The following is a 57,671-nucleotide window of genomic DNA, read 5'->3' as shown; positions in this document are numbered from 1 at the left end:
TGGAGGTGACCATCGACGGCTCCTCCGGCTCCGGCGATGCCATCACCCGCGTCGCCTCGGGCAACTACCAGATGGGCAGCGGCGACATCGCCACCCTGATCGAGTTCTACGCCCGCAACCCCGCCGCCGCACCCAAGGCCGTCATGCCACTGCATGACAGCTCGCCGCAGGCGGTGATGAGCCTGGCGCATTCCAATATCGGCAAGCCGGCCGACCTCGCCGGCAAGACCATCGGGCAGGGCCCGTCCGACGGCGCATCCCGCATGTTCCCCGCGCTCTGCCGCATCAACGGCATCGCGATGGACCGGATGCGCCTGCAACAGGTGACGCCGGCACTGCGCGACCAGATGCTGCTGACGCGCCAGGTCGATGCCGTGACCGGCTTCGACTACACCGTCTTCTTCAACCTGAAAGCCAACGGCGTGAAGCCGGAAGACATCCGCAGCCTGCGCTACGCCGACCACGGCATGGACTTCCCCGGCAACGCCATGCTCGCCAGCCGCAGCTTCATCGCCGAAAAGCCGGACGCCATCCGCCGCTTCCTGGCCGCCAGCACCCGCTGCTGGCACGAGGTGATGACCGACCCTGCCAAGGCCGCAGCCGAACTCAAGCAGCAATTCCCGCTGCTGGAAGAATCCATCGAAGCCGAACGCATCGTCTTCCTGCGCGACGGCCTGATGATCACCCCGCGCACCCGCGCCGACGGCCTCGGCACCCTCTCCGAAACCCGCCTGACCGAAACCATCGCCCTGGTTAAGGACGGCTTCGGCCTGACCACCACACCCCCCAACCACGAAATCTTCGACGGCCGCTTCCTGCCCGGCGCGGCCGAGCGACGGCTGCGGGTGTAGGGCAGGGGTGCGCGGGTGATTGCAGGGGGAACGCTGTTCCCCCTGCACCCCCATGCCAGGGGCCTCGGACCCCTGGACCGCGAGGCCTTTAAGCGGAGAAGCGGAGGGGGCCAGCGGTTCCGCTGAACAGGCGCTCGCTCCGGCCCCCTCCGCTTCTCCGCTCATGATTCATGGGTTCAAAGGGCCAAAGCCCTTTGCGGGGAGGTGCAGGAGGGGCAGCGCTCCTCCTGCAAGCAGCCAGCGCTTCCCCGGCCCTACTCCGCGGCCGTCTCCTGGCCGGTGGGGAAGCGGCGGCGGGTTTCGTCGCGGCGTTCGAGCCACCAGGCGTAGGAGGGGGGCATCAGGGGCAGGGGGTTCTGGCCGAGGGTCTGGGCGGCGTGGGTGGGCCAGTTGGGGTTCCACATCATTTCGCGGGCCAGGGCGATGAGGTGGCAGGAGTTGGCCTGCAGGTAGGATTCGGCCTGGTGGGGGTCGGTGATGAGGCCGACGGCCATGGTGGGGATGCCGGTCTCCCGCAGGATCTCGGCGGCGAAGGGCACGTGGTAGCCGGGCACGCGCGGGACGACGGCCAGCGTCAGCGGGCCTTCGATGCCGCCGGAGGAGCAGTCGATCAGGTCGATGCCGCGCGGCTTCAGGGCGTGGGCGAAGGCCAGCGTGTCTTCCATGTGCCAGCCGCCGCCTTTGCCATCGACGCAGGACAGGCGGATCAGCAGGGGTTTGTCGGCGGGCCAGGCGGCGCGGACGGCTTCCACCAGTTCCAGGCCGAAGCGCATGCGGCCCTCGCGGTCGCCGCCGTAGCCATCCGTCCGCAGGTTGGTGATGGGCGAGAGGAACTGCTGGATGATGTAGCCGTGGGCGGCGTGGATCTCGAGGATGTCGAAGCCTGCATCGTCGGCGCGGCGGGCGGCGTCGGCATGGAGCTGGATGACGTGGCGGATGTCGTCCGCGTCCATTTCCTTCGGCACCATGGCACCGGGCTTGAAGGGGATGGGGCTGGGGGCGAGGCCGGACCAGGGCGGCCGGCCCTTTGCGGCGTCTTCGGCGGTCAGCGGCGAGAAGCCGTCCCAGGGCGCGCGGGTGGCGACCTTGCGGCCGGCATGGCCGATCTGCATGGCGCTGCCGCTGCCGTTCGCGCGCAGGAAATCCGTGATGCGGCGCCAGGCGCGGGCCTGTTCATCCGTGTAGATGCCCGGGCAATCATAGGTCTTACGGGAGCGTTCGGAGACGCTGGTTTCCTCGCAGAACACCAGCCCCGCGCCGCCGAGGGCGAATTTGCCGAGATGCACCAGGTGCCAGTCGCCGGGGATGCCGCCGGGGTCCGAGCGGTATTGCGACATCGGCGAGACGACGATGCGATTGCGCAGGGTGACGCCACGCAATGCATAGGGGGTGAGCAGAAGGGGCGTGGGCGCGTCGGTCATGCGTGGCTCCGGCCGGGCAGTGAGGGCAGCCCGGGGCGGCGGGTGATGCAAGATGGTGGCCAGTTCAATATCCGCGGGCTGGGTCCACCACCTGCTGCAGGGGCTCGCCGGCCTGGAAGCGGGCCAGGTTGGCGAAGAAGGCGTCCAGGCAGCGTGGGGCGTAGGCCTCCGGGTCATACAGGCCGCAATGCGGGGTGATGACCAGGTTCGGCGTGTCCCAGAGCGGGCTGTCGGGTGGCAGCGGTTCCTGCGGCAGCGCGTCCAGCACTGCCCCGGCCAGGCGGCCGTCGCGCAGGCGTTCGGCCAGCGCGTCGGCGTCCAGGATCTCGCCGCGGCCGAGATTGACCACGCCGGCATGGCGCGGCAGCAGGTCCAGCTCCGCCGCGCCGACCAGGCCATGGGTCGCCGGTGTCAGCGGCAGGGTGATCACCAGGTAATCTGTTTCCGGCAGATGCGCGCGAAAGCCATCGCCCTGCGTCATGAGCGTGACATCCGGGTGCGGCCGGCCGGAATGGCTGTTGCCGATGACGCGAAGGCCCTGGCGGGACAGCGCCTGCGCCGCCGCGCCGCCGAGCGCCCCCATGCCAAGGATCAGCGCGGTTTGGCCCGCGACGGTGCCGGCCGGCTTCGGCACCCAGCGGTGTGCGCGCTGGGCGGTGGCGAAGAACGGCATCTGGTTGTTCAGCATCAGCACCGACAGCAGCGCGAATTCCGCCGCCTTGGGGATGTGGGTGCCGCTGGCGTTGGTCAGCGTGACGCCGGGCGGCAGTCCCGCCTGCAGCAGCCATTCGACGCCGGCGCTGGTGTAGCTGATCCAGCGCAGATGCGGCGCGCGGCGCGGCAGGTCGTGCAGCGGCGCGCTGCCGACCAGCAACAGCGCCTCCGCCTCCGCGAGGCCTTCCTCCAGCGCCTCGGGCGTCTGCCCGAAGCGCATCGTCACCTGTCCCGGCAGGCCGCCGCGGATCCGCGCCTCGGTGAAGGCGGCGGCCAGGGCGGAGGCGGGATTCACCTGCACATGCAGGCGCGTGGGCTGCATCTATTCGAGCCGGATGTTGTTGGCGCGGATGATGCGGCCGTAGCTTTCGGTCTGCTCGGTCAGGATGCGGCGGAAGGTGGCGGCGCCCTCGGCGCGGACCTCGCCGCCGATCTCGCCGATGCGGCGGACGATGTTGGGCTCCGTCAGCACCTGGGCGATCTCCCGCTCCAGCCGCGCGATGGTGGCGGGTGGCGTGTTGCCCTGGGTGAGCACGCCCTGCCAGGTGCCGGCATCGGGCTCCGGCCAGCCGAGTTCGCGGAAGGTCGGCAGGTTGGGCACCGCGGCCAGGCGCTTCGGGCCGGTCACGGCGATGCCGCGCATCTGGTTGTTCACCACGAAATTCTGCGACTGGGTGGCGCCGGCCATGGTGAGATTGGCCTCGTTGGTCACCAGGGCCGTCAGCGCCGGGGCGCCGCCGCGATAGGGCACATGCGTCACCTCCCCGCCCCAGGCATTGGCCAGCGAGGCGGCGACCAGGTGGGTCAGCGTGCCGGTGCCGGAATTGGCGGCGTTCAGCTTGCCCGGATTGGCCTTGGCATAGGCGGCGAGCTCCTGCGCGTTCTGCACCGGAAGCTGGTTGTTCACCGCCAGGATATAGGGCGCGTAGACCACCATCTGCACCGGCGCCAGGTCGCGCAGGCTGTCGAAGGGCAGGCGCGGGAACAGATGCGGGTTGGTGGCGAGGACCGAGATGTCCAGCAGCACCAAAGCGTGCCCGTCCGGTCGGCTTTTCGCGACGAGGTCGGCGCCGATGTTGCCGCCCGCGCCGGCGCGGTTTTCCACCACTACGGATTGCCCGATCCGCTGGCCGAGCGAGGGTGCGATCAGCCGGGCCAGGATGTCGCTGGTGCCGCCCGGGTTGAAGGGCACGATCAGGCGGATGGGCTGGGTGAAGTCCTGGGCGCCTGATTCCTTGGGCCACAGCGTGGCGGGCGCGGCCAGCAGCGGCGCGGCTGCGGCGGCCTGAAGGATGGTGCGGCGTTTCATGGCCTTGGTCTCTCCCGGTGCGGGCCTCTCACGGGCCTCGCTTTCGCATGATCGCGCCGGTTCCGGCGGCGCGGCAAGGCCGCCGAGGCTCGGCGGGGTTCGGGCGAGGTCAGCGAAAATCGCGGCTGGGCGGCAGGCGGGCGCGCTTCGGCGCGCGGGCGCCGGGATCGGGCCGTCGCACCTCATCGGCGCGGCCCAGGCTGCGTTCCGCCCAGGCGGAATTGCCCTGGGCTTGCGGGAGCGCATCCAGCAGCGCGGACCAATCGACCAGGCGGCGGGCGATGACATGCAGGATGGGCACTTCCGCATGCGTGTCCTCCCGCTCCAGCACGCCTTCCACCAGCAGCAGGCGCCCGGCGACGAGGGCGGCGCGGTCGCGGGTGGAGATGTCCTGGAACACCACGATATTGGCGTTGCCGAACTCATCCTCGATGGTCAGGAACACCACGCCCTTGGCCGAGCCCGGCCGCTGGCGCATCAGCACCAGGCCGGGCAGGCGCAGCCGCGTGCCGGCCCGTGCGGCGGCGAGCCGCCGCGTATCGTCGCAGCCACGCGTGGCGAGCGCTGCGCGCAGCAGCGCCAGCGGGTGCTGGCGCAGCGTCAGGCCGGTGGCGAGGTAATCGCCCACCACCGCCTCCCCTTCCGTATGCGGGGGCAGCAGCGGTGGTGGTTCGGCCAGCAGGGGCGCCTCATCCGCCAGCGCGGCGGCGACGGAATCCTGCGTGATGGCGAATAGCGGCAGGTCGCGCGGGCCGGATGGCACGCCGCGCGCCTCCCACGCCGCATCGCGCCGCGCCAGCCCGGCACCGTTGATGCTGGCATGGGCGAAGGCATCCGCGGCAGCCAGGCTGACCAGCGCGCGCTTGCCCGCGCCGCTGCGCCAGGCGAGGTCCTCGACCGAGGTGAAGGGCGCGCCGTTGCGCGCTTCCCGCGCCGCGACGATGGCCCGGGCTTCCGCCTCCGCCAGTCCGGTCACCAGCCGCAGGCCGAGGCGCAGCGCCAGGCCGTTCGCCGCCGGCTCCAGCGTGCAATCCCAGTCGCTGGCGTTCACATCGACGGGCCGCACCTCGACGCCATGCTCCCGCGCATCGCGCACGATCTGCGCCGGGGCGTAGAAGCCCATCGGCTGGCTGTTCAGCAGCGCGCAGGCGAAGACGCCCGGGTGGTGGCATTTGATCCAGCTCGAGGCATAGACCAGATGCGCGAAGCTGGCGGCGTGGCTTTCGGGAAAGCCGTAGCTGCCGAAGCCTTCGATCTGGCTGAAGACGCGCTCGGCGAAATCCTGCTGGTAGCCGCGGCGAACCATGCCCTGCACCAGCTTGTCGCGGTACTTCGCCACGCCGCCGGTCATCTTGAAGGTGGCCATGGAACGCCGCAGCAGGTCCGCCTCATCCGCCGTGAAGCCGGCGGCGACGATGGCGAGCTTCATCGCCTGTTCCTGGAACAGCGGCACGCCGAGCGTCTTCTTCAGGACCTGCTTCAGCTCATCCGGCGGATGCTCCGGGCCGGGGGAGGGGTATTCTGGCTGCTCGATGCCCTGGCGGCGGCGCAGATAGGGATGCACCATGTCGCCCTGGATCGGCCCCGGCCGAACGATCGCCACCTGCACCACCAGATCGTAGAATTCCTTCGGCTTCAGCCGCGGCAGCATGTTCATCTGCGCCCGGCTTTCCACCTGGAAGACGCCGACGGAATCGGCGCGGCGCAGCATGGCGTAGGTCTCGGCGCATTCGCGCGGCAGCGTCGCCAGGCTGTAGTCGCGGTGCAGATGGTCGCGCAGCAGGGCCAGCGCGCGGCGGATGCAGGACAGCATGCCGAGGCCGAGCACATCCACCTTCAGGATGCCCAGCGCCTCGATATCGTCCTTGTCCCATTCCAGCACGGTGCGGTCTTCCATCGCCGCATTGGTCACCACGGCGAGTTCCGTCAGGGGGCCGCGGGTGATGACGAAGCCGCCGACATGGGTGGCCGCATGGCGCGGCACATCCTGCAATTCCTCCGCCAGCTCCAGCGTCATGGCCAGCCGCGGGTCGGAGGTATCGAGCCCCTCGCTTTCCGCCAGTTGCTGCAGGCCGATCTCGCGGCCCGGCCCCCAGCTCGCCTTCGCCAGGCGCGCGGTGACATCCTCCGTCAGCCCCATGGCGCGGCCGACTTCGCGGATCGCGCTGCGGGCGCGGTAGCGGATGATGGTGGCGCAGATCGCGGCGCGATGGCGGCCGTAGCGGTGGTACAGATGCTGGATCACCTCCTCCCGCCGCTCATGCTCGAAATCGATGTCGATGTCGGGCGGCTCGCCACGGCTGGCGGAGACGAAGCGTTCGAACAGCAGGTCGTGCTTGTCTGGATCGACGGCGGTGATGCCGAGCACGTAGCAGACGCTGGAATTCGCCGCCGAGCCGCGCCCCTGGCAGAGAATTTTCTCCCGCTTCGCGAAGGCGACGATCTCATGCACCGTCAGGAAATAGGGCGCGTAGCCGAGGCGGCCGATCAGCTCCAGCTCATGATCGATGCGGCCGCGCAGATTGGCGCTGACGCCGTAGGGCAGGGCCGCCAGCGCCTCCGCCACGCGGGCTTTTAGCGTTTCCTGCGCCGTGCGGCCCGGCTCCAGCACCTCCTCCGGATATTCGTAGCGGAGCTGGTCGAGCGAGAAGCCGGCGGTGGCGTCCAGCACGCGCAGCGTATTGGCGAGCGCCTGCGGATGCCGCGCGAACAGCCGCGCCATCTCGGCGGGCGGCTTGATGTGGCGCTCGCCATTCGGCTCCGCATCATGGCCCAGCGCATCGACGGTGGTGCGCAGCCGGATGGCGGTCAGTACATCGGCCAGGCGGCGGCGGCCCGGGTGATGGTAGCGGATGTCGCCGGTGGCCAGCAGCGCATCGCCGGCGATCGCCGCCAGCCCGTCCAGCCGCTGCTGGTCGCGGCCGAGATAGGGGCAGGAGGCTGCGAGCAGCAGCGGCAGGGCCAGCCGGTCGCGCAGCGCCGCCGCATCGGCGCGCCATTGCCGGGCGAAATCCGCATCCGGCTTCGGCGGCGGTATGGCGGCGAGGGCGAGCCCCTCGGCGGCGGCGAACAGATTTTCCCGACCCAGCCAGCATTCGCCCTTCGGCGCGGTCATGCGGCCCTGCGACAGCAGCGCGGTCAGCCGGCCGTAGCTGGTGCGGTCGGTCGGCCAGGCCAGCCAGGCGCTGCCATCGGCGAGCACCAGCCGGCAGCCCACCGCGAAGCGCAGCCCCGCCTCCTTCGCGCCGACATGGCCGCGCACCACGCCGGCCAGGCTGTTGGTGTCGCACAGGCCGAGTCCCGCCAGCCCCAGCGCCGCCGCCGTCTGCGCCAGCTCCGCGGGGTGGGAGGCGCCGTCGAGGAAGGAGAAATGCGAACGTGCGGCAAGCTCGGCATAACCGGGGGGCGCGGTCATCGCCGCATGGCCCCGGCTGGCCTCCGCAGGACGGTGCCTCGGTTGCGATGGCCGTGCCGCGTCACGGCAGATATCCATGCAGCCGCCAGCCGGAGGCGCCGCCCCGGCAGACCAGCAGCCGCGTGCCGCAGGGCAGTTCCACCCGGTAGGCATCGCGCCGTTCCGCCCGGGATTCCGCGCGCCACCATTCCGGCTCCAGCCGCAGCGGCCCCTCGGCCCGCAGCACGCGCTGCGACATGCCCTGCCAGCGCAGGCTGGCGGGTGGCGCATCCGGCAGCAGGGCCACCACCTCCAGCGGCTTTGGGCGGCGCAGGCGCAGCAGGGGCTGGTCAGGCCGTGACCAGCCGGGCGGCGGCGGCGGCGGCACCGCCTGCGGGTCCAGCGCGGCGACGCTGCGTTCCGGCCAATGGCTCGCCACCGGCGCCACGCGCTGCACGCGCAGCCGCTGGCCCAGCCGGTCCAGCAATTCCGCCAGAGCCGCCCAATCCTGCCGCGCGCCCAGACCGAGGCTGGTCTGGGCGCCGGTCTCCATCCGGTCCGTGGCGCGGGCTTCCAGCGCCATGCGCTCGAAGCCGAGATCGGGTTGCAGCCCGCCCAGCCCCTCGGCGAACAGGCGTCGCAGATGCGCCGGGTCGCGGCTGGGCAGGCCGGTGCCGATCGCCACCTCCTGCACCGCGCCATCCACCCGCCAGGCGAGCAGCGCCAGCCGCCGCGCGCCCAGCCCCGCCAGGCGCAGCTTCGCGCACAGCCCGGCCAGCAGCCGGTCCAGCGCGGCATCGATGGCCGGGCGGGTGATCAGCGGCTCCAGCAGGTCCAGCGATTCGGCAAGCTCCGGCGGTGGCTGCACCGGCTGGATGGCATGCGGCCGGCGGCCGGTGACGGCATCCAGCCGGTCCAGCAGCGCCTGGCCGAAGCGCCGCGCCAGCGGGCCGCGCGGCTGGTCCAGCAGGTCTCGCACCCGGCGCAGGCCGAGCCGGGCCAGCGCCTCCAGCTCCGCCGCATCCAGCCGCAGCGCCGGGCCGAGCGGCAGTGGCGCCGCCAGCGCCGCCTCGATGCCGGACACCGCGATGGGCTGGTCGGCGCGCGAGCGTGCCAGCGCCGCGGCGGTGGCCGCCGCCCCCGCCACGGCGCCCTGCACGGCCAGGCCGGCGCGCTGCAGCCGGGCCAGCGCATCGGCCAGCAACGTGGCCTCCCCGCCGAAAAGGTGGTCGCAGCCGGTGATGTCGAGGATCAGCCCCTGCGGTGGGTCGATCGCCGCCAGCGGGGTGTAGCGCCGGGCCCATAGCGCCAGGCCGTGCAGCGCCCGCGCATCGCCGTCCCGGTCGGCCGGGCGCAGCAGCAATTCGGGCGCGATGGCCTGGGCATCGGCCAGCGCCTGCCCTGGCGCCAGGCCGCGCGAAGCGGCCGCCGCATCCACCGCCACCAGCAGGCGCCGGCTGCCGCTGGCTTCCCAGGTGGCGAGCGGCGCTTCCTCCAGCTCCGGTTCCGCCCGGCGGATGCGCGCCATGGCCAGGTCCGTCAGGTGCAGCGCCAGGAAGCGGCGGCTCATGCCAATTCCCCCGGGCTGCGACCTGCGCACGCCGAAGGCGGGCGAGCGCCCGAATGGGCGCCGCGCCGGCGAGCCAGGGCAGGTCGGTCACCAACCGCCGGCATCATCGTCCGCGCCGGGCGCGCCGCATTTCCGCTGCCGGCGTCCTCACCACCGATGTTTCCCTGATCGGTGCTTCCCTGATCGGAGCCTCCATGGCCGATGCCTCCGCCTCATCCAGATCCAATGCGCCGGAGGCGGCGCGCCAGGTCACCGCCCAGGGGCCGCCCGGCCGGCCGCCGCGGGCGCGCAGCAATTCCAGCTGCCAGCGTGGATCCTCCAGCCCATGCCCGCCACCGCCGGAGGGCAGCGGCCCGACCCGCCAATGGGTGGCGGCGGCACTCGGGTCCGGGTTGGGCACATCCGGCCGCAGTAGCAGGCCGAGCGCGCCGCCGGTCTCGGCCGCCAGTTGCAGGCGGCGCGTCGCGGTCAGGTCGAGCCGCGCCGCATCCTCCGCCGCCAGCAGGGCGCCGGTGACGGCGGGGCAGCGCAGCGCCTCCTCCATCGCCCACAGCGCATCCGCCCAGCGTTCCGCCCGCACCAGCACCAGGTTGGCCGGCGACAGGCCGCAGCGGGCGAGGCCGGGGGGCCAGGCCTGCAGATCTTCGCCACCCCCCTTGCCCGATCCACCGCTGGCGATCCACAGCACGGTGCCGCCGCTGCGGGCCAGCAGCACGGCGCAGAAGGCGGCGGCAGCGCCGGGGGAGGCCGCCGCCACCTCATGCATCGCCGCCCGCGCCAGGCCGCCGCCGGGTAGGGGGATGCCCTCGGCGACCGGCACCGGGTCCATGCCGTGCCGGGCGCGGCCCAGCCCTTCCAGCCGCGCCACCCGCGCCCGCAGGGCGGCCAGGACGGTCGCCTGGTCAAGCGGAGGCTGATCCGGTGCAGGGGAAACCGGTGCGTAGGCTGGGGTCTGGGTTGGGGGCGGGGTGGGCTGCATCGCGCCGACGATGGCTGAGTGGTCCGAACAAATCAAGAACAACACCGACGCCCAAAACGCCGCTTCGGCGGCCCGGCTGGCGCGCGGCCTGCAGGATGCCGGGCAGGGTCCTGAAACCACAGGCATCCCGCCGCCTGCATCCGAACAGATATATTTGCGATGCCATTCTTGCATGACTTCGCGGCCGAGACTGGACAGGTGGAAGCCCGGCGTTGCGTTATGTGCAGCAAGGCCTGTGCCGACGAGTCGCCCGCCCTCCTCGGAGAAATCACCTTGTCGCTGGACCTGCTCGAATCCCGCCTGCGCCAGGACCTCGCCTTGCTGAACCTGCCGCCGGCCGACTGGGTGCCGCGGCGGGCGGATGGGGCGCTGGACGTGCTGGTGCTCGGCGGCGGCATGCTGGGGCTGTCCGCCAGCTTCGCGCTGAAGCGACTCGGCATCTCCCGCCACCGGGTGCTGGAGGCGGCGCCCGCGGGGCAGGAGGGGCCGTGGGTCACCTATGCCCGGATGCAGACGCTGCGATCCCCGAAGCACCTGGTGGGACCGGCGCAGGACATCCCCTCGCTGACCTTCCGCGCCTGGTATACGGCGCAGCATGGCGAGGAAGGCTGGCAGGCGCTGGGCAAGATCCCGCGCGCGATGTGGCAGGACTACCTGGTCTGGATGCGCCGCGTGCTGGCGCTGCCGGTCACCAACGGCGTCACCGCCACGCGCATCCGCCGCGGCCGCGACGGGCTGGTGGCGGTGGAGACGGAGGGCGCCGGCGTGGTGGTCGCGCGCCGCCTGGTGCTCGCCACCGGGCGCGACGGGCTGGGCGGGCCGCGCATGCCGGACTGGGTGCCGGCCAATCCTGGCCCGCGCATCCGCCACAGCCGGGATGCGGTGGATTTCACGGCGCTGGCCGGGCAGCGGGTCGCCGTGGTCGGTGCCAGCGCCTCGGCCGTGGACAATGCGGCAACCGCGCTGGAGCATGGCGCGGCGGAGGTGCACCTGCTGGTGCGCCGCGCCGCTCTGCCGGTGCTGAACCGTTTCAAATCCATGGTGCATGCCGGCTTCACCCACGGCCTGCCCGGGCTGGACGATGCCGCGCGGCTGGAGGTGCTGAAGGCGGCCTTCGAGGGCGCCGTGGCACCGCCGCGCGAATCGCTGCAGCGCCTGGCCGCCCTGCCCGGCTTCCGCCTGCACATGTCCACCCCCGTGCTGTCCGTGGCCGAGGATGCCGAGGGCGTCACGCTGCGCCTGCCGCAACGGGAACTGCGTGTGGCCATGCTGATCCTCGGCACCGGCTTCGCCATCGACCTGTCGAAGCGGCCGGAACTGGCGGATCTGGCGCCGCGGGTGAAGCTGTGGTCGGACGTGCTGCAGCCGCCCGGCGGGCTCGGCGAATTCGCGCTGTATCCTTATCTCGGCCCGGGCTTCGAATTCCAGCAGCGCGACGGCGGCACGCAGCCCTGGATCGGGCAGGTGCATGCCTTCGCCATCGGTGCCATGGCCAGCCTCGGCCTGATCAGCGGCGATATCCCGGGCGTCGGCGACGGCGCGCGGCGGCTGGCGGAGGCGATCGCGCGATCGCTGTTCGTGGAGGATGCCGCGCATCATCTGGCGGCGGTGCGGGCCTACGCCGATCCGGAACTGCTGGGCGACGAGATTCCCGAAGCGGTATTGGAGTCGGCGGATGGCTGATTGGCTGGGCGGCGCCACCACGCGCTTCGTCACCGGGGCGGGCGGCGTGCGGCTGGCGGTGGCCGAGGGCGGCCGCGCGGATGGCCCGCCGATCCTGTTCATCCACGGCTTCTCCCAGGCCGCGCTGTGCTGGACGCGGCAATTCACCGGCGCGCTGGCGCGGGATTTTCGCCTGGTGGCCTTCGACCTGCGCGGCCACGGCAATTCGGAAAAGCCCGCGGCGACGGAGGCCTATCGCAGCCCTGATCTCTGGGCGGATGACGTGGCCGCGGTGATCGCGGCGTTGCAACTGCAGCGGCCCGTGCTGGTCGGCTGGTCCTTCGGCGGGCGCGTGCTGGGCGCCGTGGCGCGGCGGCATGGCGTGGCGGATTTCGGCGGGCTGGTCTTCGTCGGAGCCATCAGCAAGGGCGGCGTGCCCGATGCGGCGCGCTTCCGCGGCACCACCGGCCCGATCCAGGCGGCGATGGCCTCCGCCGAGATGGCGGTGGCGGCGGACGCCACGCTGCGCTTCATCCGCGCCTGCACCGCGGCGCCGCTGCCGGCCGATCTGCAACGGCTGATGGACCTGACCAACGGCATGACGCCGCCCGCCGTGCGCGGCGCGATGATGGGCTGGCAGGTGGACCATGACGATGTGCTGCCGCACCTCGATGTGCCGGCGCTGGTGATCCATGGCGCGCAGGACCAGGTGCTGCTGCCGGTGGCGGGGCAGCACATCGCGCGGCTTCTGCCCGGGGCCGAGATGCGACTGTACGAATCCAGCGGCCACGCGCCGTTCCTGGAGGAGCCGGCGCGCTTCGACGCCGACCTTGCCGATTTCATCCGCGTCCGCTGCACCTGACACGGTGGCGTCGCCGCTGATATGCAAGTTGTACGTCGCGTCCGGGCCCCTCGTTTCAAGACAATCCTTGGTCCAGCAAGGCTATTGAGAACGCGCGCCCTTAAAAAATTAAGGGCGCGCGACACGACATGATGATGAACCAATTATCCGGACAATTAACACAACCATTGCAATCGCTTGCATCAGCCATCTTCCCTTGGAGCAATACGGCCTCTACTGTCGTGCCGGCGACACTGCAGGAGCCCACCCCGTGACCCCTTCCACCCGCCGGGCCATGGGCGCAGTGTCGAACGTCCCGGCGCCACCGTCACCCGCCGGAACCCGTGGCACCACGCGCGCCTTCGTCCTGGGTCGCATCGCACCGCTGAACCCGGCCAGCGCCACGCCGCTCTACATGCAGCTCGCCGAGCGTTTCGCCACACTTCTCGCGCAGGGGCAGGATGCGCTGGTCGGACAGTCGCTGCCGACCGAGACGGAATGCATGGTGCATTTCGGCATCAGCCGTCCGACCGTGCGCCAGGCGATGGCGCAACTCGCCAGCCTCGGCCTGATCACGCGCGGTCGCGGGCGCGGCACCTTCGTGGCGCCCCGGCGGCTGGACCACAATCTTCGCCTCGCCTTCGAGGACCAGGCGCGCAACGCCCGCAAGCGCACCTCCTTCGCGCTGCTCGATCGCCACGCCCTGGCGGCGCCAGCCGCAATCCGCCAGGCGCTGTCACTGCCGGAGGGTGCGGAGGTGGAGGTGGTGGAGCGCCTGCGCCTGCTGGATGGCGAGGTCTTCGCCCATGAGCAGCGCTACCTGCCCGCCGGCTTCGCACGCCACGTCACCACGCGGATGCTCGAACGCCATCCCGTACACGCGCTGCTGCGCGCGGCGATCGGCGAGGTTCCGGACCGCATGCGCCTGATCGTCCGCAGCGTGCCGGCCGATGCGCGGATCGCGCGGCTGCTGCAGGTGAAGCGCGGCACGCCTTCGCTCGAAAGCGAGCATGTCTACCGCCTGGCATCCGGCGTGCCGGCGCTGTGCGGCTTCGTGCGCTTCCATGGCGACCGCTTCCAGTTCATCGCCGAGGCCGAGATCCAGACGACCACGCAGCTCTGACAGGGCGCGCCGCGTCTCTAGACCATGATCCGCAAACACGGATCAGGGTCTAGCCTTTTGCTGAGAGGGTGATTCACCGCTACGGCGATTCCGCCTTCGCGGATCACGCTCTAGGCCGCGCTGGCCGGCGCCTGCCGTGGCGCGGGCAACGCCTCCGCCGTCCCTCCGTGGCTGCGCGACCAGTCGACGACCGGCCAGCCCTGCGCCCGTGCCGCGCGCCGCAGCGCCGGCGTGGGGTCCACCGCCACCGCGGAGCAGGCGGCCTGCATCAGCGGAATGTCGCTCGCATGGTCCGAATAGGCGACGAATTCGCGCGCCTGCGGAAAGCGGGCCGCGAGCAACGTGCGCACCGCGGCCAGCTTCGGCGCGCCGCGCAGGTTGGGGCCATCCAGCGAGCCCGCCAACCGTCCTTCCGCGGTCCAGGCCACGCGCGTCGCCACCGTCGCATCGAAGCCGAGCTGCGCGCCGATCGGCGCGACATAAAGGTCGAGGCTGGCGGAGGCGAGCACCAGCGCATCGCCCGCCTGGCGGTGGCGCTGCATCGCCTCCAGCGCCGCCGGCTTCACCTCCCGCCGCAGGCTGTGCGTGGCGAAATCGGCGGCAAGCGCCTGCAGCACGGCGCGATCACGCCCGCCGAGGATGGCATCGAGGAAGGCGGCCTTCAGCGTTGCATTGTCGATGCGGCGCAGCCCGTAGCGCAGCGTGTGCAGCGGCAGCAGCGTGGTCTGCAGCGGGTGCGCCGGCCCCAGTCTGCGGGCGGCATGCAGCAGGAATACCAGGAACAGGTCCCGGCGGGAGATCGTTCCGTCCAGGTCGAACACCGCGACACGCATCGTCACCTCGTTGCCGGCGACGGATGATGCGCCAGGGCGGCGCGGGCGCGAAAGCGCCCAGTCGGACTAGTCCTCCTGAGACACGCCCGATCCCCTAAGAGAAGATGACCCTGGCTGCCTCGCACCGCACTGTCCGGGTGACATCAAGCGGGGCAGCACGATGAACCCTTCAGACCGGGAGACGGCCGCGCGCCGCGGCACCCTGGGGCCGATGCCGCCGCGCGCCGGGGGCATGGAGGCCTGGGGCCAGGCGCGCGCGCTGCTGGAAGGCGCGAGGCCGCATCAATGGGCGAAGAACCTGCTGGTCTTCGTCCCGGCGGTGCTGAGCGGCACCATCGCGGATGCGGACCGGCTGCTGGCGGTGGCGATCGCCTTCGTGGCGCTCTGCCTGATCGCCTCCGGCACCTATCTGCTCAACGACATCTGGGACATCGAGGATGACCGCCGGCACTGGTCCAAGTGCAAGCGGCCGCTGCCCTCCGGCCGGCTGTCGATGGGCGTGGCGGTGGTGGCGGCACCGGCGGCCATCCTGACCGGGCTGGTACTGGCGGCGGCGGTCAATTCCATGGTGGCGCTCGCCGCGCTTTGCTACCTGGCCCTGACCATCGCCTATTCGCTGGCGTTGAAGCGCGTACCGATCATCGATGTCAGCGTGCTGGCCGGGCTGTTCACCTTGCGTCTCGTGCTCGGCATCGCCGCCGCGCAGGTCTTCGCCTCGCCCTGGCTGCTGGTGTTCTCGATGTTCCTGTTCTCCTCCCTGTGCTTCGCCAAGCGCTATGTCGAGCTGGTGCGGGCCGGGCAGCGCGGGCAGGGCGCGCTGGCGCATCGTGGCTACCAGGCCGCCGACGGGCCGCTGCTGCTGGTGCTCGGCCCCTCCGCCGGCATGGGCGCGGTGGTGACGCTGATCCTGTATGTCATCTTCGATGCCTTCCGGCAGACCTTCTACGGCAATACCGCCTGGCTCTGGGCCTTCCCGCTGATCCTGTTCCTGTGGGTGTCGCGCATCTGGCTGATGGCGGCGCGCGGCGAGCTGGACGACGACCCGGTGGCCTTCGCGGTGAAGGATGCGCCCAGCATCATGCTCGGAACCGCCATGCTCGGCGCCTTCGTGCTGGCCTGGTCCGGCCTGTTCGGATGAGTGGCACGATGCTGGGCCTGCTGCGCGAGCTGCCGCGGCCGCTGCGCTTCCTTCTGGCTGGCGGTTCCGCGGCCGCGATCAACTGGCTGGTACGCTTCCCGCTCTCCGAGGTGATGCCCTTCCTCGCCGCGGTGCTGGTGGCGGCGGTGATCGGCATGCTGGTGGGCTTCGTGCTGTACCGGCACTTCGTCTTCGCCGCCTCCCGCCGGCCGCTGATGCTGGAGGCGCGCGACTTCTTCATCGTCAATCTCGTCAGCTCCGTGGTGGTGGCGCTGATCGCCGCCGGGCTGCTGGCGCTGGCGCTGCGCTTCGGCATGGCCGCGAAGCTGGCGGAGGCGGTGGCGCATGCGGCGGCGATCGGGCTTGGCGCGGTGCTGAATTATTTCGGGCACAGCCTGGCGACCTTCGCGCCACGACTGGATATGCGGGAGCGGGGAACACCATGAACCGAGCAGCCTTCGCGGCGCGACCGGGCTACGCCCTGGCCGGCATCCTGGTACTGGTCGTCCTGTCCTACGCGTCTTTGCTCGATTGGCGCACCAGTGATGCGGAATGGTGGTTCGCGCCCTGGGTGGAGCACATCATCCAGCACGGCACGCGTGCCTCGCTCGCCGCGCCGATGCGGATCGCGGTCGAGGGTGCCGATGGCTACGCGAACTACTCGCCGCCCTATCTCTATTTGCTGGCACTCGCCAGCACGGCCTCCGCCTGGTTGTCCGCCTTCGGGATGGTGAAGCTGGTGGCCGTCGCCGGTGCCGTGTTCTGTGCGGGCTGCGTCTGGCACCTGCTGCGCGCGCTGGCCGCGCCACGCACCGCGCTGGTCGCCGCCGCCGGCACGCTGCTGCTGCCGAGCATGATCCTGAACGCGCCCGTCTGGGGGCAGACGGACACCATCTGGGCGGGGCTGGCGGCGCTGGTGGTGTCCTTCGCGCTGCGTGGACAATGGGCGGCGATGCTGCTGGCCTTCGGCGCGGCGGTGGCGTTCAAGCTGCAATCCATCTTCATCGCACCGTTCCTGCTGCATGTGGTGCTGTCCCGTCGCGTCGGCCTGCGCCTGCTGCCGCTGCCGCTGCTGGCCTATGCGGCGATGATGCTGCCGGCCTGGCTGGCAGGGCGGCCGGCCTGGGAATTGGCGACGGTGTATCTGGAGCAGGCGGGCACCTATCGCTGGCTGTCGATGAACGCTCCGAACCCCTGGGCCTTCGTGCAATACGCCCGGCTGATGAGCTACGAGACCGGCGTGCTGCTGGGCACCGGGCTGACCGTGCTGGCGGCGCTGGCTCTCGGCGTGCTGTCGCTGCGCTGGCGCCGGCTGGAAGGTGCGGACCTGCTGCTGCTCGCCGTCACCATCGCGGCCACCATGCCCTACCTGCTGCCGAAGATGCATGACCGCTACTTCTTCCTGGCCGACATCCTGGCCTATGCGCTCGCGGTCTGCCGGCCGCGGCGCTGGACCATCGCGGTGGCGGTGCTGATCCAGCTCGGCTCCGTCGGCGCCTATGTGTCGCACCTGCTGGATTTCACCATGGGCAAGTATCTCGGCGCCATGCTGATCGGGGCCGCGCTGCTCATACTGCTGCGGCACCTGGCGCTGGCGCTGGGCCTGCTGCGTGCCGCCGCATCCGATGTCCGCCCCGCTTTCGTGGGTGCCTATCCGCGCTGAAGGAACGACAATGTCCGCATCCACGCTGCGACGCGACGGGCCACGTGCCGAGGCGCTCGATATCGGCCGCGGCATCTGCGCCGTGCTGGTCGTGCTGTATCACGGGCTGCTGACGTTCCAGGTGCATGGCATGGAGGAGGCGCACCGCCTGCCGGTCGACTTCTCGCAGCCCTGGCTGCTGGCGCAGCACCTGCTGCTGGGCCTGGCGAACGGGCCCGGCTATGTGACCTTCTTCTTCGTGCTGAGCGGCACGGTGCTGGCAATGTCGCTGGAACGCGACCCGCCGGTGCAGGCCGGCCCCGTGCTCGGCTACCTCATCAAGCGGGGCTTCCGGCTGTATCCGCTGCTGGTCTTCACCGCCGCGATGGCCGCGCTGCTGCAACTGCACTACTTCACGATGCAGGAATTCCCGCAGGCGACGCACTGGTTCAACGCCCAGTACAAGATCGACCCGGCGGACCTGCCCGCCGAATTCGTGGCGAATGCGCAGGGCCGCAGCGCCACGCTGAATGGTCCAGCCTGGTCCATCAAGGTGGAGATCCTGGCCTCGGCCGTGTTCCCGCTGCTGTATCTGATGACGCTGACGGCGCGGCGTGCCGCGGTGACCGCGCTGCTGCTGCTCGCCGCCATGTTCCTGGCGCCCGGCCGGACGGAACAGTGGCACTACATGAACATCTTCCTGTTCTGCTTCTTCGCCGGTGCGCTGCTGCCGCGCTGGGGCGCTGCCATCGCCGCGGCGCTGGGCGGCATGCAGGCCTGGCCGCGCCGGCTGCTGCTCGCCGCGCTGTTGCTGGTGTTCCTCTTCGCGCGGCGGCTGCTGGCGCCGGAGGTCTTCGCCCCGCCGCTTGTCGTGCTGCTGGAAACGCTGGGCGCGGTCACCGGCGTGGTGCTGCTGATGCACGGGCGTGACCACGCTCTGTTCCACGCCACACCGATGCGCCTGCTGGCCCGCCTGTCCTTCGGCATCTACCTGCTGCATGTCATCGTGCTGAGCGTCATCGGCCACGCCGTGCTGCCGTGGCTGCCGGCGCAGCTCGGGCCGGCGCAGGCGCTGGGGTTGGGTGTGTTGATTACGCTGGCGACGCTGGCCGCCACCGTGCCGCTGGCCTGGCTGCTGCACGGCGTGCTGGAGCGGCCGATGCAGCAGCTGGGTCGGGTTATCGCGGCCCGGCTTGGCCGGCGGCGCAGCCCGGTGCGGCGGCCCGCCTGAGCCTTTGGCGCTACAGGATGGCGCGGCCGCCATCCAGGCGCTGTTGGTAGATCATGGCGCAGGCGCTGCCGAGGCCGAACAGCACCCAGAACCAGATGCCGAGCATCGGCCCCTCCAGCGCCACGTCGAATGAGGCATTCACGATGATCGCGCCGAGGTAGCACAGCAGGAACAGGAACAGCCGGAACCACAATTCCTCGCCCCGGCGCCGCGCCAGGATCATCCCCCGCAGCATCATCAGGCCCCAGCTTCCCAATGCGCCGAGCCACAGCACCAGGCCCGGCACGCCGGCACGCGCCAGCATGGTCATGTGCGCATTGTGCGGGCTGCGCAGGATGGGCACGCCGGGCAGGATCGTGCCCTGGTAGCCATCGGATTCCGCCAGCGAGATGCCGAAGCCCTTGCCGGTCCAGAAATACTCGCCGTGGATGGTGTAGCCGATGATGTCGTCCCACCAGTTGAGCCGCCAGGCCTTGGTCCCGTCCAGCCCGGCCTCCGAGGTGTCGCTGAAGATGCTCAGCGCGTTCAGCGCGATTTGCTCCAGGTTGATCTCGCGGGAGGTGCCGCCGAGTTCCAGCCCCGAGAACACCGCGGCGGCCGCGCTGGCGACGACGATGCCGATGATCAGCACCTTCGCGGCCTGCGCCACCTTGCCGGTCATCACGATGGCGAAGCACAGCGGCAGGGCGATGGCGAGCAGGCCGCCGCGGCTCTGCGCCGCGGTCAGGCCGATGCCTGCCAGCAGCATCAGCAGCCAGGCCCAATGGACGCGCTGGAAGAACAGCAGTGCGAACACCGCGGCGCCGGCCAGGTGCACCGCGACCTCGCCCGGCCGCAACTGCACCAGCGGCAGGCCGGAGCCCGGCCAGCCGGGCAGCATGTCGGCGAAGGAGGCGAGCACATAGGGCGCCCAGCCCCAGCAGCCATAGATCAGCGCCAGCACGGCGAACAGGCGCAGCACCGTCGCCAGGCGCTCCGGCCGCTGCAGCAGCACGGCGCAGGTGATGAAGGCGAAGGCGCCGTAGATGGCGACCACGGCATCGCGCAGCGCGTCCATGCCATGCGTGCCGACATAGGGCACGGCCCGCACCGCCACCCAGGCGCAGAGCATCGCCAGCAGCAGGTTCGGCAGGTTGGTGAAGGCGGCCAGCATGCAGCCGCTGGCGAACATCACCAGCAGGCCGATGCCCAGCAGGATCTCCCCGACATAAAGCGGCGCCACGCCGAGATAGGCGAAGCCCTTGCCGGAGACGGCGTAGCCGCACAAGACGATGGCCAGCGCCACCAGGTAGCGATCGCCGAGCTGAAGGCGTTCCGCGGGAAGGTATGTCGTGGCGCTCATCTCGTCATTCCAGATAGGCGGCGCGCAGGCGGGCCGCGATGCCGGACCAGTCACCTTCTTTCAGAACCATCGCATGCGCTGCCGCTGCCTGCGCCTGCCAGGCGGCAGGGGTCAGCGCTGCCGCATGGTGCAGCGCCGCGGCCACGGATTCCGCCGTGTGGCGTTCGATCGGTACGCCCGCCCCCTGCGCCGTCACCGCCGCGCGCAGGCCACTGCCGGCGGTGACGATCAGTGGCAGGCCGAGCAGCGCCGCCTCGATGCCGGCCAGCGGCAGGCCCTCGTAGCGGGACGCCATGACGAAGAAGTCGCAGTCCCGCAGAAGGGAATCACGCGCCGCGCCGAATTGCGGGCCGAGCACGCGGACCCTCCCGGCAATGCCGAGCGCCGCGGCCAGTGCTTCCAGCTCCGCCCGCGCCGGGCCGCTGCCCATCATCGTCAGGCGGCCGGCGCCACCGGCCCGGCAATGCAGGGCGAAACCCTCCAGCAGCAGATCGAGGCCCTTGTGCTCGATGGCGTAGCGGCCGCAATAGCCGAAATGCGGGAAGCTCTCGGAACGGCTGCGCGGCAGCGGCGCGGCCGGTGTCGCGCCGAGCCGCGTGGAATAGGCACCGTTGCCGATCACCTCGATCCGCGCGTACGGCGCGATGCGGTGCAGGATGGCCGCTTCCTCCGCCGACAGCGCCTGCACGAAGCGCGCGCCTTCCAGCAGCGAGCGTTCGAGCAGCCGCAGATAGAGCGCCGTGCTCCGCTTCAGAGTGCGGCCTTCCGGGTCGTAGACATGCGAGAAGCGGCCATGCACCGTGATCGCATAGGGCACGCCGCGACGCCGCAGGCTGCGCCCCAGCCCCGGCAGCATCGGCTCCCGCCCGCCATGGATGTGGCACAGCGTCCGCCGGCCGGCCCCGGCGAGCAGCGCATCCAGCGTCGCCGAGGCGACGCGCAGGTTGCGCCCGCGCAGCACCGGCCAGCCGAGTTGTAACACCCGAGTCGGGCAATCCGGTGCCGCATCCAGCGCGACCTCTCCGCGTGCGAGCAGCACCAGGCTTGCCGCGTCGCCCGCCTCGCGCTGTTCGCGCACCAGCGCGCGGGCGACGTTGTGCACCCCGTTGGCGCCGCTGGGGTGGCCCAGGCCGTCCGCCACCGCGACATGGCGGATGTCCAGTGGCCGCGGCGGCCCGGAGCTGGGCTCCGGGCGCCGTGCGGCGCGAGGCGGGAAATCCAGGACCTGTGCCGACATGGCTATTCGGCGGCGATTGACGTGGCGGCCAGCGCCGTGGGCGGTGCTTCCGGCACCCCGCCCGCGCGTGGCTGCGCGCCGAAAGCCCAGTCCAGGTACAGCGCCGTCTCCGCCATGCCGCGCGTGAAGTCGTAGCGCGGCGCATAGCCGAGCATCTGCCGCGCCTTCTCCGACCCCACCGAGGCCTTCGCGGCATAGAGCCGCAGCAATTGCGGGTCGGGCAGGTGGACCATGCCGGTCGGGCGGCTGCCATCGCCGAAGTACAGCCGGCTGACCACGTCGTAGAGCGGCTTCGGCAGCGAATCGAGGGCGCTCTGCAGAAGCTTCCGCATCGCCGGGTTCCGCACCGCGATCTGCACGATCTTCTTCGGGTTGCGTGCCACCAGCTTCATGTCGTGCAGCAGCCCGCTATTCTCGCGCGCGATATCGGCGGCGGGACGGTAGACCGGCCCCTTCACCCGCAGTGCCTGGGCGAAGGATTCGAAGAAGCGGCCCCAGGTCACCGTCTCGGGGCCGGAGATGACGAAGCGCTCGCCCACGGCCTGCGGACGCAGCGCGCACAGGATCATGGCGTCCACCACATCATCCACATGCACCGCGTTGCACAGGCCCTCGCCGCGATCCGGCAGGATCACCGTGCCATAGAGCAGCATCTCCGCCGGCGCGATCGTCCAGGGGCGGGAGAAGGGGCCATAGACGATGGTGGGCTGGATGATGGTGCCCTGCAGCCCCTTCTCCCGCACCGCGTCCAGCACAGCCTTCTCCAGCTCGAGCTTGGTGCGGGTGTAGACCCAGTTCTTGTCACCATCGGGCGTGTCCTCGGTCAGCGGCCCGTCGGGGAACGGCTCGTAGACCGAGAAGGTGCTGGTATAGACGAAGCGCTTCACGCCGTGCTTCAGGCTGGCCGCGATCAGGTTGCGCGTGCCCGTCAGGTTCTGCGGGGCGGAGCGCGGGTCGTAGGCGCAGTGGAAGACCAGGTCGATGCCTTCCAGCGCCTCCGCCACCGCGGCCTCATCCACCAGATCCACCTTGCGGATCTCGACCGGCAATCGCGCCAGGCGCACCGCCGTGCCGATGCCGCGGACCAGGCAGCGCACCTGCGCGCCCTGTTCCAGCAGCCGCTCCGCCAGCCTTCCACCGATGAAGCCGGTGGCGCCGGTGATGGCGACGCGCGTACCGGGCGCGACGCTGGGGATGCCCGCGTCGCGGGACGGCGCTTCCCACGGCATCACCATGGCCTCGCGCCGCGCATAGCAGGCCTCGATCGCCTCGATGGAGCGCAGCCCCTCGGACCCGGCGATGCCCTGCTGGCTTCCTTCGGCGATGCTCTTGCGGAAATCCGACAGCTCCGCGCCGAACAGCTCCGGGAAGCGCTGTTCGGGAAAGCTGCCGACGCCGAAGCCATGCGCCTTGAAGGCGCGCACATTCTCGGAGCAGTCCAGCACCTCGTTGCGGTACAGGTGCACCTCCACATGCCCGTTGGCGCCGACGATCCGGCAGGTGTTCGGCAGGTCGCGGCTGCGGCTCAGTTCGAGCAGGCCCTGCCCGCCGGCTGCGAATTCCAGCTCGACCAGGCAATCCGCCTCGACGCCGGTCCGCGCATCGTCGCGGTAGTGGGTGATGCGGGCATCGCCGAGCCACCAAAGCATCTCATCCAGCGTATGCGCGCCGGTGTCCATCAGCACGCCGCCGCCGGCCAGCCCGGGCTTCAGCAGGCCATCGGTGCTGGTCGCCCAGTTGAAGACGAAGCCTTCCCGCGCGGTGACGTGGCGGATCGGGCCGAGGATGCCCGATTCCATCAACGCCTTGGTCCAGCGCGCCACATGCAGGTAGCGACGCAGCAGGCCGACCGAGAGGATGGTGCCGCCGCGCAGGGCGCCTTCCAGCATCAGCCGCGCGTCGGTCGTGCTGGTGGCAAGCGGCTTCTCCATGAAGACGTGCTTGCCCGCGGCGACCAGCGCCTTGCCGATCGGCCCATGCAGCGTGTGCGGCGCGGCGACGATGGCCGCGTCGAAGGCGGAAGTGGCCGCAGTCCAGTCGGCCACCTTGATGATCTGCCGGTTCTTTCCGGCAATGGCGGCGGTGGCCCGCAGGTTCGCCTCCGAGGGATCGACGAGAACCTCCGGATTCCATCCGATGCGGCGAAGCGCCGGCAGCAGATGATGCTGGACCACTGCGCCGCAGCCGATGATGGCCAGGCGCGATGGCTGCCGTTCCGACGTTGTGGACCCGTTCCGTAGGTTCATTTGCAGACCTTCTGTGATTGCGTGTTGCGGGCTGTCATGCGGGCAGGTCGGCCGTGGTCGGACCGATCAGCCGCGCGAGCACGAGCCAGGAGGCAACGAGCCGCGCCAGGTTCGCGCCGATATGGGTCAGGCAGACCCCGATGACGGCGAAGCCGCCGATCAACGGTACGGCCAGCACCAGCGTGGTTAGCGCGCCGATGCAGGCGATGAAGAAGACGAGCCGGATTGCACTGACGCCGTGCAGGAAGGCCGCCACCACATCCGCCGCGTAGCCAAGCAGGGTCGCGAGGACGAGCAGCCGCAACTCCATGGTGAATTCGAGGTAGGGCGAGTCGGCGCCGTACAGCAGCCGGAACATGAGATCCGGCACGGCGACGACGATGATGCCGTAGGCCAGCAGCGGTGGCGCAGCCAGGAAGGCGTAGAGGCGTGAGGCACGCCAGGCGGCGGCGAGGCCGCCCTGCCGTGCCTGCGACGCGGTCGGCGGGATGATGTTGCACAGGCTGAGCATCACCGGGTTGCTCAGGTTGACGATGTTGAGCGCCGCCTGGAAGACGGCGACGCCTGCCGGACCCGCATGCGCCGCCAGCCCCCAGAGCAGAAGCTGCGCGCGGCCATGCAGCAGCATGCCGTTGCCGAGCGCCCAGCCACCACCGATCGACCAGTAATCCGCCGCCGTCTCCGCCAGCCGGAGCGGGCGGGTGATGCGAAGCTCCAGTTGCAGCGCCTGGAGCGCGGCGGCCAGGGCGGAGGTCGCCGCCATGCCGTACAACGCGGCCTGCAGCGTCAGCCCACCGCCGACCGACAGGCCGGCCACCACGACGACCTGCCCGATATAGCTGAGCGAATCGCCGAGGGCTGCGGTGCGGAAGCGGAAGGCGGAGAGCAGGCCACGTCGCATGCTCTCCTGGATCTGCCAGGCGACGAAGCAGGCGAGGCTGGGCAGCACCAGATCCGGCCGACCGAGCAGCAGGATGATGGCCGCCAGCAGCACGGCCAGACCGAGCGTCAGCAAGCCCATCAGCACCAGGCTCGCCAGCAGCAGGCGCGGCACCTCGGCCGACGCTGCGTTCACCAGCCGCACCGAGAGCGGATGGATCACCAGCGCGGTGTTCACCAGCTGCAGCGTCAGCATGCCACCGAACAGCAATGCGAAGATGCCGTAATCCTCGGCGACGAGGCCCCGCACCAGCAAGACGTTCAGCAGGAAGGTGCCGGCGCTGACAACGCCCTGGTCGGCCAGCGACCAGGAGATGCGCGACAGGTGCAAGCTGCTCCACACGGCCATGGCCTTCACGCCGCCGGTGTGGGGCGGCGGCGCAGTACCTGGCGGTAGCCGGCCAGCGCCTGGTCCGCGGCGCGTTCCCAGCTGAACTCCGCCGCGACCCGGGCGCGTGCGTTGCAGCCCATGCGCTCCAGCAGACCGGGTTCCGCGGCAAGCCGCGCAACGGCGGCGGCCAGCGCCGCGGGATCGCCCGGTGGCACCAGCACGCCGCAATCTTCGGTGATCTGGTGCGGGATGCCGCCGACGGCGGAGGCGAGCACGGCGACGCCATGCGCCATCGCCTCCAGCACCACGAGCGGGAAGGTATCCGCCAGGGTCGGGAAGACGAAGAGATCGGATTGCCGGTACAGGGCCGCGACCTCGGGATCCGTCAGCCGTCCGGTCACGATGATACGCTGGCCGGGGCGGCAGGCGCGAAGATGGCTTTCGTAGTCGATGGCGTCGCGTCGCTCCCCGCCCACCACCAGGGTGTAGGGAACATCGAGCTGGCCGAAGGCCTTGAGCAGATCGGGCAGGCCCTTGTTCGGCGTATGGTTGGCCAGGAACATGCAGTGGATGCGGTTCGGGTCGTCGCGTTCCGGAACGCCGAGCCTTTGCAGCAGCGCCGCATCGCCCTCGGGTGCCGCGAGAACCGGGAGATCGACGCCGTTGTGGACCTGCAGGATGTCGCCGGCGAAGCCCATGCCGCGGACGATGTCGATGTCGGCCGGCGAAAGCACGAAGACCGCGTCGGCGCCGCGTACCGCGCGCGAGACCGGCTCCACCACCAGCCGCCGCCAGGCAAGACGCTTCGGGCCGTCGAAGCCGTAGATCGCCTCGCCGTTCCACACCTCGTTGAAGCCGTGTGTTGAGACGACATAGGGCAAGCCGCCTGCACGGCAGGCGCTGGCGATGCGTGCCAGCTCCAGCGCCGGCATCGGGTTGTGCAGGTGCACGAGGTCGATCCCTGGCGCGATCAGGCGCGGGATGTCCGAGCGGTAGAACAGCGTGGCGAAGCGGTTCGGCAGCCAGGACCAGGGCAGCAGCGGTGGCAGCGCGCTGCGGACCGGGCTGCGGTGCGGCGCCGGCATCGTGGCCGCGGCCCCGCTGCCCGCACCGTTCATCATGCTGGCGACGGTGATGTCGCACCGGCTTGCGAGCGCGGCGCTGAGCTGTTCCGCGGCCCGCGCGCCGCCGCTGACGGTGAGATGCGGCGGCACGATGATGGCGGCGAGGATTCGCGGTTGCCGCTCGCACCGGCCCGGCCGCTCCGGCCATGCGTGTCCGGCGGCATCCATCGGGCTCACAGATACTTCTCGACCAGCCCATGGGCGAAGTCGGGCGCCTGCCACAGCTCCTTCAGCGTGTCGTCGATGCTCTGGCGCACCCGCCAGCCATACAGCTCCTCGATCGATCGGTTGTCGGCGGCCAGCATCGGGCGATCCACCTGGCGGACGCGGCCCGGAGCCTGGCGGATCTCGAAATTGATGCCGGAGATGCGGCGCAGCTTCTCCACCACCTCCGCCACCGAATAGGTGCGGGAGGTGCCGAGGTTGACCGTGCGCGTGGCACCCGTCTCCACCTCGTCATGCAGCGCCACGGCGCAGAAGCCGGCCGCCGCGTCGCGCACGCTGATGTAGTCCCGCCGTGGCGACAGATTGCCGAGCTCGATGACGTTGCGGCCCGCCTTGAGCTGGCCGATCAGCTCCGGCAGCAGGTGCGGGTTGGTTTCGCCGGGGCCGATCACGTTGAACAGCCGCACGATCACCGCCTTCAGCCGGCGCTTCGCCGCGATGGCGCTGACGTAGTGTTCGCCATGCAGCTTGCTGAAGCCGTAGATGTCGTTGGGGCCGAGCTCGGACGTGGTCTCGTGGTGCGGCCGGTCATCCGGCTTGTACACCGCGCCACTGCTGGCGAAGACGAAGCGGCAGCCTTCCGGGCAGCTCAGCAGCAGGTTCAGCGTGCCCTGCACATTGGTGGAGACGGCGAGCGCGGGATCGGCCTCGCATTCCGGGATGTAGTGCAGCGCGGCGAGATGCACGACGACCTGCGGCCGGAAGGACGCCATCAGCGCGGCGACGCGCGGCGCATCGCGGATGTCAACTTCCTCCAGTCGCAGGCGGTCGCGTTCGTTCGGCGGGAAGCGCCAATTGCCGTAGCGGAGCATGTCGGCGATGCAGAGCTGGCCGTGCGGGCGGAGCAGGTCCGTGAGGTAACGGCCGACATATCCGTTGCCGCCGGTGATGAGGATGCGCGAATGCGTCATGGCTGGCGTTGTCCTGGCGCGGTTGGTGACGAAGCTGGCCGGACTTGTCGCCGGCATCTGGCGAAACTGCATCGCCGCGGGGCGCGCAGCTTCGGCGATGATGTCTTGGGGGATCTGGCTGGTAACGTCTCGCGAGGCGTCCTGATGGACGTGGCTGGGGACGTCCGGATGGACGTGGCTGGGGACGTCCGGATGGACGTGGGCGAGCCCTTCACCTGCGGACCTGGCGTCCGGCGGCACCCACTCCATGTTGCAACTCCTCGGACCGACGATCACGACCATTCCCCGACGCCGGCGACGGCCAAATCGGCGGCCTGGCGGCGCACCATTCATGGGGCCGGAACGCGCCGGCTCTGAGGGAAATTGCGGGGTAGCCCCGCTGGTCGGCCGCCGCTGCGGCACATCATCCCTCTGCGCCGGCAATACGCGACGGCCAGCGGGGCGGCGGCGGCCGCGCGGCATCCCCCTTGCGAGGCATAGCCTTCTGCGCCCCGCGCACAGCGGCCTTTCGCTGATACCCATGCAACCAGAGTCCGACGGCAAACTTCGCAGGAGAATTCAGCGATGTCAGCAAAGCGCGTTCTGGTCACGGGTGCGGGCGGCTTCATCGGGCACCATCTGGTGACCCACCTGGTTCGGGCCGGCCATTGGGTGCGTGGTGCCGACCAGAAGCAGCCGGAATACGCCGCCTCGGATGCGGATGAGTTCCTGACGGCGGATCTGCGCGATCCGGCGAACTGCCTCGCGGCGACGGCCGGCATCGACGAGGTCTACCACCTCGCGGCCGATATGGGCGGTATCGGCTACATCACGGCGGAACGCGCGGCCATTGCGCGCAACAACACGCTGATGAACATCGGCATGCTGGATGCCGCCTGCGCCAGCGGCGTCAGCCGGTTCTTGTTTTCCTCCTCCGCCTGCGTCTATCCGCACCACCTGCAGACCAGCGCCGACGTGGTGCCGCTGCGCGAGGACGATGCCTGGCCGGCGCAGCCGGAGGAAGGCTACGGGCTGGAAAAGCTGTTCTGCGAGAAGATGTGCCAGTACTACAGCTCGGACCGTGGCCTGCCGACCCGCGTCGTGCGCTTCCACAACGTCTATGGCCCGCTCGGCACCTATGATGGCGGGCGGGAGAAGGCACCGGCCGCGATCTCCCGCAAGGTCGCCGGCACCCCCGATGGCGGCGAGATCGAGGTCTGGGGCGACGGCGAGCAGACGCGGTCCTTCATGTACGTCTCGGATTGCGTCGAGGGCATCTACCGTATCATGCGTTCCGACTACGAACTGCCGCTGAACCTCGGCACGGATGAGATGGTGACGGTGAACGAGCTGGTGGACCTGGTTGCCGCCGTGGCGGGCAAGACCGTGCGGCGCCGGCACGACCGGACCAAGCCGCAGGGCGTGCGCGGTCGCAACAGCGACAATTCGCGGCTGCGCGAGGTGCTGGGCTGGGAGCCGAAGATGACGCTGGCGGAGGGCCTGCGGCCGACCTATGCGTGGATCGAGAAGCAGGTCCTGGCGACGCAGGATGCGCCGCGGCCGAGCCTGGTCCCCGCCTGACGCAGCGCCCCTGTTCAAGCCCAGGGGCACGGCGAAAAGAGACCAAGGCGGGCCGGATGGCAACATCCGGCCCGCCCGCATTTTCGCCTCAGCGCGGCAGGCGCTGCAGACGGCCATTTCGTTCCAGGCCGGAGGCGCGGCGAAAGGTGTTCCAGTCCAGGAACCGGTCGACCCAGCCCCAGTGCAGCGCGGCGGGATCCGCGGCGAAATACTGATTGCCGTCGAAGACGTTGTTGCCGCGTTGCATCAGGGGAATGTCGTGATCCGCGATCAGGCCCGAGGCGCCGGGCTGTCCTGCCCGCTGCAGCACGATCCGATTGTCCCGCACGATGTTGTTGCGCGTCAGGTAGGGGCCATGCGCACCCTCGCCGCGATCCTGCTGGATCAGCGTGATGCCGTTGCCCGGGCCGGTGACCTCGATCCGGTTGCCATGCACCTGCACGTCCTGCGAGTTCTGGATCTGGATCGCCCCGCCCCACAGCCATCGGGCGAAGCCGTACCCGTTGCCGCGAAAGCGATTATCGCGAATTACCGCGGCGTAGCTGATCTCGTGCGACAGGCCGCCCATGCTGTTGTCCTCCACGAGGTTGCCTTCGTAGAGCGTCCCGATGTTGTCGATATCGGTCCAGAAGCCCATGCCGTGGTTGCCATGCAGGTGGTTGCCGCGCACCACCAGCCCGCGGGTCAGTGCGCATTTCGCGCCGCCGCCTTCCCAAAGCACGTCCACCCCCGAGAAATGGCCGTTGCCGGCAATCTCGTTGCCTTCGAACAGGATGTCGTTGCCGACGCATCCGGCGCCCATGTTGCCGTTGCGGAGCAGGCGGTTGCCCAAGGCGCGGCTTTCGGTGCCGATCACCAGCCCGATGCCGTGGTTGAGCCGGATCTCGTTGCCCTGCACCAGCCAGCGGCGCGAGGGAATGTCGTGCCCCACCGCACCCGCCTGGATCGGGCTGCTGTATTTCTCGATCACCAGATTGGCGATGGTCACGTCGCTGGCGCCACCTCGGAAGGCGTAGGGCGCGACGCTCGCCTCCACCCGGCGGCCGGTCGGATCGTCGGCGAGATGCAGGCGCCGCGTCGCGTAATCCAGGAAGAAGGTGCCGGGCACCAGGTGGCGCAGGCTCGCGACGTGGCGTAGCGGGACGTCATCGAGGAAAACCGTCTCGGGGTGCGAGCAGCGCGGCATCGTGTCCACGCAGCGCTCGGGGAATTTGCGCTGGCCCTGCTGGTCCTGGCCCTCGGCAACCCAGTGGCGACCGGCGCGCCGCCATGCGCGCACCGGGCGGGCCCCGTTCAGGATGGCGCCTGGCTCGCCATGAAAGCGCTGGCCGCGGCGCGGCACGATCGATTGCAGGCGATGCGTGCCGGCGGTGATGCAGAACGCGGCGCCCTCCTCGGCCTGCGCCGCGGCGGCGCGCAGGTCGGTGCCGGGGTCCAGGCGGATTGCGTCGGACGGGCAGCCGGGTGGAGTGGCCAGCGCCGGAGGGGCGGGGACCGACAGGACGAACAGGGCCATCAGGTGACGCAGTTTCGGCATCGCGGTCATGGGGCATCCCTGTTTCGGCGCGGCCCGATCCTAGCGAAGCGGGCCGGGGCGATCGCTGGCGCGCAAGGATGAGTTGCACTGTTCGGTTGGGTCGGAAGCGATGCGGATTCCTAATAGTTGTTTAAGCGGAATCCCATGCACGCCTAGATTGCATTCCAGGAAAGCAGAGGTTAACAAGTTGGGGCGAGATCGCGTTTTCGTGATCCCGTCGCCAGGGCAAACGCCCCGGCGCAGCTTGCCCGGAGTACCGAATCACATGGCTCGCAGCCCGAAATTCTTTTGGAAGCAGCTCCCCGTCGCTGGCTGGGGAGGCGCGGATGACGACGCCGCAACCGGCACGCCAGGCTCGGCGGAGAGCCCGACCCAGACGCTTTCCCGGTTCTGGGGTCCGCGTGGCAATTGGCAGCGGCTGGACCGGGAGCCCCCGGAGGCGGCGCCACAGCCTGCGCCCCAGCCGGCCCCGGAGCCGGCGCCCCAGCCGGTCCCTGAACCTGAGCCCGTGCCGGCCCCGGCCCCCGAGCCTGTGCCGGTCCCGGCGCCCGTGCCAGTCCCGGCGCCCGTGCCAGTCCCGGCGCCCGTGCCAGTCCCGACCCCCGAGCCCGTGCCGGTCCCGGAGCCTGAGCCGATCCCGGAGCCCGAGCCCGAGCCCGAGCCTGCACCGGAGCCCGAGCCCGAGCCCGAGCCCGAGCCCGAGCCCGAGCCCGAGCCCGAGCCTGCGCCCGAGCCCGAGCCTGCGCCGGAGCCCGAGCCTGCGCCCGAGCCCGCACCGGAGCCTGCGCCCGAGCCCGTGCCGGCACCCGCCCCTGTGGGAAGCGGCGCGCCTGATGGTGCAATCACGGTTTCCGTCGGCGACAACATCCAGGCGATGGTGAACGCCGCCGCCGAGGGCGCCGTGTTCTGGATCGAGGAGGGCGTGCATCGCCTGCAGTCGATCACGCCCAAGGAAGGCCAGCAGTTCCTCGGCGAGGAAGGTGCCGTGCTCAGCGGCGCCAGGCTTCTCACCAGCTTCGCCAAGGAGGGTTCGCTCTGGGTGGCCAGCGGGCAGACCCAGCAGGGGATGCGGAACGGGCAGGGCGAAGGCGCCGAGGGGTATGACCGCGCCGGATTCCCGGAGACGCTCTACATCGACGACAAGCCGCTCAAGCACGTCGATTCGAAGGCGGAGGTGAATGCCGGCACCTACTACTTCGATTACGCCGCCGACAAGATCTTCTTCGGCGCCGATCCGTCCGGCCACAAGGTCGAGGCGAGCGTCACGCCCTGGGCCTTCGAGGGCGGGGCAACCGACGTCGTCGTGCGCAACCTGACGATCGAGAAATACGCGACTCCGATCCAGCGTGGCGCCATCGGCGGCGACCACCTGCCGGAGAGCTGGATCATCCAGGACAACGACATCCAGCTGAACTACGGCGTCGGCATCGCCGTCGGCAGCAACACGCAGGTGCTGGACAACCGCATCCTCAACAACGGCGAGATGGGCATGGCCGGCGTCGGCCAGGACATCCTCGTGCAGGGCAACGAGATCGCCAGCAATGGCTTCTGGTCCGGCATCGACGTGCTGTGGGAAGGCGGCGGCACGAAGTTCGCGCTGACCGAGAACCTGGTGGTTCGGGACAACCTGGTGCACGACAACCACGGCTTCGGGTTGTGGACCGATATCGACAACTTCAACACGCTGTACGAAGGCAACCAGGTCGAGAACAACTCGCATGGTGGCATCGTGCATGAGATCAGCTACGACGTCGTGATCCGCGACAACGTGCTGACGGGCAACGGCGCAGGTTTCGCCGATTGGCTGTGGGGTGCCGGAATCATCATCCAGAATTCCCAGAACGCCGAGATCTACGGCAACACCGTGGATATGACGAACGGCGCCAACGGCATCAGCCTGATCCAGCAGGATCGCAGCGACGTCGAATCCTTCGGCGGCACGGCGGACCGGGGCGCGTATGTCACGGTCAACAACCACGTGCATGACAACGTCATCATCAGCCGCACGGCCGATCATGGCGGCGTCGGTGCCGTGGCGGATTTCGATGAGGCTGGGCTGCTCAATGGCGGCAACCTCTTCGACAACAACGAGTACCAGGTGACCAGCGCGAGCGACGACCGCTTCGCGTTCGGCGACTGGTATGACTGGAGCAGCTATCAGCAGGTCTCGGGCTGGGACCTGAACAGCACGCTCACGATCATCTGAGCTTGCGACCCGGCCGGCCCGATCGGGCCGGCCGGTGGCGGAGGGGTGGGTTGGTTCCGGTGCTATTCCGCCGGAACGGCCACCTCCTCCATCGTCATCGCGGCCCTTGGCGCCGCGGCACTGCCGGCGAGCAGGCGCTGGCCCGGAAAGCCGAAAGCCGTTCGCGGGCTGGGCGTGCAGGCCTGCCCATCGGCGGCTTCCGAGAAATGGAAGTTGTTGGTGACGGCCCAGATTGCGGCCTGAGTCCGGTTGGTCATGCGGGTCTTCCGCAGCAGCGCCTTGACGTGCGCCTTGACCGTCGCCTCCGTGAGCTGCAGGTCGCGTGCCAGTTCCTTGTTGGAGCGACCATCCATCAGGCATTGCAGGATCTGGCACTCGCGCGGCGTCAGCGATGCCGCGCGGCCGAGGTCCTGGCGGCCTGCGCGGGCCTCCTGCGGCGACCCCCGCGCCGCCGACGGCCGGCTTGCCGGGTCGAGCAGCAGGCGGAGAAGCTCCGCCGGCATCATGCGCTGTCCGAGCTGCACGAGTTCGAGCGCCCGCCGCAGCACGTCGCTGGAGATGTCGCGCGACAGCAATGCCTCGGCGCCCGCCTCGATCGCGGCCAGCAATACGTCCGGCTGCTGCAGATCGGTCAGGACGACCAGCTTGATGCGGGGGTGGCTGCGCCGAAGCTCCGCCATCCGGGGGAGCTCCCGCAGCGCCTCCACCTCGGAAGAGAAGCTGCAGAGCGCAAGATGGAGCGGCGTAGCTGTCCGGATGGACCGCAGCGCGTCCTCGATATTGCGGCCGCCTCCGACGACGGTGATCGGCGAGGCGTCCAGAAGGCGGCGCAGGGCATCCAGGAATAGCCGCTCGGAATCGATGATCACTGCGTTGATGGGCTCGAACGAGTCCAAATCCACACTATCCTGAATACTCATCGGGGTTATCCTTTCGCTGCGGCCGATTCCTTAATACTAAGGCACTATTCACGAGGGCTTGAGTGGTTGGATGCTGGTCCCGTCGATCCTTTGGGACACTCCGTGGGCTCGTCTCATGGAAAGACGGTATCCCTCGCGGCGAGCGGATACAATAATTATTCTCTTTCTTTATTCTTTCTCAGACTGGGTGGCACTCTCGTTCAGCGGAAATCAGGGCGAAAAAATATCATTAGAGATAATTGCGACGGCGTTTTCTGAACTCCCTGTTGGCGATGTCTGCGACACTTCAGGAGGGCTACCTCCAAATTTCCATCGCCCGCCCGCATCCCCTGGCACGATCGCGGATGTGGTGACGCCACAAGGCGCGCCTGCCGGTCGTTGCCGATGCTTCTGCGGGAGATACCCGAACGGCGCCTGGTCCCGGCCACAACGAAGCAGCCCCGGACGCCAGCGATTGCCAGGTGGAACCCCATTGGGCCAAGGATCGTCGAAACGGGCAACTAACGATCCTGTGTCCCGAAATCGGGTCGCAATGTGCCTGTGGCAGTCTATCGTCGTCACGGCCAGGCCGCGTCACGCGGAGGAGTCCCACCGCGCGATGTCGGACATCTTCATGAGATCATCGGAGGCGACCATGAGTGCAGGTGCCGTGCAGCCGCCGGGCTTCCTGCCCGGAGATGCGCCGCCGCCCGCGGCCGGCAGGCGTGCCGGAGCGGGACGCAACGCGGTGCGCGCGGCGGCGCTGATCTCGGCCGGGGCCGCGGCCCTGGCAGCGCCACCGGCGGCGGCGCAGCTCGGCAATGCCCCCGATGTGGCGCGCGGCATCACGGTGCAGACGCGGCCCCGTCCGGCCTTTGATCCGCTCGGCGTGCGGCTGCCCGGTTTTCGGCTGGATGCGGGCATCGACCTCGGCGCCGGCTATGACGACAACACGGCCGGTACCGGTCGCAACACCAATGCCAGCGGCTTCCTCGAGGAGCAGATCAGCCTCAGCCTCAACAGCACCTATACCCGGCACGCCCTGGGGCTGAGCGCGACCCAGACCAGCCGCAAGTATATCGGTGACGACGACTACAGCTGGAACGACTACGGTGTGCTCGCCTTTGGCCGCTACGACATCGGCCGCGCCTCCTCGGTCCGGGTCGAGTACAGCCGCGTGCGGAGCCATATCGACGTCACCAGCTTCGAGGTGCAGCAGGGTTCCCTGACGGAGCCGCTGCGCTTCGACCAGGAAGCGTTCCGCGCCAGCGGTGTCGCCGCCTTCAACCGGGTGAACGTGACCGGCGCGGTGGAAAGCCGCAGCTTCCGCTTCCAGGAACAGGATGATCCCGGATTCCGCGGCGGCAACGCCGCGGCGAATGATTACAGCCGGCTGAGCGGCGAACTCGGCGCATCCTATGTCATCGTGCCGGGGCGCAGCGTCTCGCTGACATCCCGGTTGTCGGAGATCACCTATGACCGCGCCGACCAGCGTGGCCGCGATTCGACGACGTGGGAGATCCTGGCCGGGGCGCAATACGACCTGACCGCGCTGGCCTATGCCAGCGTCAACCTCGGCTACCGCCGGCGCGAATTCAACGACCCGACGATTCCCAGCATCTCCGGCCCGGCCTTCGAGGGACGGCTGGTGCTGCTGCCGTCGCAGTTGGTGACGCTGACCTTCGGCGTGCAGCGCAGCATCGAGGAATCGCTCCGCGGCAGCAATGTCAGCTACGTGCTGACCTCCGGCCGCGTGCAGGCGGATTACGAGTTGCGCCGCAACATCATCCTCAGCGCGGAGCTGCGCGCGGACCGGCTGGAGTACCGCGACCCGGACCAGGTGGCGACGCAGGGCGTCGGCACGCTGAGCGCGCGCTTCCTGCTGAACCGCAATGCCTCGATCGTCGCGAGCTATCGCCACGCGCGCAGCCTGGACGCGCCGGCGGGGTTTCAGGAATTTGATCGAAACGTCTTTCAAATCCGACTTAGCCTCGCGATTTGAAGTTGTTCGCGCCGATCCCTTGGACCATTATTTGTCCGTCTGGGTGGTAGATGGGATCATCATTCTTGTCTGCCCAATATCACTCGTCGTCCAACCGCAGAGTGAGGCAGTCCTGGCGATGACCTATACTGAAAAATACTTGCGCTTTGCTGAAATTGCATCGCGCAGGCGCTTGTTGCTTGCGGCGCCATTTCTCGCGGGGCTGGCATCCGCCTGCACCGCGCCCGGCGCCAATCTGCCGGTTCTGGCGGAGCATACCGGTGGCGCCTACCGGCTTGGGCCGGGCGACCAGCTTCGCGTGCTGGTGGCCAACGACCCGGAGCTGACCCGCGAATTCAGGGTGAGCGACACCGGCTCCATCGCCATGCCGCTGGTCGGCGCCGTCCGCGTCGCCGGACGCACGACGGAGGAAACGGCAACCTTGATCGAACGGGCGATGGTGGATCGGGAATTGTACAACGACCCCTCCGTCGCGGTTGAGGTCGTCACCTATCGTCCGGTCTTCGTGCTGGGCATGGTGGAGCGCGGCGGGCAGACGCCGTACCAGCCGGGCATGACCGTGCTGTCCGCCGTCGCCGTCAGCGGCGGCTTCAACTACCGCGCCGTCACCGACTATGTCGGGATCTCGCGCGTCGCCGAGGATGGCCGGCCGCGGGAATATCGCGGCACCCGGCAATCGGTGCTGCTGCCTGGCGACGTGGTCAACGTGTTCGAACGGATCCTGTAGGACGCACAGCCCGCCCGGAGGCGGCCGCCGCGCGGCGGCCGCCTCGCTGTGCGATCATTTATGAATGCAGGCGGGTCGGCCTCCCGGGCTCTTCCGCCCCGCCGGGCCCCAGGCGGCCTTCACCTTCTTCCAGCAGCCAAAGGTCCTCCGCGGCTCCTCAGCTGCGGGCGACTTCGGTCTGTCGTCGAATCCGCCTTCGCGGATCACCCTCTAGCGGACAACCATCCGGCGCGAGGCGCGGCCGCGGCCAGCCAGCCTTTCATAGAAGCGCCGCTCCTTCACATAGAAGGTGCACTGATCGACGAAGCGCAGCGCCGCGTGCCGGCGCAGGTTCACGCGGTTCACCACGATCCCGTCCACGGAAACCCCATGGTCGCGCATGCGCCGGAGCGCGGTGCTCAGCACGGATTTGCGCGTGCTGGACCAGCGCACCACCTGGATGACGGTATCCGCCAGGCGACCGAGCACCAGCGAATCGGCCACCAGCATCACCGGCGCGCCCTCGATGATGATGACGTCGAACTGGCTCGTCGCGTCCTCGATCAGCGTGCGGAAGCGGTCGGTGCCGAACACATCCGCCCCGGCGCGCAGGCTGGCGCTGCGGCGGATGACCACCATGGAATTCTTTGGCGCGCTGCCATCCGCCGGTACCGGCAGGCCCTCGCTGGCCTCCTCGAAGCGGGCCGGTTCCACCGGCTGGGCGTCGCGCCGCGCCGGGACGCCGTCGATCAGCATCACCCGCCGCCCGGCGGAAGCCAGCGCGCAGGCCAGCGCCGCGCAGAAGGTGGACTTGCCCTCGCCCGGCATCGCCGAGGTCACCAGGACGATGCGGCAACCGCGCGTCGCGTCGAACAAGCCGACGCTGGCACCGACGGAGCGGATCGCCTCCTGGAAGATCGGCATGCCGGAGGCCTTGTGGTGCGTCTCGCTGGCGATCGCCACCGCATCGCGCGGCGGCAACTGCGGCACCATGCCGAGGCAGCGGGCGCCGGCGGTGTCGTCGATATCGCCACTGGTCCGAACGCCCTGGTCGCGGCGCTCCAGCAGCAGGCCAAGGCCGACGCCCAGTATGCCGCCGCCGGCCACGCCCAGCAGCAGGACGATCGCCGGGCGCGGCGAGGTCGCGGCCCGCACCGGCTCCGCCGCCATGGCCAGCACGGCACTGGGCGGCGCGATGGCGGCATCCGCCAGCGTCTGCTGGCGGCCGCGGACCAGCGCGGCCAGGCGCGTCTGCGTTTCCTGTGCATTGGCCTGCAGGGTGCGCAGCGCCGTCTCGTCCGGTTTCGCTTCGATCATGTTGCGTTGCAGGGCGGTCAGCGCGGCCGTCAGCTCCGTCTCGTTGCGCCGGGCGGCCTCCAGTTCGGTCCGCGCGATCTCCACCGCGCGGCGCCCTTCCGCCGCCAGGCGCCCGCGCACCTCGCCCAGCCCGGCGCGCGCTTCCGCCACGCGCGGGTGCTGGCTGCCGAGGCGAGTCTGCAGCTGGCCCAGGTCGCGCCGCGCCGCCAGCTCGCGCTCCAGCAGCGCGGAGATCAGCGGCTGGCCCTGCACGTCGGAGGCGGATGGCGTGCCGCCGGCGGCCACGATCTCCTGCACCCGGGCCAGGCGGCGCTCCTCGTTCATGCGCGTCATGATTGCGGCGTTGAGCTGCGAGGTCAGGGCGCGAAGCTGCTGCCGCGCCACATTCTCCCCATCGCCGCCGGCGCCGGGCACGCCGGGTTCGAGGATGTTGGTGCGTTCCCGGAATGCGGCGATCTCGGTCTCGAGTTCGGCGAGCCGGCCGGAAGCCTGCTCAACCTGCTCGTCGATCCAGGCCACCCGGCGCTGCGCCAGGTCCCGGCGGCCCTCGACCTCCCGGCGCAGGTAGATCTCGGCGACCGCATTCGCGATGCGTGCGGCAAGCTCCGGGTCGGTTGCCTTGTAGCCGATGGAGACGAGGTAGGACCGGTTGTCGGTGGAGACCGTCAGGTTCGCCAGCACCTGTCGCATGGCGCGTTCGCGCCGCAGCTCGGCCGTATCCTGCTCCGTCCTGCCAGGCAGGATCGTGTCCAGCGCCAGGCGTGCCGGTTCGATGAGGGGTGGCGGCAGCCGTTGCAGCAGCGCCGGCAGGCCACCACCGCCACCGAACCGGTCCGCCAGCCCCAGCTCATCCACCACCGCCCGCACCAGCGGGCGGGACCGCAGGATGCGCGCCTCGTTCTGCACCAGCGCTGCCGGGTCCAGGACCACGGTCGGGGCGCCGGTGGCTGGGCGGTCCGCTGTCCGGTGTGCGAGTTCCAGCTGCACCACCGCCTCGCTGGCGTAGATGCGCGGCAGGACCTGCAACGCGGCGACCGCGGCGGTGACCGACAGCAGCAGGATGAACAGGATCAGGTAGCGCCGGCGCCAGACCGACATCAGGGTCAGGGCGGCGATCTGCTCCCGGTTCGCGGCGAGCGAGACGCTGGGCCGCTTGTGGTCGAGCAGCATGTCGTAGGGGGCGCGGTCCACTGGAAGGCTTCTCCGATCCGGCTGGCGCCGGAGGCACGCGGTGGCGACGGATCGCCGGCGGCCCCCTCGCGTGGCACGGCAGCATCATGGCGCCGCAGCACGACGCCCCGAAGGACGATTGAGGAGTAGTCCATCTGGTCGGCGCCACGCGCCCCGCCTGCGCCGCCAGATGCCCAACATGATCAGGTGCATTCGCCGCTGCGCGGTTGCACCGTCGCGCAGCTTTCGAAGCCGAACAGCAGCGGGAATCCGGCGATGAATGAAGTGTGCGCGCCGCAGCGGGTGAACATCCTCGGCGTCCGTGTCAGCGCGCTGACGATGGGCCGCGCGACGGCGACGATCGAGCGCTGGATCCGGGACGGCGAGCACCACTACGTCTGCATCACCGGCGTGCACGGCGTGATGGAGAGCCAGCGCGATGCCGAGCTGATGCAGATCCACAACGCGGCCGGGCTGGTGACGCCGGATGGCGTGCCCATGGTCTGGATGTCGCACTGGCTGGGGCATCCGGAGGTCGAGCGGGTCTATGGTCCGGACCTGTTGCAGGAGATGTGCCGGATCTCTGCGCAGAAGGGCTACCGGTATTTCTTCTATGGCAGCACGCCGGAGACGCTGGGCAAGCTCACCACGGCGCTGACGCGGAAGCATCCCGGCCTGCAGATCGCGGGCAGCCTTTCGCCGCCCTTTCGCCCGCTGACTCCGGAGGAGGATGAGGCGGAGATTGCGCGCATCAACGACTCCGGCGCGCAGGTGGTCTGGGTGGGGCTGAGCACGCCGAAGCAGGAACGTTGGATGGCGCGGCATGTGCACAGGTTGAACGCATCCGTCCTCGTCGGCGTCGGCGCCGCCTTCGATTTCGCCGCGGGCGAGAAGGCGCAGGCGCCGCGCTGGATGCAGCGCAGCGGGCTGGAATGGAGCTTCCGCCTGGTGACGGAGCCAAGGCGCCTGGCCGGGCGCTACTTCCGCAACAATCCCGCCTTCATCCTGCGCGCCATGCGCCAGCTCGCGCAGCATCATGCGACGGCGTGGCGTGGCGGCACGAAGACCGTGGCTCGGTAGGGCATACTCCCATTGCCCCGACCGGACCGCCACGATTGCGCCCTATACCTGAATGCGGAAACGCGGACCCGGATCGGTCCGCGCGGGCAGGAGTGGGATCATGCACGAGCGACGCCTTGCGTTCAGGCCAGATCCCACACGGTTGCGTCCATTCCTTGGTGCCACAGCGTTCGCTGCATACGCCTTGCTGGCACCAGGCCCGCGGGCCTGATGTGCCGCTGCCGCGGGCGGGGTTGTCTCGCCTGGATGCCGAAGCACCGCGCCGTGCCTTCGACCTGTCGCTGGAGCCGACCTCATGAGTGACATGTTCCCAGATGCCGTCTCGCGTTATGCGGCGGGCCAGGGCAGGCTCGGCGGGTCGCTGCGGCTGCGCGGCGTACGGCGCCGGGCATTGCAATGGCTGGCACTTCCGGCGGCCGACCTGTTTGCGGCGCAGCTCGGCATCCTGCTGGCCTTCACCGGGCTGTCGGCGCTGGCCGATCCGCTGGCGCCGCCGCTGCAATGGGAAGCACCGCTGGGTGCGGCGCTGGGCGTGGCCCTGCTGGCCGCGCATCGGCTTCTCGGCCTGTATGACACCACGGGGCATGGTGCGCTCGAACGGCTGCGGTTGCGTGTCATCGGTGCCGTCGCCGCGCCCTGCCTGGCGGTCACCATCCTCGTCGCCTTCGATCTGGCCGCCAATGTCACGCTATCCTCCATCATCTTGGCCAGCGCCCTGGCGGGCGCCATCGGGCTGCTGCTGGAAGGCCTGCTGCGGCCGGTGATGATCCGCCACGGCGCCTGGGGTTCGCCCGCGCTGGTCCTCGGCTCCGGCGCCGCCGCGGCGGGGCTGGCGGAACGCCTGATGCGGCAGCCGGAGCTTGGGCTGCGCCCGATCGGCTTCGCGGCGGACTGCGTGGCGGCGGAGGCGCCGATGCCCTTGCCCAACCTCGGCACCGTGGCGGAAGCCGCGCGCAGCCATGGTGGCGCGGTGGCCGTCATCGCCATGACCGGCGAGATGGCAAGCGGCGAGATCGCCAGGCTGCCCTTTCATCGCATCATCGCGGTGCCGGACAGCGGCAACCTGCCGACGCTGCGGGTGAATTTCCGGAGCCTGGGCGGTGATCTCGGCCTGGAAGTCTCGAACCTGTCGCAGGCGGTGGCGCAGCGGCGCATCAAGCGCGGGCTGGAACTGCTGATCACCATTCCCGTCTTCCTGGTCGCCATCCCCGTCGTGCTCGTGCTGGCACTGATGATCAAGGCGATCAGCCCGGGCCCCGCCATCTATGTGCAGCGCCGGGTCGGGCTGCATGGCAGGCCGGTGGACGTGCTGAAGCTGCGCACCATGCATATCGGTGCGGAGAATCTGCTGGCGGAGCTTCTCGCGCGGGATCCGGCGGCGCGGGCGGAGTGGGACACGCACATGAAGCTGGCGCATGATCCGCGCGTGCTGCCGGTGATCGGCGACTTCCTGCGCCGCAGCAGCCTTGATGAATTGCCGCAGCTCTGGAATGTGCTGCGTGGCGATCTCAGCCTGATCGGCCCGCGGCCCTTCCCGGACTACCACGTCGCGCGCTTCGACCAGGATTTCCAGCAGCTCCGGATGAGCGTGAAGCCGGGGTTGACCGGGCTCTGGCAGGTCGCCGAGCGCAGCAATGCGGACCTGCGGCGGCAGGAGGCGCTGGATACCTTCTACATCCGCAACTGGTCGTTGTGGCTCGACCTCTACATCGTGCTGCGGACCCTGCCCGCCGTGCTGCGGGCGCAGGGGGCGCGCTGATTTCCTTCAACCCTTTCGTGGGGCCACCATGTCAAAGATCCGCAAGCGTGTCCTGGTAACCGGCGGCGCCGGGTTCCTCGGGTCGCATCTCTGCGACCGGCTGGTGGCGCAGGGCCATGATGTCCTCTGCGTCGACAACTACTTCACCGGGCGCAAGGAGAACATCCTGCACCTGATGGAGAAGCCGAACTTCGAGGTGATGCGCCACGACATCACCTTCCCGCTGTATGTGGAAGTTGACGAGATCTACAACCTGGCCTGCCCCGCATCGCCGGTGCACTACCAGTATGACCCGGTGCAGACGACGAAGGTCAGCGTGCTCGGCAGCATCAACATGCTGGGCCTGGCCAAGCGGGTCGGTGCGCGCATCCTGCAGGCCTCCACCAGCGAGATCTACGGCGATCCGACGGTGCATCCGCAGACCGAGGATTACTGCGGCAACGTCAATCCGCTCGGCCCGCGCGCCTGCTACGACGAGGGCAAGCGCTGTGCGGAGACGCTGTTCTTCGACTATTCGCGCCGTCACAACGTGAAGATCCGCGTCATCCGCATCTTCAACACCTACGGCCCGCGGCTGCATGACAGCGATGGCCGCGTGGTTTCGAACTTCATCGTGCAGGCGCTGCGCGGCGACAACATCACCATCTACGGCGATGGCCAGCAGACGCGTGCCTTCTGCTACGTCGACGACCTGATCGACGGCATGCTGGCGATGATGGGCGCGGATGAGGATGTGCCGGGCCCGATCAACATCGGCAACCCGCATGAGATCTCCATGCTGACGCTGGCCGACCGCATCATCGCGCTGACCGGGGCGAAGTCCCGCCTGGTGCGACGGCCGCTGCCGCAGAACGACCCGACCCAGCGCTGCCCGGACATCACCCGTGCGCGGCAGCTGCTGAACTGGGAACCGAAGGTGCCGCTCGATGAAGGGCTGCGCCGCACCATCGCCTATTTTGCCGAACGCATGCCGGAAGCAGCGGCGACCGCGAGGGCCGCGGTCGGCTGAGGCACAAAGCTCCTGCGGGATCGCGGAGCGCGAATTGGGGGTTTCCGCCATGGACCTGAGCACGCTCGATCATCTGGAACGGCCGGCCGAGGCAGGCGTGACGGATCTCATGCCGGAGGCATCCGCGGCGATGCCGCTGGTGCCGGCGGGCATCGTGCCGGTGATCCTCTCGGGGGGTAGCGGCAGCCGGCTGTGGCCGCTGTCGCGCGAAAGCCTGCCGAAGCAGTTCCTGCCGCTGACGACGCATCGCACCATGCTGCAGGAGACGGTGCTGCGTGCCAGCGGCCTGCAGCCGGATGGCGCTGCATTCGCATCACCCATCATCGTCTGCAACCAGGAACACCGCTTCCTGGCCGCGGCGCAGCTCTCCGCCATCGGCATCGAGGAGCGCCGCATCCTGCTGGAGCCGGTCGGCCGCAACAGCGCGCCCGCCATCTGTGCCGCCGCGCTGCTGGTGGCGGAGGAGGATCCGGACCGGCTGATGTGGATGATGGCGGCCGATGCGCTGTTCGAGGATACCGCCGCGCTGCACCAGCACCTTGCACCCGCGGTGGCCGCGGCGCGCGCCGGCCGCATCGTCACCTTCGGCATCCAGGCGACGGCGCCGGAGACCGGCTACGGCTATATCGAGGTCGGGGCGCCGCTGCCCGGCGCGCTCGGTGCCCACGCCATCGCCTGCTTCGAGGAGAAGCCGGCGCTGGAAGTGGCGGCGGCCTTCGTCGCCTCCGGCCGCCATCTGTGGAACTCGGGCATGTTCCTGTTCACCGCCCGCAGCCTGCTGCGGGAGATGGCGCAGCATGCGCCGGAGGTGCTGACGCATGTCACCCTGGCGATGGAGCGGCGCCGGCAGGACCCGGATTTCATCCGGCTGGATACCGAGGCCTTCACCGCCTGCCCGAGCCTCAGCCTGGACCATGCGGTGGCGGAACGCACCGGCCTCGGCGCCGTCGTGCCGGCCGATCTGGGCTGGAGCGACGTAGGCAGCTGGGATGCGCTGTGGCAGGTGGCGCCGAAGGATGAGGCGGGCAACGTCGCCACCGGCGATGCGCTGCTGCACGATGCCAATGGCTGCTACGTTCGCAGCGGAGAAGGCGTGGTCACCGCCGTCGTCGGGCTGCGCGACGTTGTCGTGGTGGCCACGGGCGATGCGGTGCTCGCCCTGCATCGCGACCATGCGCAGGACGTCAAGCGCATCGTCCAGCGCCTGCAGGGCATGGGGCGGAGGGAGGCCTCGCACCACCGCCGCTGCGAACGCCCCTGGGGCTTCTACGAGACGCTGCGCCTGGGCGATCGGTTCCAGGTCAAGCGCATCGTCGTGCAGCCGGGGCAGAAGCTGAGCCTGCAGAAGCATGTGCATCGCGCCGAGCATTGGGTGGTGGTGGAGGGAACCGCGCTGGTGACGCGGGATGCGGAGGAGGTGATGCTGACCGAGAACCAGTCGATCCACCTGCCGCTGGGCTGCGTCCACCGCCTGGCGAATCCGGGCCGGATTCCGCTGGCGATCATCGAGGTCCAGCTCGGCGCCTATCTCGGGGAAGACGACATCCTGCGGCTGGAGGATGTGTTCGGCCGCTGCTGAGGCGGCGGCCGATCACCAGGCGACGCGTCATCAGGCGACGGGTCACCAGGCGCTGATTTCCGCGATGGCGTGGAATGCCCTATGGCGGGCCACGCTTCACATCGGGCCCCGTGCCAGACGCTTCCCGCCTGCCCAGCCGATCCATGCCGCGTTTCAGCGCCGCGCCCCGCCAGACGGCGCGCCGCGAGCCGGCGCCGTTGCCGGCTGGCGGCGGCGAGTCCTCCGCGCGCCTGCTGCCGGCCGGGCCGCGGCGCCGGCGCTGGCTGCTTGCCTGGCTGCTGGCCTCGTTGCTGCTGCACGGGGTGCCGGCCTTGTATCTCACCGCGCCCATGCCGGAGCTGGAGGCGTTGCCGCCGCCCGCGGTGGAGGTGGTGTTCGAGGGCGGCGGAGCACAGCGGCCGGCCGCCGAGCCGCCGCCGGGGGTGCCGGGCCCACCGCCGACCCCGCCCGCGCCGCCACCCGCGCCGGCAGCAGCCCCAGCCCCGGTACCGGTCCCGGCACCCACATCGCCGCCGCCGCCGGTGCCCCAGCCGCCCCGGCCCGCGCCGCCCCGCCTGGCGCCCACGCCACCGCAGCCCGCGCCACCGCAGCCTGTGCCGCCGCCGCCGGCGTCAGCCCTTCCCCAGCCCGCGCCCCCACCGCCTGCACCAGCCCCGCCTGCCTCGACCCAGGCAGCGGAGGCGGCGGCGCCCGTGCCGGTGCAGGACCCGGCGGCCTCGGAGGATCCGCTTCCAGCGCCGCCGCCGCCCGCGCCGCCGCCGCCCCGCCGGGCCGCGCCGGCGCTGCCGCCCGGGGTGATCTGGGCGCCGGGCGGTGTGCAGCTCGGCCAGCCGGCGCGGCCCGCCGCTCCCTCGGGCCGGCCCGCTGCGCGCGGCCTGGATCTCCGCCTCGATCCGCGCATGCTGGAGGGGGAGGCCAGCGCGGATGGCAATCTGCGCGTCACCGGCGCCCAGGTCGGCGCCGATTGGCGCGCCGCCTTCCGCCGCTGGCTGGACCAGAACATCAGCTACCCGCTGGGCGCATTGCGGGAGGGCGAATCGGGCAGCGTGCGCGTGCGGGTCATCGCCGGGCCGGATGGGCGCGTGCGCAGCGTGCGGCTGACCGGCCCCTCCGGCTCTCCATCCCTGAACTTCGGCACCACCTTTCCCTTCAGCGGCGCCCAGCTGCCGGCCTTCCCGCCGCCGGCGGACCCGGAGGGTGTGACCATCGACCTGACGGTGAACTACATCCTGCTCCGGCGCTGAAACCCGCGGGCAGGCAGCGCGACAGGCCGCGCGCGCTGCGCCATAGTTGTGCAGCGCAGCGCAGGAGCCAGCATGTCCCCCTTCGTTCCCGGCACCGACATCCGTATCGAGGGCCGCCCCGGCGGCCCGCTTTCGGGCCTGCGATTCGCGGCCAAGGACCTGTTCGACATCGCCGGCCACCCGACCGGCGGCGGCAACCCCGACTGGGCACGGCAGAACCCGCTGCCCACCCGCCATGCCTGGGCGGTGCAGACTCTGCTGGATGCCGGCGCGACGCTGATCGGCAAGACGATTACCGATGAGGTCTCGCTGGGCATCCTGGGCGAGAATGCCTTCGATGGTACGCCGCTGAACCCGGCCGCGCCGGGCCATGTGCCGGGCGGTTCCTCCTCCGGCTCCGCCAGCGCCGTGGCGCAGGGGTTTTCCGAATTGGCGCTTGGCACCGATACCGGCGGGTCCGTCCGGGTGCCGGCCAGCTTCTGCGGGCTCTACGGCATCCGCCCGACGCATGGCCGGCTGAACCTCACCGGCATGCTGCCGCAGGCGCCGAGCTCCGACACCACCGGCTGGTTCGCCCGCGACGCCGCCACCTTCGCCCGCGTGTCGGAGGTGCTGCTGCAGGAGAAGGCGGCCGAGGCGCCGCCCACCCGCCTGGTCATCGCCGTCGATGCCTTCGGCTTCGCCGAGCCGGAGACGGCGGCGGCGCTGGAGCCGATGCTGGACCGGCTGAAGGCGCTGATCCCCGATTGGCGGGAGGAGGTGCTGGCACCCCCCGGCCTGGTCGCCTGGGGCCGCGCCCAGCGCACCCTGCAGCCGGTGGAGGCGTGGGAAACCTTCCGCCCCTGGATCGAGCGCGACAATCCGCGCTTCGCCTTCTCCGTCGCCCGCGGCCTGGTGCTCGGCGCGGCGACGCCGGAGGCCGAGCGCGGCTGGGCGGCGCTGACGCGGCAGGAGGTGCGCGGCCGGTTGCGCCATCTGCTGCCGCCGGGCACCGTGCTGGCCATGCCGACCACGCCCTTCCCGGCACCCAGGGCCGGGCTGCCGCTCTCCGCGCTGAACCCGATCCGCGACCAGATCCTGAGCCTCTGTGCCGTGGGCGGCCTGGCGGGGCATCCGCAAATCAGCCTGCCCGGCGCCAGCGTGGCGGGGCGGCCGGTGGGCCTGTCGCTGATCGCGGCCCGGGGGGGGGATACGCTGCTGCTGCGTGCGGCACTCGAGATGGAGAAAGCCTGATGGACGTGAACATCCCGGAAGTGGTGGCAGAAATCCGCGCCCTGTTCGACTGCTACGAACAGGCGTTGATCGACAAGGATGTCGAGGTCCTGGACGCCACCTTCTGGCAATCCCCGCACACCATCCGCTACGCCATCCATGAGAATGGCTACGGCTTTGACGAGATCCACGCGCATCGGGTGCGCCGCCCGCCGGGGCCGGGCATCAAGCTCGGCCAGCGGCGGCTGGTGATCACCACGCTGGGCTGGGACTTCGCCACGGTGAACCTGGAATTCGACATGCGCGGGCGGGACATGCCGGGCCGGCAGAGCCAGACCTGGGTGCGCTTCCCGGAGATCGGCTGGAAGGTCGTCTCCGCGCATGTGTCCGTGACGGAAGCCAGCCCCGCCTATTGATCGGCGAGGAAGCCCAGCACCTCGGCGGCCAGCAATTCGGGCGTCTGCAGCGCCATGAAGTGGCCGCTCTCCACGGTGCGGAACACCGCGCCCTGGATGGCGGCGGCGACGGGGGCGACGCGGTCCGGCGGGCGGGTGTGGTCGTGCACCCCGGCCAGCACCAGCACCGGGCAGGCGATGCTGGCGAGGTCGGCGGCCATGTCGAGCCCCGCCAGCATCCGCATCGTCGCCGCCCAGCCGCCTGCATCGGCGGCCAGGCGCTGGGCGCGGGTGGCGGCGAAGCGGGCGGCATCGCCGCGCAGCACCTCCGGCCAGGCCTGGGCGAGGCCGGCATCGACCACCGCGCGCGTGCCCTCCCGCTCCAGCAGCGCCGCGCGCTCCAGCGTCGCGGGGCGGGCGGCCTCCGGCAGGCCGGTGGCGGGGGAGGTGACGATCGCCGCCCGCACCCGGCCGGGATGCGCCGCCGCCAGGTGCAGCGCGACGGCGCCGCCCACGGCGGTGCCCATCACCACCACGGGCTCCGTCAGGCCCAGCGCATCCAGCAGCGCCACCGCGTCATTGCCGGATTGCGCCAGCGTCATCGGCCCGGGCGGCTTCTCGGACATGCCGGCATTGCGCTGGTCGTGCCGCAGCACGCGGAAATTCGGGTGCAGCAGGGGCAGCACCGGGTCCCAGCTTTCCAGGCAGCCGCCCATCTCATGCAGCAGCAGCAGGGTCTGCGGGCCCTGGCCCGAAAGCTCATAGCGCAGGGCGATGTCGGGAGTGGCGATCCAGGGCATCAGATGTCTCCCTCCAGTGCGATCGACCAGGCATCCGGCACCAGGCGGTAGCCGGCCCCGTCGCGGGCCAGATGCGCGAAGGCGGGGAAATGCAGGTGCATCCCGGCGATTGCCTGCCGGTCCGTCGCTACCTGGTCGAAGATCCGGCGGCGGGTGGCGGCGGCCTGGGCCGGGTCCACATCCACCGCCATCGTCGCCTCCGGCCGCGGCACCTGCACCTCCGGCACATGCACGATGTCGCCCCAGATCAGCAGCGACTTGCCGCCGGAGGCGACCATGAAGCCGGTATGGCCGGGGGTGTGGCCGGGCAGGGGGATGGCGGTGACGCCGGGGAAGACCTCGCCGGATGTGAAGGGGCTGGTGCGATCGGCATAGGCGGCCAGCCGGGCGCGGGCGCCGCCGAAGAAGGCGGCGCGGCGGGCCGGGTCCTCCCGCTCCATGGCGGCATCGTCCTGCCAATGGGCCTGCTCGGCCTCATGCAGCCGTAGCGTCGCGGCGGGGAACAGGGGGGCGCCGCCGGGGCCGGTCAGGCCGCCGAAATGGTCGGGGTGCAGATGCGTCATCAGCACCGTGTCGATGGCCTCCGCCGCCACCCCGGCGGCGGCCAGATTCGCGGCGAGCCGGCCGGTGGTGGGTTTGATCGGGCCGCAGCCGGCATCCACCAGGGCGGTGCGTCCGCCGCTGCGGATCAGGAAGCCATTCACCGCGGTGCGCCGAGGCACCGGGCGGAAGGCGGCCTGCAGCAGGGCCGCCGCCTCCTCCGTCGCGATGCCGGCCATGCTGGTCAGCGGCGCATCCTGGTGACCGTCATTCAGGGCGGTGACCAGGATGTCCCCCACCTGCCGGTGGCAGCATCCCGCCACCTGCTGAATCGCCTCGCTTGCCATGTGCTGCCCTTTCGCCGTTCCGCGCAGCATGGCCGGAAGCGGCGCGGAGGCAAGGGAGGCGGCGTCAGCCGATCGCCAGCGCCTCCGCCACCCGCCGGGCGAAGGCCACCGGGTCCCGCGGCGTGTCGCCATCCTGTACCCGGGCCAGGTCCAGCAGCAGGCCGGCGCTGTCCGCCAGGTCCGTCTCCGTCGCCGCCTTCTCCGCCAGGCGGCGGATCAGCGCGTGGCGGGGGTTCACTTCCAGCACCGGCAGCCCACCCATGGACCCACCGGGGAAGCCGCGGCCGGCGCGGCGCAGCAGGCGCTGCATCTGCAGGTCGGGCCCCATCTCGCCGGCGGCCAGCACCACGGCCGAGTCCACCAGCCGGTCCGTGCCGCGCACATCGGCGACGTGGTCCTTCAGCGCATCCTTCAGCAGCGGCAGCAGGCGGCCGAGGTCGGCGGCCTCGCCTTCCTGCGCGGCACCCTCCACCGCGGACAGGTCGATGCTGCCCTGGGTGATGCTGCGGATCGGCTTGTCCTCGAACTTTTCGAGGCGCTCCGGCCAGAAGGCGTCGATCTGGTCGGTCAGCAGCAGCACCTCCACCCCCTTGGCGCGGAAGCCCTCCAGCTGCGGGGATTTCGCCAGTGCCTCGGCATTGTCGCCGAGCAGCACATAGATGGCCTCCTGCCCCGGCTTCATGCGCGCCACATAGTCGGGCAGGGAGGTCCAGCCCTCCACCGCCGAGGAGCGGAAGCGCAGCAGCGGCGCCAGGTCCTTGCGGTGCTCGGCATCCTCCCAGACGCCTTCCTTCACTACCGCGCCGAAATTCTCCCAGAAGCCGGCATAGGATTCGGCATCCTTCGCCTTGTTCTTCAGCTCCGACAGCACCCGGCTGGTGACGGCGCGGCGGATGCGGGCGAGCACCGGGGTGGCCTGCAGCATCTCGCGGGAGACGTTGAGCGGCAGGTCCTCGGTATCCACCACGCCTTGCACGAAGCGCAGCCAGGGCGGCAGCAGCGCGGCCTCATCCGTGATGAACATGCGGCGGACATGCAGGCGGACGCGGCTTTCGCGCTCGCCCTCCACCGCCTGGAAGGGCTTCATGCCGGGGATGAACAGCAGCGCCGTGAAATCCAGCGCGCCCTCCGCCCGCCAATGCAAAGTGGCCCAGGGCTGGTCGAAGATGTTGCCGAGGTGGCGGTAGAATTCGGTGGTCTGTTCCTCCGTCACCTCGGATTTGGATTTCCGCCACAGCGCCGTGCCCTCATTCGCCGGTTCGTCCACGCCGTCCTTGGTGACGGTGATGGGGATGGTGATGTGGTCGGCCCATTTGCGGATGATGGTCTGCAGCCGGATCGGCTCAAGGAACTCCTCTGCATCCGGCTTCATGTGCAGCACGATGTCGGTGCCGGCTTCCGCCCGCTCGGCTGGCGCCAGGGTGTAGTCGCCACGGCCCTCGCTGGCCCAGAGCCAGGCTTCCTCTGCCCCGGCGCGGCGGGAGGTCACCTCCACCCGCTCCGCCACCATGAAGGCTGAATAGAAGCCGACGCCGAACTGGCCGATCAGGCTGGGCTTGTCGGCGGCCGGCGCATCCGCCAGCGTCTTGGCGAAGGCCGCCGTACCGGACCGCGCGATGGTGCCGAGGTGCTGCACCAGATCGGCCTTGGACATGCCGATGCCGGAATCGGAAATGGTGAGGGTGCGCGCCGCCTTGTCCGGCACGATCCGCAGCCTGGCGCCTTCGGGCGCCATCAGCGCGGGGTCGGTCAGCGCCTCGAACCGCCGGCGATCCGTGGCGTCGGCGGCATTGGCCACCAGCTCGCGCAGGAAGATCTCGCGGTCGGAGTAAAGGGCGTGGACGACCAGATCCAGCAGGCGGCCGACCTCGGCGCCGAATTCATGCCGCTCCACGGTATCGCTCATCGGGGCAGTTCCTCAGTGGGTTACGCGGCGCGCGATATGCGAGGCTCCGCCGCGTTTTTCAACTGGGCGGCTCTACAGGTTCCGGGCCCAGGCGAGGAAGACCAGGAAGCCGGCCACCCCCAGCACCGCATGGCCGGCCAGCAGCAGGGTCGCACCCGGCCGGCGGAGACGTGCGATGCGCCCGGCGGACCAGCCGGCGGCCAGCGCCACCGCCAGCATCGCCAGCGGCAGCAGCCCGGGCGGCCGGGCGCCGGCCGGCCCCCCGGAAACCAGCCCGGAAACCAGCAGGGCCACGGCGGCGGTGGCGCCCAGCGCCAGCACCAGATGCGCCGTGACCAGCCAGGGCCGCCGGGCGCGCTGCAGGAACAGCAGCCCCGCCGCCACGCCGGCCGCCAGCGTCAGCACCAGCAGCAGGATGGCCGGCGTGGAGGTCATGGCCGGATGCGCCCCACCACCACCAGCGCCTCGCCATCCCGGCGCAGCACCACACCCTCGCCGGAGGCCGGGAAGATGCTGGTCAGCGCCGTGATGTTCACCTGATGCGTCGCCACGAACAGCGCCCCCGGCCCATCCCAGGCCAGCATCAACCGCCGCGCCGCCGCCGTGCGGGCTTCCTGGTCCTGGCGTGCGCCGAAGAACGAATTGAAGGCGGGTTCCGCCCGCGCCCGGCCTGGAAAGGCCAGCTCCGCCGTTTCCATCGCCCGACACCAGGCGGAGGCACGCACCGCCCCCACCACGATGCCCCGGTCGCGGAAGGTGGCGCCGATCCGCCGGGCCTGGGCACGGCCCGCCTCGTCCAGGTTGCGCTGCGTGCCGCAATCGCCGAGCCGCATGCCGGGCGGGTCGCCACCGCCGGGCGCGATGGCGTGGCGGAACAGCGCGATGCCGCCCTCTGCCAGCGCCTGCCAGGCAGCCTCTGCATCCGGTGTCGGCTGGGCCAGGGCCGGGGCGCCGGCGATGGGCGCCAGGCCCGCCAGGATGGCGCGGCGAGGGATGGGGCGTTGCATGCCGCAGAAATCGTGATGCCGGCGAGGATGTAAAGAACCGGCGGAGCGCCGGCTGCGCGAGTTGACGCGCCCCCGGCGCTGCTGTTCCCTTCCAGGCAATCAAGCGGTGCCGCCCAAGACGGCGCCATGCCGGGACACCGGAGAGGAAATAGCCATGAATCATGTCAGCCCCGCCAATCCGGCCGGCGCCAAGGGCCCCCGCTACAAGCACAGCGCGGACGAAGCCGCCCCCTATCGCAGCATCACGGTGGAGAAGCTGACCCCGGTGATCGGCGCCGAGATCGGCGGTGTCGATATCGGCAACCCGACCGAAGCCCAGATGCAGGAGATCCATCGGGCGCTGGCGGAGAACCTGGTGATCTTCTTCCGTGACCAGACCCTGACCCCGGAACAGCATCTGTCCTTCGGCCGGCAGTTCGGTGAGCTGCACATCCACCCGGCGGCGCCGACCGAGGGCCATCCGGCACTGATGATCATCAAGGCGGATCGCGACAGCCCGCGCGCCAATGGCGAGTTCTGGCATTCGGACGTGTCCTGTGACGAGGAACCGCCGCTCGGCAGCATCCTCTACATCAAGCAGCAGCCGGCGGTCGGCGGCGATACGCTGTTCGCCAATATGTACGCCGCCTATGACGCGCTGTCGGACCGCATGAAGACCTATCTCGAGGGCCTGTCGGCCGTGCATGACGGGGAGGAGGTCTATCGCGGCACCTATGCCAATCTCGGCGTGCAGGACAAGCCGGTGTATCCGCGCGCGGTGCATCCGGTGATCCGCACCCATCCCGTCACGGGGCGGAAGGCGCTCTTCGTCAACAAGGGCTTCACCCGCCGCATCCTGGACATCCCGGCGGATGAGAGCACGGGTATCCTGGCCTATCTGTTTGAGCACAGCGCCAACCCGCTGTTCCAGTGCCGCTTCCGCTGGCGCGCCAATTCCGTCGCCTTCTGGGACAATCGTTGCGCCCAGCACCGCGCCATGTGGGACTACTGGCCGGCGACGCGCTACGGCAACCGCGTGACCATCCAGGGTGATCGGCCCGTTTGACCCGGTAGGCGGTTCGGGTTGAAGCTTCTCCCGGTTGCGGGAGAAGCAAAGATGGCGAAGCGTGGCATGCAGTTCGGGATCTTCCTGGCGCCCTTCCACAGGCTGGGCGACAACCCCACGCTGGCCATCGCCCGCGACATCGAGATGATCGAGCACCTCGACAGGCTCGGCTATGACGAGGCCTGGATCGGCGAGCATCATTCGGCGGGGTGGGAGACCATCGCATCCCCGGAGCTGATCATCGCCGCGGCGGCGGAGCGGACCAAGACCATCCGCCTCGGCTCCGGCGTCACCAGCCTGCCCTACCACCACCCCTTCCTGGTGGCGCAGCGCTTCGTGCAGCTGGACCACATGACGCGCGGGCGGGTGATGCTGGGCTGCGGGCCGGGCGCCCTGGTCTCCGACGCCTATATGCTCGGCATCGAGCCTTCGACGCAGCGCCGGCGGATGGATGAATCGCTGGAGGCGATCATGGCGCTGCTGGCCTGCGACGGGCCGGTGACGCGCAAGACCGACTGGTTCGAGATGCATGAGGCGCGGCTGCACCTGAAGCCCTACAGCGACCCGCATTTCCCGATCGCGGTCGCCAGCACGCTGACGCCCGCGGGGCCGGCCGTTGCGGGCAAGCATGGCGTCGGTATCCTGTCGCTCGGCGCCGGCATGCCGGGCGGGCCTTCCGGGCTGCCCGGCCAGTGGAAGATCGCGGAGGAAGCCGCCGCCGCAAATGGCAAGACCATCAGCCGCCGCGACTGGCGCATGGTGATGAATGTGCATGTGGCCGAGACCGACGAACAGGCCCTGGCCGATGTGCGGGTTGGGGAGCGGCTGGAGACCGTGACCTATTTCGAGGATGCGCTGGGCCGCCCGCCCGGCCGGTCGCAGGACCCGCTGACGGATGGCGTGCAGGCCGGCACCACGCTGGTGGGCTCGCCGGAGACGGTGGCGCGCGGCATCGAGAACCTGGTCGAGAAGAGCGAGGGCGGCTTCGGCGGCTTCCTGTTCCGCGCGCATGACTGGGCCAACCGCGAACAGACCTGGCGCAGCTACGAGCTCTTCGCCCGCTGGGTGATGCCGCGCTTCCAGCAGTCGCTGGAGACGGTGCGCGGTTCACATGAATGGGCGGTGGCCAACCGCAAGACCATCTTCAGCCCGAATGTGGAGGCGCTGCGCAAGGCCTTCACCGATGCGGGCAAGGCGGTGCCGGAGGCCTTCGCGGCCAGGGCCTCCGGCGCACGCGACGTTTAGCCCAGCGCCTCGCAGAAGCGGCGGATGCGGGCGCAGGCATCCTCCAGCAGCGCATCCGCGGCGGCGAAGCTGATGCGGAAATGGCCGGGGAACATGAAGGCTGTGCCGTTCACCGTGGCCACGCCCTGTTCCGTCAGCAGGGCGAAGACGAAGTCCCAGTCATTGGTGATCTTCGTCCCCGCCGCCGTAGTCATGCCGATGCAGGCCGTCATATCCGGGAAGGCGTAGAAGGCGCCTTCCGGCATGTGGCAGCGCAGATGCGGCGTGGCGTTGAGGGACGCCACCACCCGGTTGCGCCGCGCCTCATAGACCTGGCGCATCGCCTCCGTCGCATCCTGCGGGCCTTCCAGCGCGGCGACCGCGGCGGCCTGCGCGATGGAGCAGGTGTTGGAGGTGGATTGCCCCTGCAGCTTGTCCATCGCCTTGATCAGGTGGCGCGGCGCACCGCCGAAGCCGATGCGCCAGCCGGTCATGGCGTAGGATTTGGAACAGCCATTCATCGTCAGCGTGCGCTCGCGCAGGCGCGGCTCCACCTGCGCGAAGGTGGCGAAGCGGCGGCCGTCGAAGACCAGCTTTTCGTAGATGTCATCGGTCAGGATATGCACCTGCGGATGCCGCAGCAGCACGTCGCAGAGCCCGCGCAACTCCTCCGCGCTGTAGGTCGCGCCGGTCGGGTTGGATGGCGTGTTGACGATCAGCCATTTCGTCCGTGGCGTGATCGCCGCCTCAAGCTGCTCTGGTGTCAGCCGAAAACCCTGGTTCGGGCCGCAGGGCAGCAGCACCGGCGTGCCATCGGCGAGGCCGACGATATCCGGGTAGGAGACCCAGCACGGCGTCGGGATGATGACCTCGTCGCCCGCATTGATGGTGGCGATCAGCGCGTCGTAGATCACCTGCTTGCCGCCGGTGCCGACCAGGATCTCATCCGGCGCGTAGTCCAGCCCGTTGTCGCGCTTGAACTTGGCGGCCACGGCGCGGCGCAGGGCGAGGGTGCCGGAGATATCGGTGTAGCGCGTCTGGTTGTTGCGGATGGCGGCGATGGCCGCTTCCTTGATGTGCTCCGGCGTGTCGAAATCCGGCTCGCCGGAGGAGATCGCCAGCACGTCCTTCCCCTCCGCCTTCAGCGCCTGCGCGCGTTGGCGCATGGCCGTGGTCTGGGAAGGCGAGATGCGGTTCAGCCGATCCGCGATGACGTCACTCATGATGGGTCCTCAGCGCGCCAGGTTCAGCCGGGCGCGGGTTACGATGTCCTTGAATTTCGCGAATTCGCCGGCAATGAAGGCGCCGGTCGTCGCGGGCGTGCTGTCGCTCACGGCGTCGATGCCAGCGGTCGCCAGCCGGGCCTTCACATCCTCCATCGCCAGCACCTGGTTCGCTGCTGCGTTCAGCCGCGTGACGATGGCCGGCGGCATGCCCTTCGGGCCGAGCATGACATTCCAGGTCGAGGCCGCGAAGCCCGCCAGCCCGGCCTCCTGCATCGTCGGCACGTCGGGGAAAAGCGGGTGGCGGGTGGGGGACCCCATGCCGATGATGCGGAACAGCCCATCCCGCGCCGCCGCGGCCAGCGAACCGAGCGGTTCCCAGCCATACTGCACCTCGCTTTTGGTCAACGCCTCCACCAGCGGCGCGCCACCGCGATAGGGGATGTGTTCCGCCTGCACCCCGCCGGCCGAGAGGCTCATCAGCTCCCCGGCCAGGTGCCCGACGCTGCCCGATCCGGAACTGCCCCAGCTCGCCTTGCCGGGATTGGCGCGCAGCCAGGCGAGCAGCGCCTGCGGGTCGCGATGCGGCGAGTTCGTCGGCACGGCGAGCGCGATCGGTGACCGGCCGAGGATGGCGATCGCGGTGAAATCCGCGATCGGGTCATAGGGCGTGGTGTCCGGCTGCAGCGCCGGCACCGTGCCGTGGGTGGAGGGCGTGCCGAGCAGGATGGCGTGGCCATCCGCCGATGCACGCCGCACATATTCGCTGCCGATGGTGCCGCCGGCGCCGGCGCGGTTCTCCACCACGATGCGTGCCGCCGGGCCGATCACCGGCGCCATCCGGTCCGCCACCAGCCGCGCCAGCAGGTCGGCCGACCCGCCGGCGGGGAAGGGGATGGTGAAGCTGACCACGCGATCCGGCCAGGCGGCCTGCGCGCGCGCCGAAGCGAAGGGCGCCGCGCTCAGCGCGGCCAGGGCGAGACGGCGGGTCAGCATCACGAAACCTCCTTCAGATGGTGATGTTCTGGCTGCGGATGATCTCGCCCCATTTGGCGAGTTCCTCCGTCCAGTAGGCGTCGAGCTCAGCGGCGCTGCTGCCGATGGTCTCCACCGCCATGCTGTTCAGCCGCTCCTTCGTCGCCGGATCGCGCAGCGCCTTCTGCAGCGACGCCGTCAGCCGGGCCACGATCGGCTGCGGCGTTCCGGCCGGCAGCAGCATGATGACGTCGGTCGAGGAGGCGAAGCCGGGCACGCCCGATTCCGCCAGCGTCGGCAGGTCCGGCGCGAAGGTCGAGCGTTGCGCCGTGCCGACTCCCAGCACCTTGAGCTGGTTGTTGGCACGGAAGGGAAGGCAGGTGACGAGATCGACGAAGGACATCGCCACTTCGCCCGCCAGCAGGCCCTGCACGGAGGGGCCGCCGCCGCGATAGGGCACATGCAGCAGGCGGGTGCCGGATTTCGCCTGGAACAGCTCCGTCGCCAGATGGCTGCTTGCGCCGATGCCGGCGGAGGAGAAGGTCACCTCGCCGGGCTTGGACTTCGCATAGGCGATGAACTCCGCCAGCGTGTTCGCCGGGACGGAGGGATGCAGGCACAGCCCCTGCGCGCTGCGCGCCACCAGGCTGATGCCGGTGAAGGCGGCGCGGTTGTCATAGGGAATGTTCCGCATCAGATGCGGGGCGATGGCGTAGGTGCTGTTGGTGCCGAGCAGGAAGGTGTAGCCATCCGGCCGCGCGCGCGCGACGTGATGGTGGCCGAGCGTGCCGGAGGCACCGCCCCGATTCTCCACCACCACCGGCTGGCCGAGATCCGCCGCCATCGCCTGCGCGATGACGCGCCCCATCACATCGGTGGAGCCGCCGGCCGCCCAGGGAATCACCAGGGTGACCGGGCGGCTGGGGAAGACCTCCTGCGCCGAGGCCGGGCGCAGCGCGGGCAGAGCGAGGCCCGCGGCCAGCAGGGAACGACGTGTCGCCATGGTCCATCTCCTTGTCGCCGTCGCAGCGCGACGGTGGGTGAGTGCCGTGATGCTTTCGCATCTCCCTGTTCACCGCGCTTCTTGGTGGCGCGGCGTTGCGAAGTATGAAGTCGTCAGGGCAGTTCGACGACCAGATTACGGAAGCGATCCACCGAAACCTTCGCCTCAGGCCCGATGACGCAGGTGGATTCACGTTCCTCCACCAGCGCCGGACCCAAGAAGCTGGCGCCGGGCGCGAGGGCGTAGCGATCATAGACCTGGCAGGGACGCCAGCCGATCCCCTCGAACAGCACGTCCCGCACGCCACGCGCGGCCTGCGTGGCATCCGTGAAGCTCTCGGTCGCGGTGTTGGCAACCTCCGCGAGCTGGATGTCGCGGCCCGGTGCAAGGCACGCGACGCGCCAGGACAGCGCCTCGATCGGCAGGTCGGTCAGCGCGCGGCCGAAGCGTTCGCGATAGCTGGCGAAGAAATTCTCCCGAATCGCCGGCAGGTCGGCCGCGCTCAATGTCGTGGAAGGCAGCTTCACGGGAATCTCGAAACCCTGGCCGACATGCCGCATGTCGGCGGCGGCCACTGCCGTGATCTGGTCCGGGTCGGCGCCGGTCTCCAGCAGCAATGCACGGCCTTCCTCGGCCATCTGCGCCAGCAGCCCGTTCACATGGTCCCAGTCCAGCCGCTCCAGCCGCCCGACATGGCTGCGCACCAGGTCGGTGGCCGGCGGCGCGACGAGGAAGCCGAGCGCGGAAGCAACACCCGCGCCGAGTGGCACCAGCATGCGCTTCATCTTGAGAAGCCGCGCCAGGTCGTAGGAATGCACCGGCCCGGCGCCGCCGAAGGCGATCAGCGTGTAGCGGCGCGGATC

General features: G+C 70.2%; 46 protein-coding genes (2 of these 46 only partly in view). 21 read left to right on the top strand and 25 right to left on the bottom strand.

Going from position 1 to position 57,671, the window contains the following annotated elements; translation table 11 throughout:
* A protein-coding gene (locus HB662_RS05180) for an ABC transporter substrate-binding protein (RefSeq protein WP_168047895.1) crosses the window boundary here: on the top strand, nt 1–851 show its 3' portion. The gene continues 169 nt to the left of window position 1, outside the view; the window shows 851 of its 1,020 coding nt (coding positions 170–1,020); the start codon falls outside the window, past its left edge; it ends in the stop codon at nt 849–851.
* Nucleotides 852–1,105: 254 nt separating this feature from the next.
* On the opposite strand, the gene HB662_RS05175 is transcribed toward HB662_RS05180, so the two are convergent.
* The 6 genes from HB662_RS05175 to HB662_RS05150 form a co-directional block, all read right to left on the bottom strand.
* A complete protein-coding gene (locus HB662_RS05175; protein ID WP_168047893.1) occupies nt 1,106–2,272 on the bottom strand; it encodes an NADH:flavin oxidoreductase/NADH oxidase in 1,167 nt (388 codons plus the stop codon).
* Between the two features lie 64 nt (nt 2,273–2,336).
* The gene (locus HB662_RS05170) at nt 2,337–3,308 is read right to left on the bottom strand and encodes a D-2-hydroxyacid dehydrogenase (protein ID WP_168047891.1); all 972 of its coding nucleotides are present in this window, start codon (nt 3,306–3,308) and stop codon (nt 2,337–2,339) included.
* Nucleotides 3,309–4,295, bottom strand: a complete 987-nt coding sequence (locus HB662_RS05165) for a Bug family tripartite tricarboxylate transporter substrate binding protein (protein WP_168047889.1) — start codon at nt 4,293–4,295, stop codon at nt 3,309–3,311.
* Nucleotides 4,296–4,404: 109 nt separating this feature from the next.
* Nucleotides 4,405–7,710, bottom strand: coding sequence for an error-prone DNA polymerase (locus tag HB662_RS05160; RefSeq protein ID WP_168047887.1), 3,306 nt, complete (start codon nt 7,708–7,710; stop codon nt 4,405–4,407).
* Between the two features lie 61 nt (nt 7,711–7,771).
* On the bottom strand, nt 7,772–9,259 hold the full coding sequence (locus tag HB662_RS05155) for a Y-family DNA polymerase (protein ID WP_168047885.1): 1,488 nt from the start codon (nt 9,257–9,259) through the stop codon (nt 7,772–7,774).
* A 103-nt stretch (nt 9,260–9,362) separates the two neighbouring features.
* The gene (locus HB662_RS05150; protein WP_168047883.1) at nt 9,363–10,127 is read right to left on the bottom strand and encodes an ImuA family protein; all 765 of its coding nucleotides are present in this window, start codon (nt 10,125–10,127) and stop codon (nt 9,363–9,365) included.
* Nucleotides 10,128–10,511: 384 nt separating this feature from the next.
* Between HB662_RS05150 and HB662_RS05145 the strand changes: the two genes are divergently transcribed.
* From HB662_RS05145 to HB662_RS05135, 3 genes are all read left to right on the top strand, one after another.
* Nucleotides 10,512–11,921: an NAD(P)-binding domain-containing protein gene (locus HB662_RS05145; RefSeq protein ID WP_245185462.1), complete on the top strand. Its 1,410-nt coding sequence runs from the start codon at nt 10,512–10,514 to the stop codon at nt 11,919–11,921.
* Entirely contained in the window at nt 11,914–12,762 is an 849-nt protein-coding gene (locus HB662_RS05140; protein ID WP_168047881.1) for an alpha/beta fold hydrolase, read from the top strand. The genes HB662_RS05145 and HB662_RS05140 overlap by 8 nt, the downstream gene beginning before the upstream one ends.
* A 250-nt stretch (nt 12,763–13,012) precedes the next feature.
* The gene (locus HB662_RS05135) at nt 13,013–13,864 is read left to right on the top strand and encodes a UTRA domain-containing protein (RefSeq protein WP_168047879.1); all 852 of its coding nucleotides are present in this window, start codon (nt 13,013–13,015) and stop codon (nt 13,862–13,864) included.
* A 110-nt stretch (nt 13,865–13,974) separates the two neighbouring features.
* Here the strand turns inward: HB662_RS05135 and HB662_RS05130 are convergent, their stop codons facing one another.
* A complete protein-coding gene (locus HB662_RS05130) occupies nt 13,975–14,697 on the bottom strand; it encodes an HAD family hydrolase (RefSeq protein ID WP_245185502.1) in 723 nt (240 codons plus the stop codon).
* A 160-nt stretch (nt 14,698–14,857) separates the two neighbouring features.
* On the opposite strand from HB662_RS05130, the gene HB662_RS05125 reads away from it, so the two are divergent.
* The 4 genes from HB662_RS05125 to HB662_RS05110 are packed head-to-tail and all read left to right on the top strand — an operon-like array spanning nt 14,858 to nt 18,708.
* A complete protein-coding gene (locus HB662_RS05125; RefSeq protein WP_168047875.1) occupies nt 14,858–15,835 on the top strand; it encodes a UbiA family prenyltransferase in 978 nt (325 codons plus the stop codon).
* Nucleotides 15,832–16,281, top strand: coding sequence for a GtrA family protein (locus HB662_RS05120; RefSeq protein WP_168047874.1), 450 nt, complete (start codon nt 15,832–15,834; stop codon nt 16,279–16,281). The genes HB662_RS05125 and HB662_RS05120 overlap by 4 nt, the downstream gene beginning before the upstream one ends.
* On the top strand, nt 16,278–17,498 hold the full coding sequence (locus HB662_RS05115) for a hypothetical protein (protein ID WP_168047872.1): 1,221 nt from the start codon (nt 16,278–16,280) through the stop codon (nt 17,496–17,498). The genes HB662_RS05120 and HB662_RS05115 overlap by 4 nt, the downstream gene beginning before the upstream one ends.
* A gap of 10 nt (nt 17,499–17,508) precedes the next feature.
* A complete protein-coding gene (locus HB662_RS05110) occupies nt 17,509–18,708 on the top strand; it encodes an acyltransferase family protein (RefSeq protein ID WP_168047870.1) in 1,200 nt (399 codons plus the stop codon).
* Nucleotides 18,709–18,718: 10 nt separating this feature from the next.
* Here HB662_RS05110 and HB662_RS05105 read toward each other — a convergent pair whose 3' ends face one another.
* From HB662_RS05105 to HB662_RS05080, 6 genes are read right to left on the bottom strand one after another with little or no spacing between them, the layout of a single operon-like run.
* A complete protein-coding gene (locus HB662_RS05105; protein ID WP_168047868.1) occupies nt 18,719–20,050 on the bottom strand; it encodes an O-antigen ligase family protein in 1,332 nt (443 codons plus the stop codon).
* Between the two features lie 4 nt (nt 20,051–20,054).
* Nucleotides 20,055–21,287 (bottom strand): glycosyltransferase family 4 protein, encoded by a 1,233-nt coding sequence (locus HB662_RS29015; RefSeq protein WP_168047866.1) that lies wholly within the window; start codon nt 21,285–21,287, stop codon nt 20,055–20,057.
* Nucleotides 21,288–21,289: 2 nt separating this feature from the next.
* Nucleotides 21,290–23,533, bottom strand: coding sequence for an NAD-dependent epimerase/dehydratase family protein (locus HB662_RS05095; RefSeq protein ID WP_168047864.1), 2,244 nt, complete (start codon nt 23,531–23,533; stop codon nt 21,290–21,292).
* Nucleotides 23,534–23,567: 34 nt separating this feature from the next.
* Nucleotides 23,568–24,815 carry an MATE family efflux transporter gene (locus tag HB662_RS05090; RefSeq protein ID WP_168047862.1) on the bottom strand — a complete coding sequence of 416 codons (1,248 nt, stop codon included), beginning with the start codon at nt 24,813–24,815 and terminating at the stop codon, nt 23,568–23,570.
* Nucleotides 24,816–24,826: 11 nt separating this feature from the next.
* Nucleotides 24,827–26,095: a glycosyltransferase family 4 protein gene (locus tag HB662_RS05085; RefSeq protein ID WP_168049349.1), complete on the bottom strand. Its 1,269-nt coding sequence runs from the start codon at nt 26,093–26,095 to the stop codon at nt 24,827–24,829.
* Between the two features lie 5 nt (nt 26,096–26,100).
* Complete coding sequence (locus HB662_RS05080; protein WP_168047860.1) at nt 26,101–27,063, bottom strand: NAD-dependent epimerase/dehydratase family protein; 963 nt, start codon at nt 27,061–27,063, stop codon at nt 26,101–26,103.
* Between the two features lie 564 nt (nt 27,064–27,627).
* Between HB662_RS05080 and HB662_RS05075 the strand changes: the two genes are divergently transcribed.
* A complete protein-coding gene (locus HB662_RS05075; RefSeq protein ID WP_168047858.1) occupies nt 27,628–28,623 on the top strand; it encodes an NAD-dependent epimerase/dehydratase family protein in 996 nt (331 codons plus the stop codon).
* Between the two features lie 88 nt (nt 28,624–28,711).
* Here HB662_RS05075 and HB662_RS05070 read toward each other — a convergent pair whose 3' ends face one another.
* Complete coding sequence (locus HB662_RS05070) at nt 28,712–30,169, bottom strand: right-handed parallel beta-helix repeat-containing protein (protein ID WP_168047856.1); 1,458 nt, start codon at nt 30,167–30,169, stop codon at nt 28,712–28,714.
* Nucleotides 30,170–30,770: 601 nt separating this feature from the next.
* On the opposite strand from HB662_RS05070, the gene HB662_RS05065 reads away from it, so the two are divergent.
* The gene (locus HB662_RS05065) at nt 30,771–32,366 is read left to right on the top strand and encodes a right-handed parallel beta-helix repeat-containing protein (protein ID WP_209443125.1); all 1,596 of its coding nucleotides are present in this window, start codon (nt 30,771–30,773) and stop codon (nt 32,364–32,366) included.
* 62 nt (nt 32,367–32,428) lie between these two features.
* On the opposite strand, the gene HB662_RS05060 is transcribed toward HB662_RS05065, so the two are convergent.
* Nucleotides 32,429–33,286, bottom strand: coding sequence for a LuxR C-terminal-related transcriptional regulator (locus tag HB662_RS05060; protein WP_168047852.1), 858 nt, complete (start codon nt 33,284–33,286; stop codon nt 32,429–32,431).
* A 634-nt stretch (nt 33,287–33,920) separates the two neighbouring features.
* Between HB662_RS05060 and HB662_RS05055 the strand changes: the two genes are divergently transcribed.
* Together HB662_RS05055 and HB662_RS05050 are read left to right on the top strand one after the other, a co-directional pair.
* Nucleotides 33,921–35,267 (top strand): outer membrane beta-barrel protein, encoded by a 1,347-nt coding sequence (locus HB662_RS05055; protein WP_168047849.1) that lies wholly within the window; start codon nt 33,921–33,923, stop codon nt 35,265–35,267.
* A 175-nt stretch (nt 35,268–35,442) separates the two neighbouring features.
* Nucleotides 35,443–35,994, top strand: a complete 552-nt coding sequence (locus tag HB662_RS05050; RefSeq protein ID WP_245185461.1) for a polysaccharide biosynthesis/export family protein — start codon at nt 35,443–35,445, stop codon at nt 35,992–35,994.
* Nucleotides 35,995–36,204: 210 nt separating this feature from the next.
* On the opposite strand, the gene HB662_RS05045 is transcribed toward HB662_RS05050, so the two are convergent.
* On the bottom strand, nt 36,205–38,481 hold the full coding sequence (locus HB662_RS05045) for a nucleotide-binding protein (RefSeq protein ID WP_168047847.1): 2,277 nt from the start codon (nt 38,479–38,481) through the stop codon (nt 36,205–36,207).
* Nucleotides 38,482–38,736: 255 nt separating this feature from the next.
* Between HB662_RS05045 and HB662_RS05040 the strand changes: the two genes are divergently transcribed.
* From HB662_RS05040 to hpxZ, 7 genes are all read left to right on the top strand, one after another.
* The gene (locus HB662_RS05040) at nt 38,737–39,540 is read left to right on the top strand and encodes a WecB/TagA/CpsF family glycosyltransferase (RefSeq protein WP_209443124.1); all 804 of its coding nucleotides are present in this window, start codon (nt 38,737–38,739) and stop codon (nt 39,538–39,540) included.
* A 295-nt stretch (nt 39,541–39,835) separates the two neighbouring features.
* Complete coding sequence (locus tag HB662_RS05035) at nt 39,836–41,299, top strand: exopolysaccharide biosynthesis polyprenyl glycosylphosphotransferase (protein WP_168047845.1); 1,464 nt, start codon at nt 39,836–39,838, stop codon at nt 41,297–41,299.
* 28 nt (nt 41,300–41,327) lie between these two features.
* Nucleotides 41,328–42,308, top strand: a complete 981-nt coding sequence (locus HB662_RS05030; protein ID WP_168047843.1) for a UDP-glucuronic acid decarboxylase family protein — start codon at nt 41,328–41,330, stop codon at nt 42,306–42,308.
* Nucleotides 42,309–42,438: 130 nt separating this feature from the next.
* Nucleotides 42,439–43,887 (top strand): mannose-1-phosphate guanylyltransferase/mannose-6-phosphate isomerase, encoded by a 1,449-nt coding sequence (locus HB662_RS05025; RefSeq protein ID WP_408871623.1) that lies wholly within the window; start codon nt 42,439–42,441, stop codon nt 43,885–43,887.
* A gap of 143 nt (nt 43,888–44,030) precedes the next feature.
* Nucleotides 44,031–45,131 (top strand): TonB family protein, encoded by a 1,101-nt coding sequence (locus HB662_RS29625; protein ID WP_168047841.1) that lies wholly within the window; start codon nt 44,031–44,033, stop codon nt 45,129–45,131.
* A gap of 72 nt (nt 45,132–45,203) precedes the next feature.
* Nucleotides 45,204–46,364 (top strand): amidase, encoded by a 1,161-nt coding sequence (locus tag HB662_RS05015; RefSeq protein ID WP_168047839.1) that lies wholly within the window; start codon nt 45,204–45,206, stop codon nt 46,362–46,364.
* A complete protein-coding gene (gene hpxZ, locus HB662_RS05010; RefSeq protein WP_168047837.1) occupies nt 46,364–46,759 on the top strand; it encodes an oxalurate catabolism protein HpxZ in 396 nt (131 codons plus the stop codon). The genes HB662_RS05015 and hpxZ overlap by 1 nt, the downstream gene beginning before the upstream one ends.
* Here the strand turns inward: hpxZ and HB662_RS05005 are convergent.
* From HB662_RS05005 to HB662_RS04985, 5 genes are all read right to left on the bottom strand, one after another.
* Complete coding sequence (locus tag HB662_RS05005) at nt 46,753–47,538, bottom strand: alpha/beta fold hydrolase (protein ID WP_168047835.1); 786 nt, start codon at nt 47,536–47,538, stop codon at nt 46,753–46,755. The genes hpxZ and HB662_RS05005 overlap by 7 nt on opposite strands.
* A complete protein-coding gene (locus tag HB662_RS05000) occupies nt 47,538–48,425 on the bottom strand; it encodes an MBL fold metallo-hydrolase (RefSeq protein ID WP_168047833.1) in 888 nt (295 codons plus the stop codon). The genes HB662_RS05005 and HB662_RS05000 overlap by 1 nt, the downstream gene beginning before the upstream one ends.
* 64 nt (nt 48,426–48,489) lie before the next feature.
* The gene (htpG, locus tag HB662_RS04995) at nt 48,490–50,331 is read right to left on the bottom strand and encodes a molecular chaperone HtpG (protein ID WP_168047831.1); all 1,842 of its coding nucleotides are present in this window, start codon (nt 50,329–50,331) and stop codon (nt 48,490–48,492) included.
* Nucleotides 50,332–50,403: 72 nt separating this feature from the next.
* A complete protein-coding gene (locus HB662_RS04990) occupies nt 50,404–50,766 on the bottom strand; it encodes a hypothetical protein (RefSeq protein WP_168047829.1) in 363 nt (120 codons plus the stop codon).
* Entirely contained in the window at nt 50,763–51,338 is a 576-nt protein-coding gene (locus HB662_RS04985; RefSeq protein WP_168047827.1) for a histidine phosphatase family protein, read from the bottom strand. Before HB662_RS04985 ends, HB662_RS04990 begins: the two co-directional genes overlap by 4 nt.
* A gap of 154 nt (nt 51,339–51,492) precedes the next feature.
* Between HB662_RS04985 and HB662_RS04980 the strand changes: the two genes are divergently transcribed.
* Both HB662_RS04980 and HB662_RS04975 read left to right on the top strand, forming a co-directional pair.
* A complete protein-coding gene (locus HB662_RS04980) occupies nt 51,493–52,383 on the top strand; it encodes a TauD/TfdA dioxygenase family protein (protein WP_168047825.1) in 891 nt (296 codons plus the stop codon).
* A 51-nt stretch (nt 52,384–52,434) separates the two neighbouring features.
* Nucleotides 52,435–53,628, top strand: coding sequence for an LLM class flavin-dependent oxidoreductase (locus HB662_RS04975; RefSeq protein WP_209443122.1), 1,194 nt, complete (start codon nt 52,435–52,437; stop codon nt 53,626–53,628).
* On the opposite strand, the gene HB662_RS04970 is transcribed toward HB662_RS04975, so the two are convergent.
* The 4 genes from HB662_RS04970 to HB662_RS04955 form a co-directional block, all read right to left on the bottom strand.
* Complete coding sequence (locus HB662_RS04970; RefSeq protein ID WP_168047823.1) at nt 53,625–54,830, bottom strand: pyridoxal phosphate-dependent aminotransferase; 1,206 nt, start codon at nt 54,828–54,830, stop codon at nt 53,625–53,627. The two genes, HB662_RS04975 and HB662_RS04970, sit on opposite strands and share 4 nt — an antisense overlap.
* 9 nt (nt 54,831–54,839) lie before the next feature.
* Nucleotides 54,840–55,826 (bottom strand): Bug family tripartite tricarboxylate transporter substrate binding protein, encoded by a 987-nt coding sequence (locus HB662_RS04965; RefSeq protein ID WP_168047821.1) that lies wholly within the window; start codon nt 55,824–55,826, stop codon nt 54,840–54,842.
* Between the two features lie 13 nt (nt 55,827–55,839).
* A complete protein-coding gene (locus HB662_RS04960) occupies nt 55,840–56,808 on the bottom strand; it encodes a Bug family tripartite tricarboxylate transporter substrate binding protein (protein ID WP_168047819.1) in 969 nt (322 codons plus the stop codon).
* 113 nt (nt 56,809–56,921) lie between these two features.
* Nucleotides 56,922–57,671: the end of a hydantoinase/oxoprolinase family protein gene (locus HB662_RS04955; RefSeq protein WP_168047817.1), read on the bottom strand. Its footprint extends 1,356 nt past the window's final position; only the last 750 of its 2,106 coding nucleotides appear in the window; its start codon lies beyond the right edge, outside the window; its stop codon occupies nt 56,922–56,924.

Origin of the sequence: Falsiroseomonas frigidaquae, assembly GCF_012163145.1 — a bacterium.
Taxonomy (GTDB): Bacteria; Pseudomonadota; Alphaproteobacteria; order Acetobacterales; family Acetobacteraceae; genus Falsiroseomonas; species Falsiroseomonas frigidaquae.
The sequence above is the reverse complement of the archived record's forward strand: the minus strand, read 5'-3'. Positions and strand labels throughout refer to the sequence as shown.

Excerpts from the sequence above, each read along its gene's own strand:
- HB662_RS04960 (WP_168047819.1), bottom strand. The coding sequence starts at position 56,808 with ATGGCGACACGTCGTTCCCTGCTGGCCGCGGGCCTCGCTCTGCCCGCG.
- HB662_RS05070 (WP_168047856.1), bottom strand. The coding sequence starts at position 30,169 with ATGACCGCGATGCCGAAACTGCGTCACCTGATGGCCCTGTTCGTCCTG.
- HB662_RS04970 (WP_168047823.1), bottom strand. The coding sequence starts at position 54,830 with ATGAGTGACGTCATCGCGGATCGGCTGAACCGCATCTCGCCTTCCCAG.
- HB662_RS05140 (WP_168047881.1), top strand. The coding sequence starts at position 11,914 with ATGGCTGATTGGCTGGGCGGCGCCACCACGCGCTTCGTCACCGGGGCG.
- HB662_RS05155 (WP_168047885.1), bottom strand. The coding sequence starts at position 9,259 with ATGAGCCGCCGCTTCCTGGCGCTGCACCTGACGGACCTGGCCATGGCG.
- HB662_RS05035 (WP_168047845.1), top strand. The coding sequence starts at position 39,836 with ATGAGTGACATGTTCCCAGATGCCGTCTCGCGTTATGCGGCGGGCCAG.
- HB662_RS29015 (WP_168047866.1), bottom strand. The coding sequence starts at position 21,287 with ATGTCGGCACAGGTCCTGGATTTCCCGCCTCGCGCCGCACGGCGCCCG.
- HB662_RS05125 (WP_168047875.1), top strand. The coding sequence starts at position 14,858 with ATGAACCCTTCAGACCGGGAGACGGCCGCGCGCCGCGGCACCCTGGGG.
- HB662_RS05025 (WP_408871623.1), top strand. The coding sequence starts at position 42,439 with ATGCCGCTGGTGCCGGCGGGCATCGTGCCGGTGATCCTCTCGGGGGGT.
- HB662_RS29625 (WP_168047841.1), top strand. The coding sequence starts at position 44,031 with ATGCCGCGTTTCAGCGCCGCGCCCCGCCAGACGGCGCGCCGCGAGCCG.
- HB662_RS05005 (WP_168047835.1), bottom strand. The coding sequence starts at position 47,538 with ATGCCCTGGATCGCCACTCCCGACATCGCCCTGCGCTATGAGCTTTCG.
- HB662_RS05055 (WP_168047849.1), top strand. The coding sequence starts at position 33,921 with ATGAGTGCAGGTGCCGTGCAGCCGCCGGGCTTCCTGCCCGGAGATGCG.
- HB662_RS05130 (WP_245185502.1), bottom strand. The coding sequence starts at position 14,697 with ATGCGTGTCGCGGTGTTCGACCTGGACGGAACGATCTCCCGCCGGGAC.
- HB662_RS05015 (WP_168047839.1), top strand. The coding sequence starts at position 45,204 with ATGTCCCCCTTCGTTCCCGGCACCGACATCCGTATCGAGGGCCGCCCC.
- HB662_RS05170 (WP_168047891.1), bottom strand. The coding sequence starts at position 3,308 with ATGCAGCCCACGCGCCTGCATGTGCAGGTGAATCCCGCCTCCGCCCTG.
- HB662_RS05060 (WP_168047852.1), bottom strand. The coding sequence starts at position 33,286 with ATGAGTATTCAGGATAGTGTGGATTTGGACTCGTTCGAGCCCATCAAC.
- HB662_RS04965 (WP_168047821.1), bottom strand. The coding sequence starts at position 55,826 with ATGCTGACCCGCCGTCTCGCCCTGGCCGCGCTGAGCGCGGCGCCCTTC.
- HB662_RS04980 (WP_168047825.1), top strand. The coding sequence starts at position 51,493 with ATGAATCATGTCAGCCCCGCCAATCCGGCCGGCGCCAAGGGCCCCCGC.
- HB662_RS05040 (WP_209443124.1), top strand. The coding sequence starts at position 38,737 with ATGAATGAAGTGTGCGCGCCGCAGCGGGTGAACATCCTCGGCGTCCGT.
- HB662_RS05115 (WP_168047872.1), top strand. The coding sequence starts at position 16,278 with ATGAACCGAGCAGCCTTCGCGGCGCGACCGGGCTACGCCCTGGCCGGC.
- HB662_RS05080 (WP_168047860.1), bottom strand. The coding sequence starts at position 27,063 with ATGACGCATTCGCGCATCCTCATCACCGGCGGCAACGGATATGTCGGC.
- HB662_RS05085 (WP_168049349.1), bottom strand. The coding sequence starts at position 26,095 with ATGGATGCCGCCGGACACGCATGGCCGGAGCGGCCGGGCCGGTGCGAG.
- HB662_RS05175 (WP_168047893.1), bottom strand. The coding sequence starts at position 2,272 with ATGACCGACGCGCCCACGCCCCTTCTGCTCACCCCCTATGCATTGCGT.
- HB662_RS05000 (WP_168047833.1), bottom strand. The coding sequence starts at position 48,425 with ATGGCAAGCGAGGCGATTCAGCAGGTGGCGGGATGCTGCCACCGGCAG.
- HB662_RS05110 (WP_168047870.1), top strand. The coding sequence starts at position 17,509 with ATGTCCGCATCCACGCTGCGACGCGACGGGCCACGTGCCGAGGCGCTC.
- HB662_RS05105 (WP_168047868.1), bottom strand. The coding sequence starts at position 20,050 with ATGAGCGCCACGACATACCTTCCCGCGGAACGCCTTCAGCTCGGCGAT.
- HB662_RS04990 (WP_168047829.1), bottom strand. The coding sequence starts at position 50,766 with ATGACCTCCACGCCGGCCATCCTGCTGCTGGTGCTGACGCTGGCGGCC.
- HB662_RS05030 (WP_168047843.1), top strand. The coding sequence starts at position 41,328 with ATGTCAAAGATCCGCAAGCGTGTCCTGGTAACCGGCGGCGCCGGGTTC.
- hpxZ (WP_168047837.1), top strand. The coding sequence starts at position 46,364 with ATGGACGTGAACATCCCGGAAGTGGTGGCAGAAATCCGCGCCCTGTTC.
- HB662_RS04975 (WP_209443122.1), top strand. The coding sequence starts at position 52,435 with ATGGCGAAGCGTGGCATGCAGTTCGGGATCTTCCTGGCGCCCTTCCAC.
- HB662_RS05075 (WP_168047858.1), top strand. The coding sequence starts at position 27,628 with ATGTCAGCAAAGCGCGTTCTGGTCACGGGTGCGGGCGGCTTCATCGGG.
- HB662_RS04985 (WP_168047827.1), bottom strand. The coding sequence starts at position 51,338 with ATGCAACGCCCCATCCCTCGCCGCGCCATCCTGGCGGGCCTGGCGCCC.
- HB662_RS05095 (WP_168047864.1), bottom strand. The coding sequence starts at position 23,533 with ATGAACCTACGGAACGGGTCCACAACGTCGGAACGGCAGCCATCGCGC.
- htpG (WP_168047831.1), bottom strand. The coding sequence starts at position 50,331 with ATGAGCGATACCGTGGAGCGGCATGAATTCGGCGCCGAGGTCGGCCGC.
- HB662_RS05120 (WP_168047874.1), top strand. The coding sequence starts at position 15,832 with ATGAGTGGCACGATGCTGGGCCTGCTGCGCGAGCTGCCGCGGCCGCTG.
- HB662_RS05165 (WP_168047889.1), bottom strand. The coding sequence starts at position 4,295 with ATGAAACGCCGCACCATCCTTCAGGCCGCCGCAGCCGCGCCGCTGCTG.
- HB662_RS05160 (WP_168047887.1), bottom strand. The coding sequence starts at position 7,710 with ATGACCGCGCCCCCCGGTTATGCCGAGCTTGCCGCACGTTCGCATTTC.